Origin of the sequence: Paenibacillus sp. PastM-3 (assembly GCF_029893965.1) — a bacterium.
GTDB lineage: Bacteria > Bacillota > Bacilli > Paenibacillales > Paenibacillaceae > Paenibacillus_AQ.
Genome location: NZ_JARXXP010000016.1, coordinates 115,343 through 159,658, shown reverse-complemented (window position 1 = coordinate 159,658; position 44,316 = coordinate 115,343). Strand labels below are relative to the sequence as shown.

Annotated in this window: 44 protein-coding genes (1 of these 44 running past the window's edge); 27 read left to right on the top strand and 17 right to left on the bottom strand. The window is 52.3% G+C overall.

Annotation, left to right across the window (positions count from 1 at the left end):
* The first annotated feature begins 105 nt into the window (after positions 1-105).
* Both M2108_RS21070 and M2108_RS21065 read left to right on the top strand, forming a co-directional pair.
* Positions 106-426, top strand: coding sequence for an LCP family protein (locus M2108_RS21070; protein WP_277471444.1), 321 nt, complete (start codon positions 106-108; stop codon positions 424-426).
* A 17-nt stretch (positions 427-443) separates the two neighbouring features.
* Positions 444-737 carry an LCP family protein gene (locus M2108_RS21065; RefSeq protein WP_277471443.1) on the top strand — a complete coding sequence of 98 codons (294 nt, stop codon included), beginning with the start codon at positions 444-446 and terminating at the stop codon, positions 735-737.
* 58 nt (positions 738-795) lie between these two features.
* On the opposite strand, the gene M2108_RS21060 is transcribed toward M2108_RS21065, so the two are convergent.
* Entirely contained in the window at positions 796-1,914 is a 1,119-nt protein-coding gene (locus M2108_RS21060) for an FAD:protein FMN transferase (protein ID WP_277471442.1), read from the bottom strand.
* A 270-nt stretch (positions 1,915-2,184) separates the two neighbouring features.
* Here M2108_RS21060 and M2108_RS21055 point away from each other — a divergent pair, with 270 nt between their 5' ends.
* Together M2108_RS21055 and M2108_RS21050 are read left to right on the top strand one after the other, a co-directional pair.
* Complete coding sequence (locus tag M2108_RS21055) at positions 2,185-2,757, top strand: TetR/AcrR family transcriptional regulator (RefSeq protein ID WP_277471441.1); 573 nt, start codon at positions 2,185-2,187, stop codon at positions 2,755-2,757.
* A 102-nt stretch (positions 2,758-2,859) separates the two neighbouring features.
* Complete coding sequence (locus M2108_RS21050; protein WP_277471440.1) at positions 2,860-4,956, top strand: YhgE/Pip domain-containing protein; 2,097 nt, start codon at positions 2,860-2,862, stop codon at positions 4,954-4,956.
* A gap of 276 nt (positions 4,957-5,232) precedes the next feature.
* On the opposite strand, the gene M2108_RS21045 is transcribed toward M2108_RS21050, so the two are convergent.
* Both M2108_RS21045 and M2108_RS21040 read right to left on the bottom strand, forming a co-directional pair.
* Complete coding sequence (locus M2108_RS21045; RefSeq protein WP_068721053.1) at positions 5,233-6,165, bottom strand: glycosyltransferase family 2 protein; 933 nt, start codon at positions 6,163-6,165, stop codon at positions 5,233-5,235.
* 350 nt (positions 6,166-6,515) lie between these two features.
* Positions 6,516-6,770, bottom strand: coding sequence for a hypothetical protein (locus M2108_RS21040; RefSeq protein WP_277471439.1), 255 nt, complete (start codon positions 6,768-6,770; stop codon positions 6,516-6,518).
* A gap of 191 nt (positions 6,771-6,961) precedes the next feature.
* Between M2108_RS21040 and M2108_RS21035 the strand changes: the two genes are divergently transcribed.
* Positions 6,962-7,684, top strand: a complete 723-nt coding sequence (locus M2108_RS21035) for a DsbA family oxidoreductase (RefSeq protein ID WP_277471438.1) — start codon at positions 6,962-6,964, stop codon at positions 7,682-7,684.
* Positions 7,685-8,150: 466 nt separating this feature from the next.
* Here the strand turns inward: M2108_RS21035 and M2108_RS21030 are convergent, their stop codons facing one another.
* Positions 8,151-9,731 (bottom strand): oleate hydratase, encoded by a 1,581-nt coding sequence (locus M2108_RS21030; protein WP_277471437.1) that lies wholly within the window; start codon positions 9,729-9,731, stop codon positions 8,151-8,153.
* Positions 9,732-9,960: 229 nt separating this feature from the next.
* Here M2108_RS21030 and M2108_RS21025 point away from each other — a divergent pair, with 229 nt between their 5' ends.
* Positions 9,961-10,308, top strand: a complete 348-nt coding sequence (locus M2108_RS21025) for a VOC family protein (RefSeq protein ID WP_277471436.1) — start codon at positions 9,961-9,963, stop codon at positions 10,306-10,308.
* 32 nt (positions 10,309-10,340) lie between these two features.
* Here M2108_RS21025 and dhaS read toward each other — a convergent pair whose 3' ends face one another.
* The 4 genes from dhaS to M2108_RS21005 form a co-directional block, all read right to left on the bottom strand.
* On the bottom strand, positions 10,341-10,916 hold the full coding sequence (gene dhaS / locus M2108_RS21020; protein WP_277471435.1) for a dihydroxyacetone kinase transcriptional activator DhaS: 576 nt from the start codon (positions 10,914-10,916) through the stop codon (positions 10,341-10,343).
* Between the two features lie 70 nt (positions 10,917-10,986).
* On the bottom strand, positions 10,987-11,382 hold the full coding sequence (locus M2108_RS21015) for a hypothetical protein (protein WP_277471434.1): 396 nt from the start codon (positions 11,380-11,382) through the stop codon (positions 10,987-10,989).
* Positions 11,383-11,405: 23 nt separating this feature from the next.
* Complete coding sequence (locus M2108_RS21010) at positions 11,406-11,921, bottom strand: hypothetical protein (RefSeq protein ID WP_277471433.1); 516 nt, start codon at positions 11,919-11,921, stop codon at positions 11,406-11,408.
* A gap of 207 nt (positions 11,922-12,128) precedes the next feature.
* Complete coding sequence (locus M2108_RS21005) at positions 12,129-13,166, bottom strand: RluA family pseudouridine synthase (RefSeq protein WP_277471432.1); 1,038 nt, start codon at positions 13,164-13,166, stop codon at positions 12,129-12,131.
* 264 nt (positions 13,167-13,430) lie between these two features.
* On the opposite strand from M2108_RS21005, the gene M2108_RS21000 reads away from it, so the two are divergent.
* From M2108_RS21000 to M2108_RS20980, 5 genes are all read left to right on the top strand, one after another.
* Positions 13,431-14,444, top strand: a complete 1,014-nt coding sequence (locus M2108_RS21000; protein WP_277471431.1) for a GDP-mannose 4,6-dehydratase — start codon at positions 13,431-13,433, stop codon at positions 14,442-14,444.
* A 299-nt stretch (positions 14,445-14,743) separates the two neighbouring features.
* Complete coding sequence (gene recQ / locus M2108_RS20995; protein WP_277471430.1) at positions 14,744-16,579, top strand: DNA helicase RecQ; 1,836 nt, start codon at positions 14,744-14,746, stop codon at positions 16,577-16,579.
* A 15-nt stretch (positions 16,580-16,594) separates the two neighbouring features.
* Entirely contained in the window at positions 16,595-18,478 is a 1,884-nt protein-coding gene (locus M2108_RS20990) for a B12-binding domain-containing radical SAM protein (protein ID WP_277471429.1), read from the top strand.
* A gap of 35 nt (positions 18,479-18,513) precedes the next feature.
* Positions 18,514-19,014 carry a GNAT family N-acetyltransferase gene (locus M2108_RS20985; protein WP_277471428.1) on the top strand — a complete coding sequence of 167 codons (501 nt, stop codon included), beginning with the start codon at positions 18,514-18,516 and terminating at the stop codon, positions 19,012-19,014.
* Positions 19,015-19,119: 105 nt separating this feature from the next.
* Positions 19,120-19,731, top strand: coding sequence for a nucleotidyltransferase family protein (locus tag M2108_RS20980; protein WP_280777166.1), 612 nt, complete (start codon positions 19,120-19,122; stop codon positions 19,729-19,731).
* A gap of 569 nt (positions 19,732-20,300) precedes the next feature.
* Here M2108_RS20980 and M2108_RS20975 read toward each other — a convergent pair.
* The 5 genes from M2108_RS20975 to mnmL all read right to left on the bottom strand — a co-directional run bounded on the left by M2108_RS20975 (position 20,301) and on the right by mnmL (position 24,428).
* The gene (locus tag M2108_RS20975) at positions 20,301-21,263 is read right to left on the bottom strand and encodes an alpha/beta hydrolase (RefSeq protein WP_277471426.1); all 963 of its coding nucleotides are present in this window, start codon (positions 21,261-21,263) and stop codon (positions 20,301-20,303) included.
* Between the two features lie 236 nt (positions 21,264-21,499).
* Positions 21,500-22,468, bottom strand: a complete 969-nt coding sequence (locus tag M2108_RS20970) for a type I phosphomannose isomerase catalytic subunit (RefSeq protein WP_277471425.1) — start codon at positions 22,466-22,468, stop codon at positions 21,500-21,502.
* A 37-nt stretch (positions 22,469-22,505) separates the two neighbouring features.
* The gene (locus tag M2108_RS20965; protein ID WP_277471424.1) at positions 22,506-22,898 is read right to left on the bottom strand and encodes a VOC family protein; all 393 of its coding nucleotides are present in this window, start codon (positions 22,896-22,898) and stop codon (positions 22,506-22,508) included.
* Positions 22,879-23,505, bottom strand: coding sequence for a tRNA 5-(aminomethyl)-2-thiouridylate-methyltransferase MnmM (gene mnmM / locus M2108_RS20960; RefSeq protein ID WP_277471423.1), 627 nt, complete (start codon positions 23,503-23,505; stop codon positions 22,879-22,881). Before mnmM ends, M2108_RS20965 begins: the two co-directional genes overlap by 20 nt.
* Positions 23,505-24,428, bottom strand: coding sequence for a tRNA modification radical SAM protein MnmL/YtqA (gene mnmL / locus M2108_RS20955; protein ID WP_277471448.1), 924 nt, complete (start codon positions 24,426-24,428; stop codon positions 23,505-23,507). Before mnmL ends, mnmM begins: the two co-directional genes overlap by 1 nt.
* A gap of 381 nt (positions 24,429-24,809) precedes the next feature.
* Here mnmL and M2108_RS20950 point away from each other — a divergent pair, with 381 nt between their 5' ends.
* Positions 24,810-24,992, top strand: coding sequence for a hypothetical protein (locus M2108_RS20950; protein WP_039870595.1), 183 nt, complete (start codon positions 24,810-24,812; stop codon positions 24,990-24,992).
* A 190-nt stretch (positions 24,993-25,182) separates the two neighbouring features.
* Complete coding sequence (gene trmB, locus M2108_RS20945; protein WP_277471422.1) at positions 25,183-25,899, top strand: tRNA (guanosine(46)-N7)-methyltransferase TrmB; 717 nt, start codon at positions 25,183-25,185, stop codon at positions 25,897-25,899.
* A gap of 101 nt (positions 25,900-26,000) precedes the next feature.
* Here trmB and M2108_RS20940 read toward each other — a convergent pair whose 3' ends face one another.
* Both M2108_RS20940 and M2108_RS20935 read right to left on the bottom strand, forming a co-directional pair.
* On the bottom strand, positions 26,001-27,116 hold the full coding sequence (locus M2108_RS20940; protein WP_277471447.1) for an MGDG synthase family glycosyltransferase: 1,116 nt from the start codon (positions 27,114-27,116) through the stop codon (positions 26,001-26,003).
* A gap of 43 nt (positions 27,117-27,159) precedes the next feature.
* Entirely contained in the window at positions 27,160-27,687 is a 528-nt protein-coding gene (locus M2108_RS20935) for a phosphatase PAP2 family protein (protein ID WP_277471421.1), read from the bottom strand.
* A 412-nt stretch (positions 27,688-28,099) separates the two neighbouring features.
* Between M2108_RS20935 and M2108_RS20930 the strand changes: the two genes are divergently transcribed.
* The 4 genes from M2108_RS20930 to rplT all read left to right on the top strand — a co-directional run bounded on the left by M2108_RS20930 (position 28,100) and on the right by rplT (position 30,754).
* Entirely contained in the window at positions 28,100-29,338 is a 1,239-nt protein-coding gene (locus M2108_RS20930; RefSeq protein WP_277471420.1) for a glycosyltransferase family 2 protein, read from the top strand.
* 268 nt (positions 29,339-29,606) lie between these two features.
* Positions 29,607-30,104 (top strand): translation initiation factor IF-3, encoded by a 498-nt coding sequence (gene infC / locus M2108_RS20925; RefSeq protein ID WP_277471419.1) that lies wholly within the window; start codon positions 29,607-29,609, stop codon positions 30,102-30,104.
* Between the two features lie 57 nt (positions 30,105-30,161).
* Positions 30,162-30,362, top strand: coding sequence for a 50S ribosomal protein L35 (gene rpmI, locus M2108_RS20920; protein WP_062320217.1), 201 nt, complete (start codon positions 30,162-30,164; stop codon positions 30,360-30,362).
* Between the two features lie 32 nt (positions 30,363-30,394).
* The gene (rplT, locus tag M2108_RS20915) at positions 30,395-30,754 is read left to right on the top strand and encodes a 50S ribosomal protein L20 (protein WP_039870613.1); all 360 of its coding nucleotides are present in this window, start codon (positions 30,395-30,397) and stop codon (positions 30,752-30,754) included.
* A gap of 82 nt (positions 30,755-30,836) precedes the next feature.
* Here the strand turns inward: rplT and M2108_RS20910 are convergent, their stop codons facing one another.
* Complete coding sequence (locus M2108_RS20910; RefSeq protein ID WP_277471417.1) at positions 30,837-31,379, bottom strand: acyl-CoA thioesterase; 543 nt, start codon at positions 31,377-31,379, stop codon at positions 30,837-30,839.
* Between the two features lie 306 nt (positions 31,380-31,685).
* On the opposite strand from M2108_RS20910, the gene M2108_RS20905 reads away from it, so the two are divergent.
* From M2108_RS20905 to M2108_RS20885, 5 genes are all read left to right on the top strand, one after another.
* A complete protein-coding gene (locus tag M2108_RS20905; protein ID WP_277471416.1) occupies positions 31,686-32,765 on the top strand; it encodes a BMP family lipoprotein in 1,080 nt (359 codons plus the stop codon).
* Between the two features lie 173 nt (positions 32,766-32,938).
* Positions 32,939-34,477 carry an ABC transporter ATP-binding protein gene (locus M2108_RS20900; protein ID WP_277471415.1) on the top strand — a complete coding sequence of 513 codons (1,539 nt, stop codon included), beginning with the start codon at positions 32,939-32,941 and terminating at the stop codon, positions 34,475-34,477.
* Positions 34,470-35,543, top strand: a complete 1,074-nt coding sequence (locus tag M2108_RS20895) for an ABC transporter permease (protein WP_277471414.1) — start codon at positions 34,470-34,472, stop codon at positions 35,541-35,543. Before M2108_RS20900 ends, M2108_RS20895 begins: the two co-directional genes overlap by 8 nt.
* Entirely contained in the window at positions 35,544-36,500 is a 957-nt protein-coding gene (locus M2108_RS20890; RefSeq protein ID WP_277471413.1) for an ABC transporter permease, read from the top strand.
* A gap of 326 nt (positions 36,501-36,826) precedes the next feature.
* The gene (locus tag M2108_RS20885) at positions 36,827-37,174 is read left to right on the top strand and encodes a hypothetical protein (RefSeq protein WP_277471412.1); all 348 of its coding nucleotides are present in this window, start codon (positions 36,827-36,829) and stop codon (positions 37,172-37,174) included.
* A gap of 3 nt (positions 37,175-37,177) precedes the next feature.
* Here the strand turns inward: M2108_RS20885 and M2108_RS20880 are convergent, their stop codons facing one another.
* Positions 37,178-37,624 carry a GNAT family N-acetyltransferase gene (locus tag M2108_RS20880; RefSeq protein ID WP_090717846.1) on the bottom strand — a complete coding sequence of 149 codons (447 nt, stop codon included), beginning with the start codon at positions 37,622-37,624 and terminating at the stop codon, positions 37,178-37,180.
* Positions 37,625-38,213: 589 nt separating this feature from the next.
* Between M2108_RS20880 and ilvB the strand changes: the two genes are divergently transcribed.
* From ilvB to M2108_RS20855, 5 genes are all read left to right on the top strand, one after another.
* A complete protein-coding gene (gene ilvB / locus M2108_RS20875) occupies positions 38,214-39,962 on the top strand; it encodes a biosynthetic-type acetolactate synthase large subunit (RefSeq protein ID WP_277471411.1) in 1,749 nt (582 codons plus the stop codon).
* Positions 39,959-40,447, top strand: a complete 489-nt coding sequence (ilvN, locus tag M2108_RS20870) for an acetolactate synthase small subunit (protein ID WP_068721111.1) — start codon at positions 39,959-39,961, stop codon at positions 40,445-40,447. The genes ilvB and ilvN overlap by 4 nt, the downstream gene beginning before the upstream one ends.
* Before the next feature lie 182 nt (positions 40,448-40,629).
* Entirely contained in the window at positions 40,630-41,622 is a 993-nt protein-coding gene (ilvC, locus tag M2108_RS20865; protein WP_221803657.1) for a ketol-acid reductoisomerase, read from the top strand.
* Positions 41,623-41,729: 107 nt separating this feature from the next.
* Positions 41,730-43,271, top strand: a complete 1,542-nt coding sequence (locus M2108_RS20860) for a 2-isopropylmalate synthase (RefSeq protein WP_277471410.1) — start codon at positions 41,730-41,732, stop codon at positions 43,269-43,271.
* A 279-nt stretch (positions 43,272-43,550) separates the two neighbouring features.
* Positions 43,551-44,316 carry the start of a SpaA isopeptide-forming pilin-related protein gene (locus M2108_RS20855; protein ID WP_277471409.1) on the top strand. Its footprint extends 5,393 nt past the window's final position, so 766 of the gene's 6,159 nt are visible here — the first part of the coding sequence; it begins with the start codon at positions 43,551-43,553; the stop codon falls past the right edge of the window.

Genomic DNA, 44,316 nt, shown 5'->3' with positions numbered 1-44,316 from the left:
GGAACGCAGGGATCGCTTGCTAAATAAGAAGAGGTTACTCTTCTGTTCGCAAGAATCCGCCACTTCAAGCGTTAGCTAAGTGGGGGAGAATTCAATGCAGGTATCTTGTCTTATGTATTCCGCAAGGAAGTAATGATGTTCGGTTTTGACCATGTGGTTGCCCCGACCGCTCGGGGTACACTTAAAAATTCATATGTTCCGCTCAAGAATAACAACGATGAGACGGAGGCTGCTTCGACGAGGCTGGAGCAGAGTCCGCCATTCGCTTTATTGCTGCTTGGCACAGATCAGCGGGGGAAGGAGAACGGGCTATCCGATTCCATTATCTATACAGTAGTCCGGCCCAAAGATAATAAAGTCCTGTTCGTTTCGATTCCGCGGGATTCCTACACCAGAATTGTCGGGGCAGAAGATATATATTCCTGAAGGCAGTGCTGGAGCGGATGAAAAATATAAGTAATATCGCTAATATCAAAGAAATTATGGGGGTTGCCGGAGATCATTTCAAAACAAATATGAAGGCAGATTTCATGCTGGATCTGGCGAAGAGGGTTATTTTTGAAAGCGGCACTCCGCAGATTGACAGCCATATGCTGCAGGGAACCGATAAGCGGACGGATCAGTGGTACTATATTTTGGATGAGGAAGATGTGCAAAATACTCACGATCTGATTGAGCTATGGCTGAATCCGGACACGGCGGCGGGCGAACTGCCTTCGGAGGATAGCGACGGATAGGGGAATTTATCAAAAAAGGGGGCTGAGCGCCCCCTCTTACTTGTACTCATATATAAGGTTAATCTGCAAAAGTATACGTCTGATCGGTCAGCTGGAGCCGTTCACGGATACCAGGTGTAGCATAGATCTTGTTGTCTTCAGTAATGAAGAAGGCTTCAACATCTTCCGGCAGGGACTCGAGATATTTCAGGCCGTCCTCCAGACCCATCAGGAATGCACCGGTGGACAGAGCATCCGCATCAGTCGCGCTCGGACTCATAATGGTAAGGCTTTTCAGTCCGTTCTGGGACGGGAAGCCGGTACGCGGGTCCAGAATGTGATGGTAGCGGACGCCGTCCTCTATGAAGTAACGCTCGTACACACCGGAAGCATCAATCACCTCATCAGAGATTTTGATCGTGCCCAGCTGGGTACCGCGGCTCTGGTCAGGGTCCTGCAGGCCGATATTCCACTGGGAGCCGTTAGGCTTGTTGCCAAGGGCGATAATACTGCTGCCGCCAAGGTTAATCATTGCGCTGTCCAGACCCTTCTCCTTCAGATAATCGGCAATCCGGTCAGCGGCGTAGCCTTTGCCGATTCCGCCCATATCCAGTACCATACCTTCTCTGGCGAGCTTGATGGTCTTGGCTGATTCATCGATGATAATATCCTTATAATTAATCAGGCTCTTGGCCGCGTCAATGTCTGCCTGGTCAGGCACATGCTCGCCGCCTTCCCCGATTGCCCACAGGTCTACCAGCGGCCCGATCGTCGGCTCATACAGCCCGTCCATATCTTCGGCATATTTAATGGATTGCTTTACAATATCCAGTGTTTCGTCGGATACGGCTACTGCTTCCTTGCCGGCAGCCTGGTTAACGGCATACAATTCACCGTCTTCCTTGGTCCGGCTGAACTGAATATCCATCCGCTCCAGCATGCTCTGGATATCATCCATATTCTGCTGGGTAGCGTCGTTGCCGAATATCTTAATGTTTACAACGGTATCATAGATATAAAAAGTCTGCGCCAGCGCTTTGGTGCCGCCTTCTTCGGTTACGGTCGCGCCTCCCGGGGTTTCGGTTGCAGCGGTATTGCCGCTGTCATCCCCTTTGCCGCCGACCACAAGCCAGATGACGACAGCCGCAATAATGACCAGCCCGGCCAGAATAAGCAGTAATTTTTTGTTTTTAAACATATTCCACCATCCATAATGTAGTTTCTAGATCACATCCTTCTTATCATACCCCAGAAAGAATGGCAGTGGATACTAATTTCATGACATTTTACGGATAACATCGCACAGGATAATTGATAAACTGTCGGATATAAAAGATGAAGAATAAATAAATTTTAAATAAGGTGTTGTCTTCTTCCTGCAGACATGGTAAATTACATATTGACCGAATGACCAAAAAATGAATTTAGTCAATTCTGATGTTTTTCCAGAAGGAAGGGAGTCCAAGTCATGTCTATCGACCGCAAAGCGTTAATTCTTCAGGCGGCAACCAAATCCTTTGTGCAGTTCGGTTATAAGGCGACTACGATGGAGCAGGTATCCAAGATTGCCAACGTCGGCAAAGGCACCATCTATACGTTCTTCAAGACCAAGGAAGAGCTGTTTGAGGAAATTCTGGACAAGGCCACACAGGAGTTAACCTCGGTCATGAACCGGATTGCCGCGGAGGAGGACACTTTTACCCATAAGCTGTTTAATCTGCTCGATTCGATCCTCGAGTTCCGCTCCGATCATGAGCTGTTTGTGAAGCTGGCCCAGGAGGTGCGTGACATCGGTACGGTGCAGGCGCTGGAAGGGGTAAAGCGGATGGAGGATTATGCGCTGGATTTTCTGCGGCAGCAGATTGAAACGGCGATCGCCAGAGATGAAGTCAAGCCCTGCGATTCCAGTGTGGCTGCGTTTATGATTCTGCGCTTATACCTGGCGCTGACAACGGAATGGAACAAAGCCCATGAGCCGCTGGATGAGACCCGGATCAAGGAGCATATGATGCTGTTTATTTCAAACGGTATTCTCAAGTGAAGCTGAACGTCCTAGCCTGTGAAGGGCTATTTTTTTCCAGTAATAATGAATGAGTATGAAAGTTTTCATGCATTTACAAATAAATGATTGAGGGTGAACCCTGTGAGAGCCATTAATGTATTCTGGAAAGATTTGAAAATACTGCTCGGGAAACCGATGCTGCTGATTACACTGCTTGGTGTATCGGCACTGCCGATGCTGTACAGCGGATTTCTCGTTGAAGGCTCCTGGGACCCTTACGGAAATACAGGCAAGCTTCCTGTTGCTGTAGTCAACCTGGATAAGGGGGCGCAGTACGAGGGCAAGACGATGGAGGTCGGCAATGATTTTGTGGACGAGTTAAAAACAAACACCGATTTCAACTGGCAATTTGTTGATGCAGCCGAAGCTGAAGACGGCATGGCGCACAACCGCTATTATATGACGATTACCATTCCGGCCGATTTCTCGCAAAATGCGACTACCCTGACGCAGGAGAAGCCGGTGCAGTCGGAGATTATTTTTGAGCCGAACAGCGATTATAACTTTGTCGCCGGACAGATCGGGAACAGTGCAATGAACAAGCTGAAGTCGAAGCTGTCCGCCCAAATTACCGAGGCTTATACCCGCAGCATGTATGAACAAGTGGACACGATTGCTGCCGGGCTTGGAGACGCCGGCAGCGGGGCAAGCGAGCTGCAGGAAGGTGCGGACAAGCTGACAGACGGCCTGTCCACCCTGAAGACCAACCTGAACAAGCTGTCCAGCGGCACAACCGAGCTGCAGAGCGGACTTAAGCTGCTCTATAAAGGGGCAGGCAGCCTGAATGAAGGCACAGGCACGCTGACAGCCGGGACTGCCGACCTGGCCAGCGGCCTCAGCCAGCTCTCCAAGGCGGAGCAGCAGCTGCAGGCAGGCGCTGAGAAGTCGCAGAGCGGGGCTTCGCAGCTGGCTGCCGGCCTTGAGAGCGCCAAGGACGGCAGCAGCAAGCTGACTGCAGGGCTGTCAGCCTCCGAGGCGGCGAGCGGCCAGCTTGCCTCCGGTGCGCAGCAGGTGGCGGCGGGGCTTGAGCAGATGCTTGCAGCGACGCCGGAGCTGCAGGACAGCGAGCAGTTCCAGCAGCTGCTGGCTGCGAGCAAGCAGGTGGCCGCCGGCAGCGTGCAGCTGCACAGCGGCCAGGAACAGCTGCTGGCGGGCAGCACGCAGCTGACGGAAGCGCAGCAGCAGCTGTACGACGGCGCTGCGGCCCTGAGCAGCGGCGGAACGCAGCTGGTCACAGGCCTCAGCACATTCGGCGACAAGCTGAATGATGCGACCTCCGGCAGCAGCAGGCTGGCTGACGGTGCAGTGGCCCTGAAGCAGGGTGCTTCGCAGCTGGCTGAAGGGCTGACCAAGCTGGCCGGAGGCGTGGACGGCCTGTCGGAAGGCGCCGGCAAGCTGACGGACGGTGCCGGTGAGCTGCAGGACGGCAGCGGCAAGCTGGCCAGCGGCAGCGGTGAGCTGGCCCAGAAGCTGAACGACGCGGCAACGGAAACTGCCAGCGTCAATTCCAGCGATGACACGGTCAGCATGTTTGCTGAACCGGTCAAGCTGGTTGAGAACACCGACCGCAAGCTGGATCATTACGGGCTGGGCATCGCCCCGTACTTCTTATCGCTTGCGCTCTTTATGGGAGCTCTCGTGTTCACAACGGTATTCTCCCTGCGGGAATCCAGTGTGCCGGACGCTTCGCCTATGGGCCGGTTCGCCAGCCGTACGCTGATGTTCGTGATGGTCAGCGTGCTGCAGTCGCTGTTGGCCGATGCAGTCCTCCTATATGGCTTGAAGCTGCAGGTGCAGAGCGTACCGCTATTCTATCTGTTCACGCTGATCGTAAGCTTCACCTTTACCATGATTGTCCAGGCACTGGTGACCTGGCTGGATAATCCGGGCCGCTTCCTGGCGATCGTGCTGATGATCTTCCAGCTTACGTCCAGTGCGGGAACCTTCCCGCTGGAGCTGCTCCCGCAGTGGATGCAGAAGGTTAATCCGTGGCTGCCGATGACCCACAGCATTGTCGGCTACAAAGCAATCATCGCCAGCGGCGATTACGCCCTGATGCGTGAGCAGATTGTATATCTGCTGAGCTATGCCGCTCTGTTCCTGTGCTTGACGTTCTTCTATTTCCTGCGCCAGAACGGCAAACGGACGAATACTCCGGCTCAAGAGCTAACAGCCTGAATGAAATGAAAAACTCCCGCACGCCGGTAAGGCGGTGCGGGAGTTTTGGTATGCGGGGCGGTCGATGGCTGCGGGCAGCGCAGCTGTGGGGGAGGAGTTGTTCAGCAGGCTTACCTCTCCTTACCTCTCGAAGGCAAGCGGTGTAGCGTGGATGACTCTTCAGCGCAGTGGTATGTAAAGCTGCCGTGCTCCTTACAGTGATGCATTGCGGCGGGGCTGCCGCTAATCTATGAGGTGTATTGCCGGTGAGGAGCTGGTGCCCGTGCATAGCGCCTGCTAATCCAGCATGTATTCCCTGTATTTATTCTTTCGTGGATTGAGGACAAACCAAATGCCGCTGGCATAGCCGGATACGGCGTTGAAATTGCGCTTCAGCGTGGACTTGCCGGTCAGATAAGTGAGCGTCCAGAGGAGGGCGGCATAATTTTTGACCGGCGCTTTGCGCAGATTAAGCAGATAGTAATGATTCACCGCAGTGGCCCGGGCTACACGCCCGGCTTTGTCGCGCGAGCTTGGCGACTCATGATGGGTGATCTTCATCTCGGGATTGATCACAAGCTTGCCGTATTTGCTGGCCAAATGGCACATGTAAATGTCATCGGCCACGGCATAGCTGGTCATCCATGGATAGGGCTTCATATCCTTCAGGGCTTCCCGCTTGAACGACATATTGCAGCCGTGGAAAAAGTCGGTTTCAAAAATATTCTCCGTCTCCCCCCAGAGCAGCAGCGAGCCTGCAAGGGTACTTGCCGACAGCCTGCCCGGCGAGCCGGACATCTGACAGGTCAGCCTGCCAAGCAGCTTCCCGGATGCACTGCTGGATAAGCCCTTGGCGATACCGCCAACGCCGACAATGGACGGATCGGATGCATAGGTATCGAGCATCCGGCGGATATAGAGCGGGTCGTCCAGCTCGGCATCATCGTCGAAGCTCAGCACAATCTCGCCGTCGATCAGCCCGAGCGCTTCATAGCGGGAGAGCCAGACGCCCGGTCTGGTTTTGCGGTAATAATGAAGCTCGGCATCCGGCATCTGGGCCAGCACCTTGCGGAAATACGTAAGCACACTGTCCCCGATCTCACCATCATCGACAATCAGCAGCTCAATGGAGACATCCTCGAGCTCGGTCTGCCTGCCGATGGATTCAATGCACAGCGTAAGATCGCTGATCCGGTTGCGCGTGGGAATGACTATGGATACATCATGCATGCTGCTGCTCCTTCCGGGACGCTGGAACCGTCCGCTATACTGGTTTGGGTAATCACCGGATTTTCTTGTTAATCCAAGTGTACATTCCCTCCGGGAAGGCCGTATATACCACTTTCGTTTACTTTTTTTGCGGATTTTCTGAAATTTACAGTTATAGGCCTGCAGTGAGGGTTTCCAGTGCACCACTAATCAGATTTAGTTGGAAAAAAGGCACTTAAAAGTACGGAATTTACTACTGATGCCGCATGTTGGCTAAATTAAATGATGATTTTCCACTTAAATCTTATAATCAACGAGAATAACCGGAATTAAGTGTTGAAAATCCAATTAGATTCTTAAACGCTCAGTGCTCAGAAAAAAGGAAACAAGATATCCAGCACGCCCCCGCCATAAATGATCATTAGCAGACCCAAGATGATGCCGGCAACTCCGGCCACTCGCACAACATTCCTTAGTTTAGGGTTCGAATCAGCTGAAGCTGTGCTTTTTCCTCCGTAGCTATTGTGATATTCCACCGTTGTCCCCCGGGTATAGCGGATGCCGCGAATGAAAAAGAGGATTCCCAGCATACGGGTTACCCAGTCAAGCAAAGACCATTCGTCCATAAGCTCACGCTCCTTTAATATTGATTAACCCGGTGCATGGCGAAAGCTGCAGAATAGGTTTGTGTTTTTCGGTTTATAACTATATAATAGTAAGTGACATATTATTTGTTATTGGAATCATGATGTACGCAACAGGCCCGATGCCTAAGGGTACATTAACTATGCATGCACACTATTAGGAGGTACTTACAATGAGAATAGATGTATGGTCTGACTATGCCTGCCCCTTCTGCTACATCGGCAAAAGACGGCTGGAGCACGCGCTGAGCCAATTCCCGGACCGCGACAAGGTGGAGGTTGTATTCCGCAGCTTCCAGCTCGACCCGACAGCACGGACGGATGAAAGCAGAGACATTCATGAAATGCTGGCCTCCAAATATGGAATGACCCGCGATAAGGCTAAAGCGATGAATGCACAGCTGGCCGAACAGGCGCAGGGCGTCGGACTGCAGTTTAACTTTGACACGCTGGTGCCTACGAATACTTTTGACGGACACCGTCTTAGTCATTATGCCGCTACCAAAGGCAAAGACAAAGAGCTGACCGAACGTCTGCTACAAGCGTACTTCACCGATTCGGTGAATATCGGCAAGCATGATGTGCTGGCTTCACTGGCTGCGGAAGTGGGCCTTGACACTGATGAGGTATCCGCAGTCCTGAACAGCGATGCCTATACTGCCGAAGTGAACCAGGATATTGATGCGGCCCGGCAGCTGAATGTGACCGGCGTGCCGTTCTTTGTCTTCAATAATAAATATGCCGTATCCGGTGCACAGCCCGGTCCGGTATTTACAGAGGTGCTCGACACTGTCTGGGCGGAAGAGCAGAGCAAGCCTGTACTGCAGGTTGTCGGCCAGCCCAAATCCCAGGCTCCGGACGGCGAAGGCTGCGATGACGGCTCCTGCAGCATCTGATTGCTGAACCCGCTGCGGTTACTGAACCTGTAGAGGTTGCTGAACCTGCAGCGCTGAACCTGCAGGGAATACTGAATCCGCTGCGGATCGCTGAAATCGGTCGGGGAATGCTGAATTTTGGGGGGCTGAGCCAGCCCGGATCCGGCTAACGGACACCAGGGGCGTTATTATGCCTCTATCCAGTAACTAAGGATTCTAACGGACTCAGATGACGCTATTGGCTCCCGTGATCTGAGTTTGCGGGTGATTTACGGCATATAAGAGCATCTGAGTCCGTTAGCGCTGTAAAGAGGCGGATTTTGGCTGAATAAGAGCAATACGGTCCGTTAGAATTACCGATGCAGTAATCCCTGTGCTGTGCAGCTTACACAATAAAACGCCAGATCTCCGGCAATGGAGATCTGGCGTTTTTTGCAGTAAACCCGCAGCGACCTGCGGCAAACTCCGCAGTAAAGCCCCCAGCCCCCTACCTGAACGAAGTTACAAAGCTCGCGAACAGCGTCCGCACATCGTAATGGTACTGGTGGATCGGCTCCACGGGCCGGTTAATGCCGAGCAGGGTGTAGACGGCGATCCGCGCGGCGCGTACGGAATACTCCTCGGTGAATACGACATCGTCCGGAATCTCGCAGAACTGGCTGATGAATGCCAGATTGGTGGAGCCGTCAGGCACAACCTTCGGCCGGTCGGTGCCAAGCCGCGGCATGAACTGGGAGGTGATGTACGGCATCATGCACGGAATACAGTTGGCTGTCGCCATAATCTCGTCCCGGTGCGCCTCAAAATGAAGATGGCCGATAAGCTCCTGCATAATCTCTTCCCCGGTACAGTCGCACATTCTTTTATTGACGAAGTCGCCGACCTTGTCCGGATACAATCCGTAGCCCCAGAACACCTTGACATGCTCCGGCTGATTGCGGAAATGCGGCTGGAAGGCCAGCACAACCGACATGAACCAGCTCGAATCCTTGAAGGTGACAAGCGCCCCTGTGCCGGCCCGGTTGCGGGTGAATTTCTCCATCAGGTCGAAGAAGACGGAATCCTGAAAGGTGACGGTGAACGACTCCCACTTCGATTCGTCCACATAATCCGCGAACGGGGAGGGATTGCCGAGCCCGGGCTTTTTGCCGGCGATGTTCTCCCACAGCCTCCAGGAGCTGCCCTTGCCGTTCAGCTCAGGAGCCGAGGTCATCGATCCAAGGCTTGCGCTTTCGGTCATCGAGCCGTTTGTAACGATAACGAGGTCGCCTTCTTTTACCTCAATCAGCTCCTCTATGCCCATGCGCGTCACATTCATGCCTGTAACAGTAATGCCGTCGCCGTCCTTGAACTGCAGATCGGTTACGGTACATTTCAGCGAAAAGTCCACGCCGCAGGGCTCCAGATACTTTTGCAGCGGCAGAATAATGGAATCATACTGGTTGTACGGAGTGCGCGTTACCCCCTCAAGTGTCTGAATCCGCGGAAACTCATGCATGAAGCGGAGCATGTACCGCTTGAACTCAACAGCGCTGTGCCAAGGCTGGAAGGCGAAGGTGGTCGCCCACATGTACCAGAAATTTGTCGTGAAAAAATGCGGTCCGAACCAGTCGTTAATCCGCGCTTTGCCCATCGCTTCCTCCGGCGTAATGATCAGCTTGCCCATCGCCAGCCGGTCGGCCATATCGAAGCCCATCGATAGCACATCCTGAACCTCACCGCTGCGGTCAATCAGCCGGGCATTGGAATGGGTGGGGTTAGCGGTATCGAAGGCGATAATTTCCTCGCGCACCGATTGCCCCGGATGGTCGATAGAGGGAATGGTGCTCAGCAGCTCCCACAGATTCTCATACGCTTCATCGTTAAGCATCCGCCCGCCGCGGATCACATAACCTTGCTCTACATCCCCTGCGCCGTCATTACTGCCGCCGAGAATATGCATTTCTTCAATAATATGAATGTTTGCTCCCGGAAAATCACAGTCCCTGACCAGATAAACCGCACCCGCAAGGGATGCAATGCCGCCGCCTACAAAATAAACCTGCCGGTTACCGTATTCTTTTGCCACAAAGGTCGCCTCCATAAGGTTCTGATATGCTGTTCACTTTCTGCCCCTAATGTAATCCAAGCGCGGAACAGAAGGTATAATCAAAACTGCCGGAGTGTCCGGATTTTGGTCATTCGGTATAAAGTGTCTAGTTTTTTGACAAGAATATACAGCCGGCACAGGAGATTTTATTTGAATTGCGAATATTATGAGGGGACATGCTGTACATCCGAAGACAGGAGCTGAGGGTATGATCAAAGGTTTTGGCGGAGTATTCTGGAGAACCGGCAATCTTGAGGCGGCAAAAAAATGGTACAGTGAGGTGCTGCAGCTGGACATCGGAGAGTGGAACGGGGCGATGATCAGACCGCAGGCGGGAAATGAGACGGCTTTTTCACTTTTTTCCGGGGATGACGGTTATTTTCCGGCGGAACAACAGGTGATGCTGAATTTCGAGGTGGATAATCTGGATGAGACGATCAGACATCTTGAACATCTGGGCATCCCGCTTGCAAGAGAACAGCAGACCGGTGAGTACGGAACCTTTATCTGGATTGAGGACCCTGACGGACGGCTGGTCGAGCTGTGGGAGAAATAAAGACAGGTTTCTGCAAAAAAAAGCCGGACGCCCTAAGGCTGTACCAGCTTTTTCTCGTATTTATGCAGCGCTTGAGTGAAATTTCCTTCGATCATTACGCTGAGCTGTTCAATTATGTGCTTCGGCTGCTCCTTCATTCCGCTGCGCATCCATTGGATAATGAGTCCTGTGAAGGCCAGAGTGTAAAAATTGGCGATAAACGCCTTGTCCTCACCGCTGACCTCCATCCCGGCCGACAGCTCCTGAAGGACACCCATAACGAGATCGCTCGTCACCTCATACAGGTACGTGTCCAGATGACTTCTGCCGAGAGAGTCCAGCGTATTGCAGCAGAAGGTTTTGTTATTTTCAATATAGCAGAAGATTCTGTAAAAGCCGTCCGTCCAAGTACTGTAGCTGCGGTACCGGGCAATGCTCTCCACCGCCTCTGTCTGATAAATCCAGCCGAGCAGCTCAAATATATCCTGAAAATGATAATAAAAGGTCTGGCGGTTCAATCCGCAGTCTTCCACCAGAAGCTTGACTGTAATCTTGTTCAGCGGAGTATGCTCCATTAGCTGCTTCAGGGAGCAGGCCAGCGCTTTTTTGGTCAGAAGGGATGTGGACATTCGGGTCACCTCATCTTGGAATCCTTCGATATAGAAGCCACTGCAATTGCAGTTACGTTAAAAGCCTGCTTCAGCCCTGACGCCTGCGCTTAATCAGGAAATAAACCCCTTCTGCAGCCAGCCCCAGCGCCAAACCGCCCAGTGTGAACATTATGAAAGTGAGAAAGCCCGCCAGATCTTCCCAGCCGGACATATCCCTGTACGTATAGCTGAGCATCAGAACCAGTCCGGTGATCAGTCCGGCCGTGGACAGGCACCAGACCAGCTTTCCTCCGAGCCAGCCAAGCAGATTGAATAGAACGGACACCACCAGTGCAAGCAGTCCGAACCGCAGGGCAATCATCAGATCAAAGGGCTCAGCAAGCACAGCAAAGCGGTAAATAAGAAGCACTGCCCAGAACAGAAGGCCGTAGACGGCCATCCAGCGAAACCAGGTGTTGCTTTTGGCGGTTGGCAAAAATCTCATAGCCGGTTCACCCCGTTGTCAGTTTATACGTTCTCCAGCTCTTCCGCACTCTGCAGCAGATGGGCCAGCAGGTTCGGAATATCCTCCATCTGCTCCTCGGTGATCTGCCGTTTGAAGGTGAGCTGGATGCAGTTGTTGTAAATCTGTTCTTCTCCGCCATAGCGGAAGCTGAGTGATTGCTCGGGCTTCAGCTCAGGCCCCCAAATGCCGGTCAGAATGCGTTCAACCGCCGGGCACTGGATAGGAGGGTCGGTAACTTCCATATAAAAGCGGAGCAGCAGGCTGCAGCCGGGATTGCTGCCCGGTGTCTCCAGGATTTCATCGCTGAGCTCCTTCACGGAGGAGAGGAGGACAACCTCGGAGGTCACCTTGAATCCGTCCGTAAGCTTAAATGCCAGCGTGAATTCTCTGGACATGACGGCCAGGTTGAGCATGTCGGTGCGACCCTTAATCATCAGGATGCTGTCGAGATTATCATAGTCGTACAGCTGGTTTTCAAAGGCAATCTTGATGTTGTCAAAAACAGTGGGGTGGAACAAGGACGCACCTTCTTACGTTTTTCTTTTTATTGTATCATGACGCAAAAGAGAGCGGAAATGTTGCGGCCGCGGCAGGGCATGCGTAAGGGGTGTCCGGCCATATGTGCCGGGACACCCCTTTTTGGGCCTTGATATAATGTTACTTTAGCTGATCCTTTCGCTGAGACTGTGCTATACCGGCTAACTCATGCTCTTCCGCCGACACCCTTAGTTCGCCGGGACAGGTGCGGTGTACTTCAGAAATGTCTTCGGAATCGGACTCTCGAAGGTCAGCAGGTCACCGGTTATCGGGTGCACGAAGGAGAGCACCCGGGCATGCAGGCCGAGCCGGCCGACGGCCTTGGTTTCGGCGCCGTATTTCTTGTCTCCGGCGATCGGATGGCCGATGTCGGCCATGTGGACACGGATCTGATTTTTGCGTCCGGTCTCAAGGCGCACTTCCAGCAGGGAAAAATGGCGGTTCGCCTGGATCAGCTTATAATGGGTCACAGCATGCTGGCCGTCGCCTTCATGCGGGCTGGAGTACATTTTGAGCGTGGAGGTTTCCTTCAGCCAGGAGCTGATGGTGCCTTCGGCTTTTTTGACGGCTCCTTCCACAAGCGCCACGTATGAACGCTCCTTGACCATGTCCTTCCAGTTGATCTGCAGCTTCTGCTGCACCGCTTCGCTTTTGGCGAACATCATGATACCGGAGGTGTCGCGGTCCAGCCGGTGCACCACAAAGATACGGTTACGCGGATTGCTAAGGCGCACATGCTCCATCAGCTGGCGGTATGCCGTCTGTTCATTTTCATCACCGGTGGCGATCGACAGCAGGCCGGCATCCTTCTGGATGACAATCAGATCATCATCCTCATGAACGATGGTCAGGCCGGCCATCTCCTTGGCCTGCACCTGCTTCTCCAGGTCGATAGCCACTGTCTGGCCCGGCTGCAGCGGATAGTTATGCTTCGTAACGGCCTTGCCGTCCACGGATACCTGCCCGCGGGCCAGCAGGGACTTAACAGAATTGCGCCCGCGTCCGCTGAGCGAGTCCAGCAGAAACGGCAGGAGCTCGGCCGGCTCTTTTACAGTATAGCTTTTGACCGGAGGCGCAGCCTTTGCTCTGGCTGCCGGAACAGGCTTGCCGCCGGGTTTATTGGAACGGGCTCTTGCACCCGGTTTTGACTGTGGTTTGGCCTGGGAGGAGGCACCTGGCCCCGCGCCCCGTCTGGACGCTTCCTTGGGATTTCTTCTTGTGTTCATACGCACATTCTCCGTCCTGTAATAGAGTACTCCTCAATATACCACGGCCGCTTCAGAAATACTACGGAACCGGCGCCGTACTGTAGAATAACCGCGACAGATAAGGACCCGCATCAGCGTATCCTTCCACCATATGATGCAGCGATAACTGGTTGTTTCACGAAAAAATTATTGTAATTATTTAGTAAAAGGTATATCATCGTCCAAAATGGATAATCCAACCTTAGTCGCAGCCTTATCTAAAACACTTAGGAGGTTTTGATAATGCAACGCTCTTTATCTGATTGCCGTGCTTTAGTAACAGGGGCTTCCGGATTTATAGGCGCCTGGCTAGCTCGTCACCTCGTTGATCAAGGTGCTGAAGTAACCACTATCATGAGCGAGTTCAACCCGCGAAGCCCGTTTGCAAAGCTGGGATTGGACAAAGAGATTCGATGCTATTATGGGTATATTACCGATTACAATCTGATTGAACGTGCAATTACGGACGGAAAAATAAACACTGTCTTTCACCTCGCTGCTGTTTCCCTTCAAGATTTGGCCTACCAAATCCCCTGGCAAACTTTTGAAACCAATGTAAAGGGTACCTATAATATATTGGAGGCTTGCCGTGTTCATCAAGACCAGGTATCGAAAATAATAGTTGCGTCCAGTGACAAGGTATACGGTGACAGTCCCATTCTCCCCTATTATGAAGATATGCCTATTCAAGGCAGAAACCCCTACGATGTATCTAAGGCTTGTTCCGATCTTATTTCTCAAAGTTATAGACATAGTTTTAATTTGCCTATAGCGATAGGCCGTTTCGGTAATATTTATGGGGGTGGCGATTTGAATTACCGCCGCTTAATTCCCGGTACCGTACAACGGCTGTATACAAAACGGCCTCCCGTTATTAGAATTCCTTCAAACGGGATTTATATGAGAGATTTTTTGTATATTAAAGATTTGATCGCCGCTTATATGGCTATGTACCATTTTATAGATAAAGAAGGAAAGGGTGACGATTTCAATTTTGGCACAGGCAAGCTGTGGGACATAAAACAAGTGATTGAAATCATTCAGCGTGCCATGAATCTTGAACACATTGAACCACTGTATGAGCATCAAAAAAACAGTGAAATCCTGCACCAGCACCTGTCACCAGAAAAAGCAAAATTGATGCTTAATTGGTCTGCAGAAACTTCTCTTGAAGAAGGAATCAGAAACACGGTGGAGTGGTATTGCGATTATTGGAATTCCAATGATTCCAATCATGCTGTATTGGGATTTGTTTAGCGCATATTATACAGTTGTGGGTTCAGGCATGGGTTGTGTGACCCTGCAGGGGGAAGGATGGATTATTCCAGCCCTCCCCTTTTTTCTTTATATAAATAGTTTAGCTGCAAATAAAAGCGAACATTGGGGGAGTTACATAATGAGTAAATTGGATGGTAACCTGCGGTTGCTCATTGGCCGTTTGCCCGGTAAACTAAAGAGAGAATGACTCAAACCGATGCTTCCGTAAGAGGATATTGCTCGTATGAAGCGATACAAGAAAGTCAATTCTGACAAAACTTTTAGGAGTTATGATAGCGATGAAAATGCAAGCACCTACTATGGAACAGGCGCAGGCTGAACTGCAGAAATATTACGGCTATCCCGATTTCCGGGAAGGCCAGAAAAAAATCGTGCAGCACCTGCTGGAAGGCGGCGACACCCTGGGCATCATGCCGACCGGCGGGGGGAAATCGATCTGTTACCAGGTTCCGGCGCTGCTGATGCCGGGGCTGACCCTGGTCATTTCACCGCTGATCTCTTTGATGAAGGATCAGGTGGACGCCCTGACTACGGCCGGTATCCCGGCCGCATATATTAACAGCACCCTGAGCGGCAAGGAAGTGAACGAGCGGATCCGTGCTGCACGCCGGGGCGAGCTGAAGCTGCTCTACGTTGCCCCTGAACGGCTGGAGCTGGACTGGTTCCGCCTGGAAATGGCGGGCCTTTCTATTTCCTGCGTGGCTGTGGATGAGGCCCACTGCGTATCCCAGTGGGGGCATGACTTCCGCACCAGCTATCTGGCGGTGGCGCCGTTCGTTGAGGAGCTGCCGCAGCGGCCGATTCTTGCCGCTTTTACAGCGACGGCAACGCCGGAGGTTATGGAGGACATGGTCCGGCTGCTCCGCCTGCGCCAGCCGGGTGTGTTCATGACCGGCCTCGGCCGGGACAACCTGGCGATGTCGGTGCTGCGCGGGGAGAACAAACGCGAGTACGTGCTGGATTACACCGCCAGCCATTCACACCAGCCGGGGATTGTGTATGCCGCGACCCGCAAAGAGGTCGATGATCTATACCAGCGGCTGCAGGCTTCAGGGATCGCCGCCGGACGGTATCATGCCGGAATGAGCGACCAGGAGCGGGCGGACAGCCAGGAAGGGTTCCTGTACGACGATATCCGCGTCATGGTGGCGACCAATGCCTTCGGGATGGGCATCGACAAGTCCAACGTCCGTTATGTTATCCACTACAATATGCCGAAGAATATGGAGGCTTATGTCCAGGAGGCTGGACGTGCCGGCCGCGACGGGGAGCCGAGTGAGTGTATCCTGCTGTTCAGCGCGCAGGACATTATGACCCAGAAGTTCCTGATTGAGCAGAATCCCCAGGACCCTGAGCGTAAAGCGAACGAATACCGCAAGCTTCAGCAGATGATCGATTACTGCTACACGACCCGTTGCCTGCGCAGCGCCCAGCTTGCCTATTTCGGTGAAGACGATGAAGACAAGCTGTGCGGGATCTGCAGCAACTGCACGGATGAGCGCGAGCTGGTCGATATGACCGTGGACGCGCAGAAGATTTTCTCCTGCATTCACCGGATGCGGGAGCGCTTCGGGGTGGCGCTGGTCGCCTCGGTGCTGAAGGGCTCCCGCAACCAGAAGGTGCTGCAGTACGGCTTCGAGCAGCTGCCGACGCATGGTGCGATGTCGAGCCGCACGGAGAAGGAGATTACCGAGAGCATCAATGTGCTGATCTCGGAGGGGTATCTGGCCCTGTCGGAGGGCCAGTATCCTGTAGTGCGGCTGCAGCCGCTGGCAGCCGAGGTGCTGCGCGGCCAGCGCCAGGTGCAGCAGCGGGTTGCCCGGCCGCTGGTTACCGGCGGTGCCGGCTCCGGGCGGAGCCGCAGCCGGGGCTACGACCATTCGCCGTCCGCAGTCAACGAGACCGTGTTTGAGCAGCTGCGTCTGATCCGCCGCGACCTGGCGGGACGCGAGCATGTGCCGTCCTACATTATTTTTAATGATGCGACCCTGCGCGAGATGAGTGTGGTTTGTCCGCAGACCGAAGCGGAGATGCTGAGGGTGAAGGGTGTCGGGGAAGTCAAGTACCGGAAATACGGCAAGCCGTTTCTGGAGTTTTTTCAAAATGAAATGTAAAGAAGGTTATAAGGCATGAGAATCGTCCTGGCTACATTAAACGCCAAATATATCCACACCTCGCTGGCCATCCGCCTGCTTAAGGCTTACAGCGAGCATGAATTCCCGGATATTATGCTGGCTGAATATACCATCAAGGATCCTGCGATGAATATCGTGTCCGACTTATTCCAGAAGAAACCCGACGTGATCGGATTTTCCTGTTATATATGGAACATTGAAGAGACCATTAAGCTGGTCAGCATCCTCAAGCAGGTGCTGCCGGAAGTTAAGATCGTGCTGGGAGGGCCGGAGGTATCCTACGAACCGCTCTATTGGATGAAACGCGAGCCCGGCGTGGATTTTGTGGTAAACGGGGACGGGGAGGAGACCTTCCATCACCTGCTGCAGGAGCTGCGCGATGAGCGCAAGTTCCATTTTGTCTACGGGGCCGCTTACCGCAAGGGCGAGGAGCTGATCGTTAACCCTCCGCGTCCCAAAAGCGATCTCAACACCCTGCCGACGCCGCACCGGTTCGCCGATGATCTGCCGGATCTCAGCAAGCGGATTGTTTATTTTGAGACCAGCCGGGGTTGCCCGTTCAACTGTCAGTTCTGCTTATCTAGTATTGAGGTTGGCGTACGCTATTACGATATTGAGCGGGTGAAATCGGATCTGCTCTATCTGATCAATAACGGGGCCAAGGTTATCAAGTTCCTCGACCGGACCTTCAATATTAACCGCAGCTATGCGATGGAGATGTTCCAGTTTCTAATCGATAACCATCAGGGCTGTGTATTCCAGTTCGAGATTACGGCGGACATTATGCGGCCGGAGGTGCTGGACTTTCTGTCCGAAAATGCGCCGCCGGGCATCTTCCGCTTCGAAATCGGCGTGCAGTCGACCAATGACGAGACGAACGAGCTGGTTAAGCGCCGCCAGAATTTCACCAAGCTGTCCCGTACCGTGATGAAAATCAAAGCCAGCGGCAACATCGACCAGCATCTGGATCTGATCGCCGGCCTGCCGCAGGAGGATTACGCGACTTTCCGCAAAACGTTTAACGACGTGTTCGCTATGGAGCCGGAGGAGCTGCAGCTGGGCTTCCTCAAAATGCTGCGCGGTACGGGGCTGCGTGCCCAGGCTGCCAAATACGAGTATACCTACATGGAGCATGCGCCATATGAGATTCTCAGCTCGCATGTCATGTCCTTTTCCGATATTATCCGGCTGAAGCGGCTGGAGGATGTGCTGGAGAAATACTGGAACAGCCACCGGCTGGATCATACGGTCAAGTATCTGATCCGCCATGTTTTTGAGTCGCCGTTTGATTTCTTCCAGGCGTTTGGCGATTACTGGGAGGAGCGGGGCTGGCAGAAGATCGGGCATCAGCTTGAGGATCTGTTTACCCGGCTGCATGCCTTCCTGACCGACAGAGATACCCCTTCGATGGAGATTATTACCGGGCTGATGAAGCTGGATTACTTCCTGGGACACAAGTACAAGCCGCGCAAAATCTGGTGGGACAACGCGCTGGAGAAGCCGGATTGGGCGCGCCACATGAAGGAAATTGCCGCCCATCCGGAGCGGGTCTCCGCAGTACTGGCGGAAGCAGGCTACACTGAACGTGAGCTGCAGAAGTTCATGGTGCTTGAGGTGCTGCCGTTCCGGCTTGCGCCTGTGCTGGATTCCATCAGCGGGCTGTGGGCGGATGCAGCTCTGGGGGCTTTGCTGGTTAACGCAGGAGAAACCGCTGGCAGTGAAGGTACAGATGCTGATGCTATGGTGGTGAACGTGCCAGCTGCAGCAGTTGCAGTTGCTGAAGCGGTACCGGAAGACGGCGGAAGCACTCTGCTGATCGTGCTGTATCAGCAGGATGAGAGCCAGCGTGCGCAGTATTATACTTTGCCGCTGAGTTAATGTAGTTGAACGGCGTGCTTATAGGAGGTACAGAGGTGACTGACGGGTCGCGGGTTTCACTGCAATTGTATGAAGACAAATTCCATGAGCAACTGCTGGCCTTTCAGCTTCCCCCGGAGCAGGCGCAATTTACCGCTCTGCCGGCAGAGAGCTTACCGGAGGCGCTGTGCGCTCCTGACAAGCTGGCTGTCGTAATCACCGAGGAGGAGCTGGCTGCCGGATTTTTTATTCTCCATACCGGCGGGCGGATTGCTGAATTTTACAGCAATTACTCAGAGGCAGCGCTGGTACGGGCTTTTCTGGTGAATTCCCCCTGCCAGGGCCGGGGGATTGCCACAGCTGCTATGGCTTTGCTGCCGGCTTTTGTCCGTAACCATCTCCCGCAGGTTCGTGAAATTGTGCTTACTGTCAATGAACGGAATCCTGCTGCGCTAGCGCTCTATCTGCGTGCCGGATTCTGTGATCACGGGCTGCGCCGTACGGGCGGTAAGGGTCCGCAGAGAATTCTGCAGTATGCGCTGAAGAACAACGCTTAGGCGGCTGTTGTTCTTGGCACGGAGGAGTAAGACCTTTGCCGGCCGCTGCTGGAATGGATGATGTGGAGCGGGTATCTGTCTGGAAAGCGGGGAGAGCAGATGAATGTGAAGCGGGAACATGTGAAGAAAGAGGATCTGTATCTGGAGCGGCTGACCGGACTGTTCGCGGAGAGTTCGCTGCTGATGGATGTTTTCCGCAGGGCACGGTTTCTGGAGCCTCTGCCGTATTACGTCGGTGCAGGCTGTCTTGTACAGACCGTGTGGAACCAGCTGACCGGACGCCCGGCAGAGTATGGGATCAGCGATATTGATCTGGTTTATTTTGATCCGGCTGATCTAAGCTTTGAGGCAGAAAGTGAACAGATAGCTGAGGGGCGGAGGCAGTTTAACGGGGTTCCCGTTCCGCTGGATATTAAGAATCAGGCCCGCGTCCATCTGTGGTATGAGGACAAATTCGGAATCAGGCTTCAGCCATATTCCAGCCTGGAAGCAGCCATAGACAGCTGGCCGACATCAGTAACCTCACTTGGAGCCAGGCTTGAGCCGTCCGGAGAATGGCGAATCTACGCACCCTTCGGCCTTGCGGATTTATACAGCCTGACTATAAGGCCCAATAAGGCGCTGATTAGTGAGGCGGTATATCGCAGCAAGGCAGGGAAATGGCACTCCAAGTGGCCGGAGCTGCAGATTATCCCCTGGGAAGATCCTTCAGACTGAACATCCGCCTCAAGTCCTTGGTCACATTTTTTCTTATAGCAGGCAGGGCGGTTAACGGACCAGGAAGCCTTTATTTCCGGCAATAGGGGAATTTGGAGCTGTAACGGACTGAGGAGACCTTATCACAGGCAAAACTCAACGGTTTGGTGCTAATCAGCATAAATAAGTGCAACTGAGTCCGTTAGTGCCGGAAGTGTGTCAAAAATCAGCAAATAACGGCGTCTGGGTCCGTTAGAGTTTTAACTTGACAGGTTTTGGGATCTGTAACTGGCTCAGGAGACGGCGTGACTAATAAGTGACTTACCTGGCACCTCTCTCTACACCGCTATGTAGCACTCGCCATGCACCACTCATCACTAACCACTCGCCGTTCTTCACACCTATAACGGACCGGGGGAATCTTTATTTTTCCTGTAGTAAGGCGACGGAAAACAGTATGACTGACCACAATAGTGTTCAGGTGAAAAGAATATGTGTGGGCGGCGAACAACAGCGCACAACAAAAGGCGTCCCTGGCAGCCGTTAATCGGCTGCAGGGACGCCTTTTTTGTTTATTCCCTTCAAGGCGTTCAGGTCGCCAGCGGTTGAAGCAGAAGAGACTCAGCGGGAAGGTGGCGCACCAGCCAATCCAGCACATCTGCGGTGACTTCCTCGTGGTTGACCTCGTTCAGCATTTCATGCCGTCCTTCCGGGTACAGGCGGTATTCCACATCACTCAGGCCTTGCTCCTTGTAGAGTTCAGCCAGGCGCAGCACACCCTGGCCGTTCATGCCTACCGGGTCTTTGGCGCCGGAGAACAGATAGACCGGCTTATCCATGCAGAGCTTGCGCAGCGTTTCCTGAGAGTGAATATCACGCAGCAGCCGGAAAAAATCGCGGAAGAAGCGGGTGGTGCAGATGGCCCCGCAGAACGGGTCGGCGATGAAGCGGTCCACTTCCTGCGGATCACTGCTCAGCCAGTCAAAAGCGGTCCGGATCGGCGAAAAGGAGCGGTTGTAGGCTCCAAATACGATACTGTTGAGCAGCACGCTGCGGTGGCGTTCGCCCTGAAGCCGCAGCTGCAGCGCGGCAAGCGATTCTCCGGCCTTCAGCATGGTGCGGGGGCCGTTGGTGCCGCTGAGAATATAACCGGCATACACATTGCTGCCTTCCTCGCACATCAGCTTCTGGGCCAGAAAGGAGCCCATGCTGTGGGCGAGCAGGAACACCGGCAGGCCTTCATGCCGGGAGCGGGCGATATTTGCAAGCTGCACCAGATCGCGCCGCATCCAGTAGAAGCCGTTCTCGCCGGTGTCACCGAGCAGATTGACCTTGCCGGCCGTTTTACCGTGGCCGCGGTGATCATTGGCATAGACGGCGTATCCGGCAGCGGTCAGTGCCGAGGCAAAGCGTGCATAACGGGCAGCCGTCTCGCACATGCCGTGGGCAATCTGCACGATCCCCCTGACCGGAGCCTCCGGCTCAGGCAGCCATACATAGACATGAATATTGACACCTAAAGGGTCGGTCATTGTAAAGCTGTTCTCCCTCATTGCATGTCCTCCTGAAAGTTTTGTAGAAGAAAATCCTTCGCGGAGATAGCATCTGACAGAACCTATTCCGCAAGCACAGGCTTAATTTGTGAACACCCTTGCTGCGAGATTATGCCATACCAAGCTGCTTCGAAAGCTAAACTTAACCATCCTTAGTGCAGGGCAGATCCGAAATAGACACGGTGGTGTATCTTAACAGTCGTTCTATTTATAACCTGTTCGCACTGCTGCCTGCTTTATGGCAAATAAGAGCGGAGCACGGTGGAGTGTCCTTCAATCCCGTATGAGCCAAGTGTGGACGGCAGCAGGTAGCATTCGCCTGCGGCATAAGGCTGTGAGCCGCCCTCCCAGTTTAGATGGCCGCTGCCTTCGCAGATGACCAGAATGGTGAAGCTGTCCGGGGTGGTGGCGAGCTTCCATTCGCCGTTCACGATCCCTTTTTCCACGATGAAATAAGGGGAGGAGGCGATTTGCAGCCATTCTCCGGCAACAGCGCTGTCTGTCTTCATGGAAGTCGCGCCTGCGCCTTTATAAGCTGTGACATTGAGCGAATCCTCAATATGAAGCTCACGCGGCTTACCGTCAAGACCGGGGCGGTCGTAATCATAAATACGGTATGTAGTGTCCGAGTTCTGCTGGATTTCAGCCACAACGACTCCGGCACAGAGGGCGTGTACAGTACCTGCCGGAATATAGAAGGCATCCCCCGCGGCAACTGTGATTTCCTGCATGGTATCCATTACGGTGCCGTTCTCCAGCGCAGCCTGCAGGCTTTCGCGGGTGACATTTTCCTTGAGGCCGTAGATGATTTTGGCTCCGGGCTTGGCGTCGAGCACATACCACATTTCTGTTTTGCCCAGCTCGCCCTTCGGCAATCCCTCGTAATCATCTGTCGGATGCACCTGTACGGACAGGTTATCGTTGCAGTCCAGCAGCTTGATCAGCAGCGGGAACCGGGTGTCCTCTCCGGTGATGCCCTTGCTGCCGAACCATTCCTTGCCGAATTGCTCGCGGATCTGATCCAGGCCCTGGCCGGCCAGCTCGCCGTTAACTACCGTCGATACGCCATTCGGATGGTCAGCGATCATCCAGCCTTCACCAATATGGCCTTCAGGCAGGTCGAGACCGAATTTCTCCAGGGCGCGGCCGCCCCACACGCGTTCTTTGAACTCCGGCTGAAACTTGAGTGGATATGCTTTTGTCATTATAGTATCTTCCTCTCCGTTTGGTTTGAATCTGTCTCTATTTACCGCGTGTAGACTCAAAAAACTCCAGCTTCTCACCGTCCGGCCCGTCAAAAAAGAAATAGCGGCTGCCGTTAGCCAGCGTGCTGATCTCAGTCAGTCCGGGGAGCTGCAGCGCGGCTATCCGGCTGTGCTCAGCCTCAATTAAGGTGACGGTGAAGGCGACATGGCTGACCTTGCCTTCATCCGGCAGGCCAGTCCATACGCGCTCGATCAGCTCAATTTCTACGCTGGTCTGGCCGGGGAAGCTCAGAAAGGCGAGCCGCAGGCTCTCGCCCGGTTCCCCGATAGTGTCCTGCAGGGTAAGGCCGATGACTTCCTGGTAGAACGCAAGGGACTGCTCAAGCTGCGCTACCTTAATGCCGATGTGCTCAAGCTTGCTTACTGCCATTTGGGGATTCAGCTCCTTTTTTCTTCTCAACTGCAATAACATACGGGGCGCTGGCCCGCTGCAGCTGGCGGTAAATGATGCTCTGCGCCAGGCGCTGCGGCAGGCCCGCCGCCCATGCTTCCACGGCGGCGGCTTCACGGTCGCCGCCGTCGTGGCCGGGGTAGAGCACGGCTGTAATGATGCCGCCCGGACGCAGCAGCGTCAGGGCGGCATCCAGCGCAGCCAGCGTGCTCCCGGTCTCGGTGATGATGGTCTTGTCGGCATCGCCTGACGGCAGATAGCCGAGGTTGAACATCACCGCCGAGACTGCCCCGTGCCACTGCGGCGGCACGGCCTCTTCCATCGCTGCGTGGCTGCGCGCAAGCAGCGTTACGGGAGCAAGCGCAGCCGGCGCTTCCTCCCGGGCCAGCCGCAGGCGCTCTTCCGCAAGCGCAAGCGCCGCAGGCTGGATGTCAAACCCGTACACCCCGCCGCGCGGCCCTGAGCACCTCGCGAGAAACAGCGTATCCGCACCGGTGCCCACGGTGGCGTCAATGGCGAGGCCGCCGGAGGCCAGGCGCTCCGCCGTGACTTTATGCGCAAAGCTGAGAACGGACAGGAAGCCCATCAGCCCTTCCTCCAGTACTTACCCTGCCAGCTGTCGCGTGCAACCAGCTCGGCATCGATCGCATTAAGCACTTCCCATTTCTTCAGGCTCCATAGCGGCCCGATCAGGGCCTCGCGCGGCGCATCCCCGGTCAGGCGGTGGACAATCATCTCCGGCGGAAGCAGCTCCAGCGAGTCAGCGATCAGCTTCACGTATTCGTCCTGTTCCAGGAAGCGCAGCAGGCCGGCCTCGTACTGCTTGACCATCGGGGTCTTGCGCATAAGATGCAGCAGGTGAATCTTGATCCCCTGCACATCCATGGCGGCTACAGCAGATACGGTTTCCAGCATCATTTCGTGGGTTTCCTGGGGAAGCCCGTGGATGATATGGGTGCAGACGCGAATGCCGTGGGCGCGCAGCTTGGCGACAGCGTCAATATAGCACTGGGAATCATGCGCACGGTTAATCAGATCTGAAGTGGAGTTATGAATGGTCTGCAGTCCCATTTCAATCCAGAGATAGGTGCGCTTGTTCAGCTCCGCAAGATACTCTACAACATCATCCGGCAGACAGTCCGGCCGCGTGGCAATGGACAAGCCGACTACGCCAGGCTGCTGCAGAATAACCTCGTAGTATTCCCGCAGCTCCTCTACCGGTGCGTACGTATTGGTATAAGCCTGAAAGTAACCGATATACTTGGCGTTTGGCCATTTCAGGTGCTGGCGGTCGCGCACCTTGTTGAACTGGGTGACCAGATCGTCGCGGCGGCTGCCGGCGAAATCGCCGGAGCCTCTGGCGCTGCAGAAGGTGCAGCCCCCCTTGGCAATGGAGCCGTCACGGTTCGGACAGGTAAAGCCCGCATCCAGCATGACCTTGAACACCTTGGTATCCATAACCCCGCGCATTTCGTAGTTCCACGTATGGAACCGTTTGTCTCCCCACATAAGCGGAGTGGAGGTCTGTAAAAGACTCACGGTAAAGCTCCTTTCCTAAATATAAGAACGGTTATTGTGAGAGCCGGGCATCCTCTGCCGGGCCGGGATATCCTTATATTTGTATCGTACAGGCATGATGTCCGGTGAAGGAGGTACAGCCTATTCTTTCTAACCCGTCTATTGTAACAAAATTCAGCGTCAAGCGTAACATAAGCCCCCGGAAAAAAGATGAAAAATAGGCAGCGAAAACCGGCTGTTTTACTTGTTAATGCTTACACCATATGTTATATTTAAATTGTAAATAAACCGATTACAGCAACTAAAAAACTCCATTCTTGAATTCATACTTTCGTGTCGTCCCGCCCATACTAAACCCAAGAGGTGATCACGATGAATTCTCAAACAGCTTATGCTGAAGGTAAAGGTTCGATTGATGTACAGCTGACTCCCGATGAGGCCCTGGCGCTTACCGGCGTTGAATTTAACGGAAATCATAAGATCAAGACCGAAGCGCAGCGCAAGATCAGAAACGCATTTGAGAAGAAATTTGATTTTGATTCGCCGGCAAGGTAGACTATGAACTGTTGAAAAATGGACCCCAATTCCAAATACAACAAGCAACAGAAAAGGGATTCTCCAGCGGCCGCTTCCTGCCCCCCGGAGAATTCCTTTTTGCTGTTTTTAAGGCAAATCTCTTTACTTTTGCGGACAAGTTCGGCACAATGTTTCAAGTAATGTATAAGAGAACAAGCGGAGGAATACTATGCGTTTACGCGGAAGAAAAGGAATACGTGAAAGCCTGGAGGAGCAAACCGACCTGGTGGTCCTCGATCCACGCAGCCTTAAAGGGCACTGGTCGGAGGTGTTCGGCAACGATAACCCGATTCATGTGGAGTTCGGGATGGGCAAAGGACAGTTTATCAGCCAGATGAGCTTCAAATATCCCGGTATTAATTTTATCGGCGTTGATATGTATGATGAGCTGATCCGCCGTGCGGCGGAAAAGGCAAGACTGGTTTGGGAGCCTGCGGGACATGAGACCCCGCCCAACCTGAAGGTGGCACTGGCGAACATCGACTATGCGGAGGAAGTATTTGCACCGGGCGAGCTGGAGCGGATTTATCTGAACTTCAGTGATCCCTGGCCGAAAAGCAAGCATGCCCGCCGGCGCCTGACCCATCCGCGCTTCCTCGACAAATACCGCGGCCTGCTCAGCCCGCTGGGTGAAATTCATCTGAAGACCGATTCGCGCAGCCTGTTTGAGTTCTCGCTGAATGCGTTTGCCGATTTCGGCCTGCAGATGAAAAATATTTCGCTGGACCTGCATACGGATGGTGTTATCAACGAAGAGCATGTCATGACGGAGTATGAGACGAAGTTCTATAACAGGGGCGTAAATATTCACCGCTGCGAGGCCATTGTCGGTGCAGAAGCACTGGCGAACTACCAGGCAACCCGTCTGGACAAATACCGGCTGTAGCAGCCGGGCCGGTTCCGGCGACTATCGGGAGGCCATACAAAAACGGCAGTTACGGGAATTCCCTGTAACTGCCGTTTTTGTATGCCTTGTTCTGGACTGCCCTAGTCCAGCATATCAATAATGCTCTGGGCGCTTTGCAGCGGATGGAATTTAGCTATAGCCTCAAGATGGCTTTTCCGTTTGGCCTGCACATCATCGTAGTGGTAGAGCAGCCGTTCCATCCATTTGTCTACGACCTCGAGGGAGGAGATCGCTTCACCGAGGCCGGCTGAGGTAAAGTAACGGACATTCTCTTCCTCCTGTCCCGGCAGCGGGTTGTGAAAAAGCATGGGAATACCCTTTGCCAAGCCTTCGCTGCAGGTCATCCCGCCGGGCTTCGTAACCAGCAGGTCGGAGACCTCCATCAGCTTGTCAATATCGCGGGTGAAGCCGATCAGTGAGATGTTCGGATGCCGGTATGCGGGATCTGCCTTCATTTCGTCCAGCAGCTTCTCGTTTCTTCCGAGACAAAAGACAATCTGCACCTTTTCACGCCAGCCGGCCAGCCCCTCGTTGACCACGTTGTCGTTCATCATGCCCCAGCCGCCGCCCATGACCAGTACAGTCGGCAGATCCTGAAGGCTGAACTGCTCCAGAATCTCCTGCCGCCCGGGATGCTCCCAGAAGCTCGGATGAACCGGCATACCGGTCACTTGAATCTTGGCAGAGGGGACGCTGCGGCGGTGCAGCTTGGCTTTGACTTCGGGTGTGGAGACCAGGTAACGGTCCACCTCCGGGCTGATCCAGCTGGCATGGGCATCGTAATCGGTGATGACCGTGACCAGCGGTGCCTTGAAGCCCGGGTCCAGCCGTTTCAATCTGGAGACTACGGCGCTCGGGATGAAGTGCGTGCAGACGATAATATCGGGCTTCAGCTGTCTCACAATATTTTGCGTATGTGTATAAAATAGGCGGTGCAGGGCAAGCGTGGTAAGACGGTTAAATGATTTCTGGTGACGGTACACATACCCCATCAGCCTGGGCTGTGAGGTTACCGTCTTGCGGTAGGCCGATACAATTAGCGGAGCCATTTTGGGATTGAGAAAATTCCCCAGCTCCAGCACCCTGGTTTGAATATGGGGCGACAGCTTGCGCAGGCTGCTCGACAGCGCGTAGGCCGCCTGCGTATGCCCTGCGCCGAAGCCTTCCGACAGCAGCAATACTCTTTTTTTGCGCAATGTTTGATTCACCTGTTCCCAAAATGGTTTGCCAAGGCGGGCTTCAGAACCACAGAACAACTGTGCCTGCCGCAACGCCGCTGCCGATTACTGCGCCTGCTATTACATCAGACGGGTAGTGCAGCCCGAGATAAATGCGTGAGAACCCGACAATGCATGCCAGCGGCAGCAGAACAACGGTAAGGGCAGGGTAAGCCGCCATATAAGGAACCGTAGAGGCGAAGATAGCTGTAGTATGGCCTGAAGGAAAAGAATGATCCTTTAGCGGATTGTGAAACGTATTTGTCCCCGGCAGAGCCAGGTAGGGCCGCATGCGCGGGTACAGCTTTTTGGCGATGGCCACGGGCAGATGGCTGACAGCCAGCGCCGTGAGGGCCTGAAGGCCTGTCGTTCTGAGCGGCTGGGGCGCAAAGGCCCAGATCAGCACATTGATGCCGATAGCGCTTGTCGCGCCGCCCAGATGGGTAAGATAGAAGAGCCAGAAGTTCAGAAAAGGGTTATGCAGGCGGCCGTTGATCCATTGGAAAAGACGACGCTCCCAGAGAAGTAATTTCATGAATAAATGTCTCATATCTTGTCCCTCCGATAGTCCGGCTAAGGATAGCTGGCGCTTCTGCCGCCAATCCAAATTAATACCCCGAAGCTGTCTTTATCATACGTTTTAAAGGTAGTTCATTTCAAGGAAAAGCTCTGGTGAAGCGCAGAATTTGTCAGTTTTGACTTGGGAACCCCTGACACCGTACAATGATTCAAGCGGACCGGACGCGTTTAAAAGGTAACAGAGAAAATGAGGAATCCGTCACACCGGAAAACCCTACAACATCTTTTAAACGGGATCTAAATAAATGAACGCCTGGCCGCAAAAAAAGGGTAAGCGCTTGTCTATTGTAAGGGATGCAACAAAAGGGTCAGCAACATCGTTTAACATGCCATAGACATAAAAAGTGGCATATCAAGAGTGGAAAAGGGGGCATCAAAAGGTCATGGCAGACGCATTGTTTGTTACGCTCCAAGTGATCTTGGCGGCAATCGCAGTTTATCAGTTCACGTTCTCGCTGTTCGGACTGCACAGGAAAAAGAAAAAGGAACATTTTGCACCGGAAAAGTCTTTTGCAGTACTGGTGGCCGCGCACAATGAGGAAGAAGTCGTCGGCGCACTGATGGAGAATCTGAAACAGCTTAATTATCCCCAGGATCTGTACGATGTATTTGTCATTTGCGACAACTGCACCGACGGGACGGCAAAGATCGTAAGGGAGCACGGCATGAACGCCTGTGTCCGCACCAACAACAACCTGCGGGGCAAGGGTTATGCCATTGAATGGATGCTGAAGGAACTTTGGGCCATGCCGCGCCAGTATGACGCTGTAGTCATGTTCGACGCCGACAACCTGGCTCACACGGAATTTCTGATGGAGATGAACAATGACCTGTGCTCCGGTGCCCGGGTCATCCAGGGCTACATTGATACGAAGAATCCGGAGGATTCATGGATCACTGCAGCTTATGGTGTCTCCTACTGGTACATCAACCGCCTGTGGCAGCTCTCGCGCCACAATCTGCAGATGGCGAACTTCCTGGGCGGTACCGGAATGTGCTTTGAAACAGCCCTGCTGAAGGAAATGGGCTGGGGAGCTACCAGCCTGGTGGAGGATTTGGAATTCACCATGCGCAGTGCCTCCAAGGGCGTCTATCCGAAGTTCAACTATGACGCCAAGGTATTCGATGAGAAGCCCCTCACCTTTAAGGCTTCCTCGAGACAGCGCCTGCGCTGGATGCAGGGGCACTTCACCGTGGCCCGCAGGTATTTCTTCCCGCTGCTGTGGCAGAGCCTCAAGGAACGCAGCCTGACGAAGTTTGACCTGGCCCTGTACGGAGCTAACGTCTACATTGTCCTGCTGACATTTCTGATGACGGCAGTGATGTGGATCGACACTGCATTGTTCGATGGTCCGCACATCGCCAACATCTACGGGCACCTGCCGATCTGGCTGAGCTATCTCGCGATCGGAGCCAATATTCTGACCTTCCTTCTGTCTATGGTGCTGGAGAAGGTGAAGTTCAAGAAGGTGTATCTGTACCTGCTGGTCTTCCCGATCTACCTGCTGTCATGGTATCCGATTACGTTCTATGCGTTCTTCACGCAGAACAACAAGCAGTGGAGCCATACCAAGCACACACGGGTGGTCCGGCTTGAGGAAGTGCAGAGCAAGCAGGTTTAATATTTGTTTAAAGTATTGACAGTGCTATGAATGATGATGTATAGTATTCAAGTATGCAAAACATAGGGATTGCAAGCAGAAGCACCGGCTTCTCACCTGACTGGCAATACGTCAGCTGGTTTTGATCTCAATGCTTTATGAATGTTAGAGTTCATGAACGTTGATCAAACACGGGGTGTCGGGAGTTACCGGCGCCCCTTTTTTATGGAGAACCGCAAATACATTGTACAAGAAGATCCGGAGGTGGAGAATTATCAGTAAGGAACATATGATCAATGATGAAATTCGGGCCAAAGAGGTCCGGCTGGTTGGAGCGGAAGGTGAGCAAATCGGGATCAAGCCGATCCGCGAGGCGCTGCAGATGGCGATTGATCTTAACCTTGATTTAGTCAACGTAGCACCGCAGGCGAAACCGCCGGTATGCCGCATCATGGATTACGGCAAGTTCCGTTATGAAACGCAGAAGAAAGAGAAGGAAGCGCGTAAGAACCAGAAGATCGTGGACATCAAGGAAGTCTGGTTCCGTGCCAACATTGAGGAGCATGATTATCAGACCAAGTTCCGCAATGTGGTCAAGTTCCTGGGCGAAGGCGATAAAGTGAAGTGCTCCGTGCGTTTCCGCGGACGTGAGATCACTCACGCGAATATCGGCCAGAAGATCCTGGAGCGCGTTAAGAATGAAGTGGCTGACATATCTGTTGTTGAACGCCAGCCCAAGCTGGAAGGACGCAGCATGATTATGATTCTGGCTCCTAAGCCTCAATAATTCTGGAGTCACTTGCTTAGCAATTTGGCGCCGCATAATAATCAAGGAGGAAACACCATGCCTAAAATGAAAACACACAGCAGCCTGAAAGGCCGCTTCAAGATCACCGGATCCGGTAAAGTTCTGCGCTACAAAGCCCACAAGAACCACTTGCTGTCCCACAAGTCCAAACGCGCTAAGCGCGTACTGAACGGCAATCCGGTTATGGCTGCCGGTGACGTTAGACGTTTGAAACAAGGACTTGCTAACTTGAAATAGTTTGATTACACATTTTTGGGAGGTTTATTAATATGGCAAGAGTTAAAGGCGGATTTGTAGTTCGTCGTAGACATAAAAAAGTATTGAAGCTGGCTAAAGGTTATTTCGGTTCCAAGCACCGCATTTTCAAAACGGCTAAAGAGCAAGTAATGAAATCGATGGTTTACGCATACCGTGACCGTCGTCAGACTAAACGTAACTTCCGCAAACTGTGGATCGTTCGTATCAATGCAGCAGCCCGTCAAAACGGCCTGTCCTACAGCAAGCTTGTATACGGCCTGAAACTGGCTGGCGTAGAAGTGAACCGCAAGATGCTGGCTGACCTGGCAGTAAATGACCTGAACGCATTCAACTCCCTGGCTGTTGTAGCCAAAGAGAAGATCAACGCGTAAGTGTTATGATTAACCGAAAAGCACCGCCTGCGGGGGAACCCGTGTGACGGTGCTTTTTTGCGCGGCTATGGCGTGCGGACTGTTATTCCCAGTACTTGGTGGTGCTGAGCTGTGAAGCGAGTTTTTTGCTGCTTGCGCGTCTGATCTTCCGGAGTTCGGACCGCTCGCCTGCGGATTCGCTGATCAGCTTCTCTTCATCGGTCTCCGGGATGATGGCTGGTACAGGCGCCGGTGTGCCGTCCTCCTCGATGGCTACAAAGGTCAGGAACGAAGTAGCGGCAACGGCCCGTTCGCCGGTGTAGAGGTTCTCGGAGATGATTTTGACAAATACCTCGATGCTGGTACGGCCTGTCCAGGAGACGAAGGATTCGAAGCAGACGGAATCGGAGGGCCGGATCGGCCGCAGGAAGTCTACGGAATCGGTAGAGGCCGTGACAACATTTTTACGGCAGTGGCGCATGGCTGAGATTGAGGCAACCTCATCTATAGTGCTCATCAGCTTGCCTCCGAACAACGTCTTATGGTTATTGACGTCGTTTGGAAAGACGCGGCCAGTCTTGAAGACGCGGGATTCGCGGCTGTACTTGAAGGGCGGGACGGTTTGGGGATCGTTATGTTCTTCCATGGTTTCAGTACTCCCTTTTCATACAATATGTAAACATTCATGATAATAGAAAACGGATTGTCGTGCAATAATATTATAGACAACTGACCTGGAATGAAGACATTCGAGGTATTCTAACACAACATGACGGCTAACATGACGTACCATGTCACAGAAAGCGTTTTCTTGTGAAAAAATGCAAATAATTATTGACCTGAGGTCATTTATGGACTGGATTTTAGATTTTTTTGCAGGTATAATTTGAGCTAATGGTATGTCCAAGCAAAAGACAGAAGACATCCAATTTCTTAAGGGGGATCACAATCGATGAAAAAGTTTTTGAAAACGTCGCTCGTTATGTTGACCGCTTGCACAGCTATCCTGGCAGGATGCGGAAACAATAACGCTAACTCGGGCAATGCCGCTAACGGAGAAACAGGTGGCAACGCTGGAACAGCTACTAATGCACCTGCAGCAACAGATGCTCCTAAGTCCGATGTAAAGATCGGTCTCGTTACTGACGTAGGCGGAGTAAACGATAAATCGTTTAACCAGTCCGCTTGGGAAGCTCTTGAAGCCCTTAAGACAGAAGCCGGCGTTGAAATTAAATATCTGCAAAGTAACTCCAGTGCGGACTACGAGCCGAACCTTAACCAATTCGTAAAAGGCGGCTACAACCTGACTTGGGGTATCGGTTTTGATCTTGGTGACGCTCTGCTGAAGGTTGCTCAAGAAAATCCGGATGCTAATCTGGCAATCATCGACAGCGTGGTTGACGCTCCTAACGTTGAGTCCGTAACATTCGCTGAAAACGAAGGTTCCTTCCTGGTTGGTGTAGTTGCAGGTCTGACTACAAAAACCAATAAAGTAGGCTTCATCGGCGGTATGGAAAGCCCGGTTATCAAACGTTTTGAAGTTGGCTTCAAAGCCGGCGTAGAAGCGGTTAATCCTGATGCAACTGTAAGCATCACTTATGCAGGTGCTTATGACAAGCCGGATACCGGTAAATCCCTGGCTGCTACACTGTACAATGCCGGCAACGACATCATCTTCCCGGCTGCAGGCGCAACGGGTAACGGTGTATTCAATGAAGCCAAGTCTCGCAATGATGCAGGCGGCGACAAAGTTTGGGTTATCGGCGTAGATAAAGACCAATCCCTGGAGTTTGGTGACGATGTAACGCTGACTTCCATGATCAAACGCGTTGACGAAGCGGTTAAAAAGGTTTCCCAGCAAGTGGTTGACGGAACATTCAAAGGCGGTACTACAACTGTGCTGACTCTGAAAGACAACGGCGTAGGCCTTCCTGAAACATCCAAAGCTAACGTTTCCGCTGAAATCCTGGCTAAGGTTGAAGAATACAAACAACAAATCATCGACGGAACAATCACTGTTCCTGCCGAGTAATATCTGTCTTAATTCTTTTGCGTAACAGCATAGAGCAAGAAACAAGGCCGGTCTTTAAGCTGGCCTTGTTCCCTGTTAATGCACCGGTTTTTGTCAGGCGCAGATAGCCGCCCCGTCCAGGGCGGTTAACCGTGCCTGTACGGTTTTATATATTCTGTGATGAGGGTGATTCCATGAGTGCTGCGGCTCCTGTCGTAGAGTTGAAGCAAATCACAAAACGCTTTCCCGGTATTGTCGCGAACGACTCGATTAGTCTGACGCTCCAAAAAGGGGAGATTCATGCACTGCTTGGTGAGAACGGGGCAGGCAAGTCAACCTTGATGAATATCGTATTCGGACTATACCAGCCCGATGAAGGCAGCATCGAAATCGACGGGAAACCGGTTATTATCGATAGCCCCAATAAAGCTATTGAGCTTGGCATTGGTATGGTTCACCAGCATTTCAAGCTTGTTGAGCCTTTTACGGTGACTGAGAATATCGTTCTTGGGATGGAACCGAAGAAGGGCCTTAAAATCGACTATAAATCCGCAGCGGAACAGGTTCGTAAGCTATCTGAGCAGTATGGCCTCCAGGTTGATCCGAATGCCCGGATTCATGACATTTCGGTTGGCATGCAGCAACGGGTAGAGATTATGAAAACTTTGTACCGCGGTGCGGATATACTTATATTCGACGAGCCTACCGCTGTGCTGACGCCGCAGGAAATAACAGAATTAATGGCGATTATGAAGCGGCTCGTTGCAGAGGGTAAGTCCATCATCCTGATTACGCATAAACTTAAGGAAATTATGCAGATCTCTGACCGGGTGACCATTATCCGCAGAGGGAAGGTTATTGATACCGTTACAACTTCTGGTACGAATCCGAATGAGCTGGCTGAGAAAATGGTTGGCCGCGGAGTAACCTTCAAAGTGGACAAGCAGGTTCCGCATGTAGGAGAAAGTGTGCTTAAACTGACGAATGTCAACAGCAAGAGCAAGGACGGGGTTCCTGTCCTGAACGGTCTCAGCTTTGAAGTGAGGGCAGGGGAGATCCTGGGGATTGCCGGCGTTGACGGAAACGGGCAAAGCGAGCTGATCCAGGCTATTACCGGCCTGCGCAAAATCGATTCCGGTTCCATTACGGTTTCAGGCCAGGAGATAGCCAACCTGTCACCGCGTAAAATCTCTGAGATGAACGTGTCTCATATTCCGGAAGACCGCCACAAACACGGTCTGGTACTGGATTTCAGCGTAAGTGAGAACATGGTGCTCGAAACTTATTATAAGAGTCCTTACAACCAGGGCGGCTTCCTCAAAATGGATGTCATTAACAATCATGCAGAGGACTTAATTAAACAATTTGATGTACGTACACCTTCAATTGAGACGAAAGCCCGCTCCTTGTCCGGTGGTAATCAGCAAAAAGCGATTATTGCGCGGGAAATAGATAAAAATCCGACACTTCTTATTGCGGCACAGCCTACACGAGGTCTTGATGTAGGGGCGATTGAATTCGTGCAGAAGCAGCTGATTGCCCAGCGTGACCAAGGTAAGGCGGTACTGCTGATTTCCTTTGAGCTGGATGAGATCATGAATGTATCCGACAGAATTGCCGTTATTTATGAAGGGCAGATTGTCGGCGAAGTATTCCCGCAGGATACGAATGACCAGGAGCTTGGTCTGATGATGGCGGGCAGCTTGAAGCGGGGAGGAAATGCGGGTGCATAGACTTAAAAAAATCTTCGCAACAGACAGCTATGTTGTGCCTCTGGTTGCGATTATAATGGGCTTCCTGGTTGGGGCCATTGTTATGCTGATTGGCGGTTATGACCCTATCGCAGCTTACTCCGCGCTGTTCAAACGGGTATTCGGCAGTCCGTATGACATTGGTGAGGCCATCCGCGAGATGACTCCGCTGATGTTCACCGGTCTTGCTGTTGCCTTTGCTTTCCGTTCAGGGATGTTTAACATCGGTGCTGACGGACAGGTGCTTATAGGCATGACGGCAGCTACCCTTGTCGGGATCCAGCTGGCCGGATTACCGTCATTTTTGCTCGTTCCGCTTGCTGTAATCGCAGCCGGACTTGCCGGGGGATTATGGGCCGGTATTGCAGGTTACCTGAAGGCGAAGCGCGGGATTAACGAAGTTATAACTACGATCATGCTGAACTGGATTGCGCTGTATCTGTCGAATTATATTGTACGGAACTTCCTGCTGCTCAAAGGCCAGAACCGTTCCGAAGATATTCCGGCTTCGTTGTCCATGACTTTCCTGAACGGGGTATTCGACAATGCCCGTGTTCACTGGGGAACGGCAATTGCGATTTGTGCGGCAATTTTCTTCTATGTCTACCTGTGGAAAACCAAGCAGGGATACGAAATGCGTGCAGTAGGTCTCAATCCAAATGCTGCCGAATATGCCGGGATGAATGTGGGCCGTAATGTTGTTAAGGCCATGTTCATCAGCGGTGCCTTTGCCGGACTTGCAGGTGCAGGTGAAGTGCTGGGCGTATTCCATTACCAGTCCGTATTTGCTGCATCTCCAGGCTACGGGTTTAACGGTATTGCTGTCGCCCTGCTTGGACTGACACACCCTCTGGGTGTTATTCTGGCGGCGATTCTGTATGGTATGCTAACTTACGGTGCTGCGGGTATGAGCTTTGGGGCGGATGTTCCGCCGGAGCTGATCCGCATCGTAATCGGTTCGATTATATTCTTTATTGCAGCACAAGGAATTGTCCGCTGGGTGCTTAAGCCCTTTTACCTCAAGCGGAAGAAAGAGAAGGTGTCATAGATGGATCTGCTGACGTTAGGACAATTGCTCAATACGACGCTTGTTTTTTCCACGGCGCTCATTTTCGCTGCTCTTGGCGGCATCTTCTCTGAACGTTCCGGTGTGGTCAATATCGGTCTGGAAGGCTTGATGATGTTCGGTGCTTTTGCAGCAGCGGTAGGGGGGCATTATGCCCAGGATGCCGGGCTGGGCGCATGGGCTCCATGGGTTGGCGTGCTTTGCGCGATAGCAGTCGGTGTCATCGGCTCCCTGATTCACGCCGTTGCTTCCATCACCTTCAAAGCGGATCAGACGATCAGCGGTACGGTAATTAACTTCCTGGCGGCAGGAAGTACACTGTATATGGTTAAGCTGTTTTTTGACGGAGCAGGGGAATCCCCGCTGATTGACGGCTTCAAGAAGGTGTCTGTTCCTGTACTGTCCAAAATTCCGGTTATCGGTGAAGGGGTTTTCAATTCCTACCCGACGACTTACCTGGCGATCATTCTCGTCATCGTGATTTACTTCGTACTGTTCAAAACTCCGTTCGGACTCCGTCTACGCGCAGTCGGTGAGCATCCGAGTGCTGCGGATACCTTGGGAGTTAACGTAAAACGGATGAGATATATCGGTGTTATGCTGAGCGGTATGCTGGCCGGTATCGGCGGGGCGACCATCACTCTGACGACCACAGGCACATTTGCGCACAATACCATTTCCGGCCAGGGCTTTATTGCGATTGCCGCAATGATCTTCGGTAAATGGAATCCGCTGGGCGCGTTTGGAGCCGCTGTTTTCTTCGGCTTCTCGCAGGCAATCCGCAACTACGTACAGTTGTTTGAATGGTCCAAGAGCATTCCGCAGGAATTCATCTTCATGATTCCTTATGTACTGACTATTATCGTACTGGTGAGTGCAGTAGGCCGATCTTCCGCTCCTAGAGCATTAGGTGAACCCTACGACCCCGGTAAGCGTTAATCGTTACAGAGCTGAGTTTTCATATATCCAAATCAAGCGCATGTCCAGGTTTTCCGGACATGCGCTTTTTGGTTTTCCGGCGGTACTGCATGCGTCTTTGGGTCTGTTACCACGGCAGCAGGGACACATGTACAGGCAAACCGCATCCATTCCGAATAGACTGTGGTTGAACCTGAAGCAGAACTCAGTATTTTTCTTAAGTGAGTTTTTCACGAAGGTAACACAATGAATTCCAGCTCACAAAACAAAGCTTAAGCTTCCGGAGCAAGTTTTGTACGAAGAAATTACAGGGAAGTTCAGCTCACAAAACTTTTAGGAGGGATATTATGGCAGAGCAGGTTACAAAGAAACAAGTTATGAAGCTTGTCGGCAAACATATTGTTGCTGTAAAAAAAGACGGCTCCAAGGTCACGGGTAAACTGGTGCGTGTATCGGGCAACCGTCTTATTCTTCAGCGGGTCAGCGGTAAAAAAGTGCAAACCAATGCACTGATTCCGCTAGTGCTGTTTGATCTGCTTGCTGTAGGTACTGCACCATATGCCGGCTACGGCGGCGGTTATGGCTATGGCGGCGTACCTTACGGCGGCTACGGACCAGGGCCAGGTTATGGCGGCTATGGACCGGGTCCGGGTTATTACGGAGGTAAGCCGTACCCGCCGATCGGATTCTTTTAAATTTCAGTTGAACTGCTTTTCGAACTCATAGCAATAATTCTGCGGCTGATAACGGGCTACGCTGTAGCCCATTTTTTCATAGAAGGAAATACCTGCTGTGTTTCCGGTGTCCACAGCCACCTTGGCCCGCTTACAGCCGCGGGATAATGCAAATCGTTCAGCCCGGTCCATCAGCAGATTACCCCAGTGCTTGCGGCGCGCTTCCGGAGCTATGGCCAGCATATCAATATATAGCAGATCACCGTGCAGCATGAAATGGACGAACCCAAGCGGGTCGCTCTCATAGTCCGGACAAGCAACCAGGGTTACACCCTGGCTCAGGCGGCGGGGCAGGTCCTTTCTGACCTGGTTGATTATAGTCTGCGGCAGATGCGACAACGGGACGAGCTGCTTCTCAATCAAGTCCATAATGACGCTGTCATCCTGCCTGGGTCTGCGGTAACGAATCATCGCGCGCCCCCCTTTCCACGCATTGTCGTACATCATATGCCTGCAGGGGTGTGGGCGTTACGGAAAGGACAGAACAACGTTTTGTGACAGATTAGGAAATATGGGTATTGACTTATCCATGTGAGGAATCATATAATGTGTCTAAACATTTTAACGAACATACTTGTATCGGCAATGATGAGGACGAAGTTTTAAGGGCTCTTTTGCTCAGAGAGTGTGAGGATCTGCTGCAACCTCCACCGAAATCCCTTATATACGAGCTCACCTCGGAGCTGTTTTCCTGAAAGGTCCATCAGTTAGAGCGGTGGAATTATTAGGGGGAATCGTCTGGTCCGCGTTACGGACTTCAGGTTACAAAGATTTGGGCCCTGCCTACATCGATGGATTTTTGTTACCTGATAAGGCGTTGCATCGTGAGATGCAATGCAAACATGGGTGGTACCACGGAAGCTAAACCTTTCGTCCCTCACGCGCTTTGCTTTGGCGCGTGGGAGGCGGAAGGTTTTTTTGGTTTTAAGCCCCTGCTGCTGAATAAAGGACGGTCCGTCATTTGCATAATGAATGTTAACTATCGAAGGGAGGAATACTGATGAGCGCGCAAACACCGGAAGTGCGGTCTACAGAAGAATTACGTGAGAAATGGAAAAATCCCGAGGTGATAACAGGTTCTGAAATCCTGCTGCGCAGTCTGGTACTGGAAGGTGTGGATACGGTATTCGGCTATCCGGGCGGAGCGGTATTGTATATCTACGATGCCCTGCACGGATTCGATGATTTCAAGCATATTCTTACCCGCCACGAGCAAGGCGCAATTCATGCCGCTGACGGCTATGCCAGAGCAAGCGGGAAGCCGGGCGTATGTATCGCAACCTCAGGTCCGGGAGCAACGAATCTCGTTACAGGAATTGCAACGGCCTTTATGGACTCGGTTCCGCTCGTAGTAATCACTGGTAATGTCTTCTCCAGCCTGATTGGAACAGATGCCTTCCAGGAAGCGGATATCACAGGAATAACAATGCCGATTACGAAGCACAGCTATCTGGTAAGGGATGTCGAAGATCTGCCGCGTATCATTCATGAAGCGTTCCATATCGCAAATACAGGACGTAAGGGTCCAGTACTGATCGACATTCCGAAGGATGTATCGGCAGCAAAAGCGCTGTTCACACCGGTACAGAACCAGGGAGTCAACCTCCGCGGCTATAACCCGCGGACCGTTCCTAATAAGCTTCAGCTGGATAAGCTGATCCGGGCCATCTCGGCAGCCGAACGTCCGATTATTATCGCAGGCGGCGGCGTTATCTACTCCGGAGCGCATGAAGCGATGACCGAGTTTGTAAAACGGACCGAAATCCCGATTACAACAACTCTGCTGGGACTCGGCTGCTTCCCTAGTGCTGACGACCTCTGGATGGGAATGCCTGGTATGCATGGTACCTATACAGCCAATAATGCCATACAGCAATGTGATTTGCTGATTAACATCGGTGCCCGGTTTGATGACCGCGTAACCGGTAAGCTGGACGGCTTTGCTCCGAAAGCGAAGATTGTTCACATCGACATTGATCCGGCGGAAATCGGCAAGAACGTTACACCTGATATTCCGATTGTAGGCGATGTAAAAACGGTACTGGAAATGCTGATTCCGGACCTTACACGCGCTGCTAAGGCGGATGCCTGGAGAACGCAAATCGCCCAGTGGAAGCTTGAGAAGCCGCTCCGCTACAACGATTCGGACACAGAGCTCAAGCCGCAATGGGTCATTGAAATGATCAATGAGACTACCAAAGGCGAAGCCATTGTAACTACTGACGTTGGCCAGCATCAGATGTGGGCTGCACAGTACTATAAATTTAATCACCCGCGCTCATGGATTACTTCCGGAGGACTTGGAACAATGGGCTTCGGATTCCCGTCAGCAATCGGCGCACAAATGGCTCAGCCTGGGCGGCTGGTAGTTTCCATTAACGGGGACGGCGGAATGCAGATGTGTTCCCAGGAGCTGGCGATCTGTGCAATCAATAATATCCCGGTCAAAATCGTAGTCATCAACAATCAGGTTCTGGGTATGGTACGCCAGTGGCAGAATCTCATTTATGAGAAACGCTACAGCTACACAGACCTCGCCGGCAGCCCGGATTTTGTTAAGCTGGCTGAAGCCTACGGTGTAAAAGGACTGCGGGCAACGAATAAAGAAGAAGCAGGCGCAGCGTGGAAAGAAGCACTGGAAACGCCGGGACCCGTTCTGGTAGAATTCGTCGTTCCAAAGGACGAAAATGTCTACCCGATGGTAACTCAGGGCTCAACCATTGATCAAATGCTTATGGGGGATGAATGACAGTGATGAAACACACGATTTCTGTGCTTGTGAATGACCAGCCGGGTGTGCTGCAGCGGGTAGCGGGCTTGTTCGGACGCCGTGGCTTCAATATTGAGAGCATTACTGTCGGGCAATCCGAAGAAATCGGATTGTCCCGGATGGTCATCGTTACACTCGGCGACCAGCACACGCTGGAACAGATCGAGAAGCAGCTTTACAAGTTGATTGATGTCATCAAGGTTGTAGATCTTGGCTCCAAACCAATGGTTGCCCGCGAACTGGCCCTGATCAAAGTCAAAGCCGAGCCGGCTGAGCGTCCCGAAATTATGGGCGTTGTTGAGACGTTCCGTGCTTCTGTTGTCGATATCGGTACAAACAGCCTATTGGTCCAGGTCGTAGGCGATACACAAAAGATCGATGCGATGATTGAATTACTGAAGCCATACGGCATCAAAGAACTGTCCCGTACCGGAGTCACAGCAATGATCCGCGGGAATGCCTGATCAGTATAATTTACAGCTTTAACGAATTGCTGCTTGTGTGCATTAATTTGATAATATTATAATGAATTGCCCTCGAAAGAGCGGGGACTTGAGGAGCAGCACGGAGCTGCGGATTCAGCCTCAGGCACTCTTGAAGTACCCGCTCTTTACGATGGGTTCCAAATTAAAGGAGGATATTGACAATGGCAGTGACAACGTACTATGAACAGGATGCAGAACTCAGCGTATTAAAAGGAAAGACAATTGCAGTAATCGGGTACGGCAGCCAAGGACATGCCCAGGCGCAGAACCTGCGCGACAGCGGGCTTCAGGTTGTCATCGGCCTGCGTGAAGGCAAATCCTTTGAAACCGCCAAAAATGACGGCTTTGAAGTATTGTCGGTAGCTGAAGCAGTATCCCGTGCAGACGTAGTGCAAATTCTGATGCCGGACGAAACACAGGCATCCGTATATAAGAATGATATTGAGCCTAACCTCAAAAAAGGCGCAGCTCTGATGTTCTCCCACGGCTTCAACGTACATTTCGGCCAGATCGTTGCTCCTAAGGATGCTGACGTACTGCTGGTTGCACCTAAATCCCCGGGCCACATGGTTCGCCGCACTTATGTAGAAGGCTTCGGCGTTCCTGGTCTGATCGCAATCGAACAGGATGCTACAGGAAATGCTAAGGCAATCGGACTTGCTTATGCTAAAGGTATCGGCTGTACACGTGCAGGGGTTATCGAAACCTCCTTCCGTGAAGAAACCGAAACCGATCTGTTCGGTGAGCAGGCTGTACTTTGCGGCGGTGTATCCGCACTGATCAAAGCCGGCTTCGAAACGTTGACTGAAGCAGGATATGCTCCTGAAATGGCTTACTTCGAGTGTCTGCATGAGCTGAAGCTGATTGTTGACCTGGTGTATGAAGGCGGACTTGCTACTATGCGTGATTCCATCTCCAACACTGCCGAGTACGGTGACTATGTAACTGGACCGCGCATTGTTACTGACGAAACCAAAAAAGCAATGAAAGCTGTACTGACTGATATCCAGCAGGGTAAATTTGCCCGTGACTTTATCCTGGAGAACCAGTCCGGCCGTGCCTTCCTGACTGCTACCCGCCGCAACGAAGCTGCTCATCCGGTAGAAGTAGTCGGCAGCCAGCTGCGTGAAATGATGCACTGGATTAAGAAATAGGCTCATATACTTAATTGGTAAGACACAATAGTGTAATCCTCAGATGCGGCCGTAACTTTGCGGGCCGCATTTGAGGGTTTTTGCACAATTTTCAGGAGGTGCTCAGCTTGCGGAAAATCTATGTGTTCGACACGACGCTGCGTGACGGGGAGCAGTCGCCGGGTGTGAACCTGAATACACGTGAGAAGGTGGAAATCGCCTACCAGCTTGAAAAGCTTGGAGTTGACCGGATGGAGGCAGGCTTCCCCGCAGCTTCACCGGGCGATCTGGCAGCTGTCAACGCCGTAGCGAAAGCAGTAAAGGATGTTACTGTTATCGGACTTTCACGCTCCAGAGAGACTGATATTGACGCGGTCAGAGAAGCACTGAAGGGCGCGCAGGACCCTTGCATTCATATTTTTCTGGCAACCTCGCCGATTCACCGGCAGCATAAGCTGCGTATGGAAAAAGCCCAGGTGCTTGAAACCGCACAATCTGCGATCCGTTACGCGAAGAAGTATTTTTCCAAGCTGGAGTTTTCCTTGGAGGATGCCGGACGGACCGAGCGTGATTTTATGGCGGAAATGGTGGCCATGGCGATCCGTGAGGGCGCGAATGTGGTCAATATTCCCGATACGGTCGGTTACCTGAACCCCTCGGAATATGGAGCCATTTTTAAATTCCTGAAGGATACAGTGCCTGACATTGAGAAGGTCCAGCTGAGTGCCCACTGTCATAATGACCTGGGAATGGCTACTGCCAATACACTGGCGGCCATTCAGAACGGTGCGGATCAGATCGAAGGTACCATCAACGGTATCGGGGAACGGGCCGGTAATACGGCGATTGAAGAAGTGGCTCTGGCGCTGGAGACGCGCAACGAATTTTTCGGAGCGAAGACTTCTCTGGTGCTCTCGGAAATCTCCCGGACCAGCCGTCTGGTCAGCAGACTGACCGGGATGGCCGTTCCGGGCAATAAGGCAATTGTCGGGGCCAATGCTTTTGCACATGAGTCTGGTATCCATCAGGACGGCATGCTCAAGGAGAAGACCACCTATGAGATTATGACGCCGGAAACGATCGGGCTCAAAGAGAGTAAGCTGGTGCTGGGCAAGCATTCCGGCCGTCACGCCTTCCGGGATAAACTTAATGATCTGGGATATGACCTGCCGGAGGAAGAAGTGAATACCGCCTTTGCGAAATTCAAGGATCTGGCTGATAAGAAAAAAGAGGTCTCCGATGAGGACATTCTGGCCCTGTTGGAGGAAAAGCTGGGCGATACGCCGGAAATTTTCAGTCTGCAGACCATTTATGTCACTTACGGCAATGAGTCCATTCCTACAGCAAAGGTAGTCATTAAAGGCCAGGAAGCTGAGCCGATAGTAGCAGTTGCCGAGGGGAATGGTTCGGTTGATGCCATTTATAATGCGATCGATCTGGCTACAAGCGAGGAAGTTACCCTGGGTGACTATTCCATTAAAGCTGTAAGCCGCGGCAAGGATGCACAGGGTGAGGTACATGTTGTGCTGTCCCAGGGTGAAGTAGCTGCACAAGGACGCGGACTGAGCACGGATATTCTTGAGGCCAGCGCCCGGGCTTATCTGGATGCGCTCAATAAGCTGCTGGAGAAGCGTAAGACGTACACTCGTCGTGATCATGCACAGCTGTAAGACTATTTTATAGAAGAAAAAGAATAAGTTAATGAAAGCCATGCATTCTGCAAAGCGTTCTTTGCGGATGTATGGCTTTTTTTGTGCTGATGAGGCGGGTAGGGCAAATGGAAGTGATTTATCAGTGGTTTGTCAGCGAAAATAGTTACAATGTATCTTGACGTTATTGCGCATAGGCGCATTTTTTTGTTGTGAAGGCCAGCTTTATAGGGATTTTGTAGGGGGAATAGTAGTATTCCAACACTGTTCTTAATAAAAGATGAGGGAGAGGGAAAATTCTTGAGAGTAATAAGACAAAACAAATGGGCCATTTGGCTCGGAGTAGTTATGCTGGTAACAGCACTTGCAACCACAATAGGTTTCTTTTCAAATGTCAATGCAGATGCAACAGAAACTCAAATTACAGAGGATATTGTTAAAAGCGTAACCCTGTCCGTCTATGAGAACGGTACGCAGGTTACAAGCAACGTGTATAAGCTGGATTCTACAGTTAAGCTGAATTTGACCTATGAGCTTCCGGATGCCAAATATGGAGAGGGTGCTACTTATACATATACTCTTCCGTCCCAGTTAAAAATTGATCAAACCTATTCGGGCACACTGGTTAACAGTGAATTTGACGATGGTGTCGGCACTTATACGGTAGGTTCTGATAATAAAGTCGTATTTAAATTTAATAAGAATATTGATGGGCTGTTTGATATAAAAGGAAACTTTTGGGCGGAGTCCAAGCTAAGCTCGACTACAGTTACCGGCAGTACAACACAGGTGCTTCCTTTTCCGATCGCAGGAAATGCGAGTAACTCCATCACACTCCAGATTCAGCCCAATAACGGAAAGGCTGTTAGCAAATCCGGAGTCCCGCTGCCGCAAAAATATAATGCAAGCACGATTGAGTGGACGGTGGATGTGAATACCTCTCTAAGCAGGCTCGCGAATGCATCCGTTACAGATACGATTCCAACAGGTCTGGATTTGAATACGGTCTCCATAGCTGTATATGGTCTGAATGTCGATGTACAGGGAAACGTAACTCAAGGGGGTC

What these genes read in the sequence shown, in the direction of transcription:
- M2108_RS21065 (WP_277471443.1), top strand. Translation starts at nt 444, where the DNA reads ATGAAAAATATAAGTAATATCGCTAATATCAAAGAAATTATGGGGGTT.
- M2108_RS21060 (WP_277471442.1), bottom strand. Translation starts at nt 1,914, where the DNA reads ATGTTTAAAAACAAAAAATTACTGCTTATTCTGGCCGGGCTGGTCATT.
- M2108_RS21055 (WP_277471441.1), top strand. Translation starts at nt 2,185, where the DNA reads ATGTCTATCGACCGCAAAGCGTTAATTCTTCAGGCGGCAACCAAATCC.
- M2108_RS21045 (WP_068721053.1), bottom strand. Translation starts at nt 6,165, where the DNA reads ATGCATGATGTATCCATAGTCATTCCCACGCGCAACCGGATCAGCGAT.
- M2108_RS21040 (WP_277471439.1), bottom strand. Translation starts at nt 6,770, where the DNA reads ATGGACGAATGGTCTTTGCTTGACTGGGTAACCCGTATGCTGGGAATC.
- M2108_RS21035 (WP_277471438.1), top strand. Translation starts at nt 6,962, where the DNA reads ATGAGAATAGATGTATGGTCTGACTATGCCTGCCCCTTCTGCTACATC.
- M2108_RS21025 (WP_277471436.1), top strand. Translation starts at nt 9,961, where the DNA reads ATGATCAAAGGTTTTGGCGGAGTATTCTGGAGAACCGGCAATCTTGAG.
- dhaS (WP_277471435.1), bottom strand. Translation starts at nt 10,916, where the DNA reads ATGTCCACATCCCTTCTGACCAAAAAAGCGCTGGCCTGCTCCCTGAAG.
- M2108_RS21015 (WP_277471434.1), bottom strand. Translation starts at nt 11,382, where the DNA reads ATGAGATTTTTGCCAACCGCCAAAAGCAACACCTGGTTTCGCTGGATG.
- M2108_RS21005 (WP_277471432.1), bottom strand. Translation starts at nt 13,166, where the DNA reads ATGAACACAAGAAGAAATCCCAAGGAAGCGTCCAGACGGGGCGCGGGG.
- M2108_RS21000 (WP_277471431.1), top strand. Translation starts at nt 13,431, where the DNA reads ATGCAACGCTCTTTATCTGATTGCCGTGCTTTAGTAACAGGGGCTTCC.
- recQ (WP_277471430.1), top strand. Translation starts at nt 14,744, where the DNA reads ATGAAAATGCAAGCACCTACTATGGAACAGGCGCAGGCTGAACTGCAG.
- M2108_RS20990 (WP_277471429.1), top strand. Translation starts at nt 16,595, where the DNA reads ATGAGAATCGTCCTGGCTACATTAAACGCCAAATATATCCACACCTCG.
- M2108_RS20975 (WP_277471426.1), bottom strand. Translation starts at nt 21,263, where the DNA reads ATGAGGGAGAACAGCTTTACAATGACCGACCCTTTAGGTGTCAATATT.
- M2108_RS20970 (WP_277471425.1), bottom strand. Translation starts at nt 22,468, where the DNA reads ATGACAAAAGCATATCCACTCAAGTTTCAGCCGGAGTTCAAAGAACGC.
- M2108_RS20965 (WP_277471424.1), bottom strand. Translation starts at nt 22,898, where the DNA reads ATGGCAGTAAGCAAGCTTGAGCACATCGGCATTAAGGTAGCGCAGCTT.
- mnmM (WP_277471423.1), bottom strand. Translation starts at nt 23,505, where the DNA reads ATGGGCTTCCTGTCCGTTCTCAGCTTTGCGCATAAAGTCACGGCGGAG.
- mnmL (WP_277471448.1), bottom strand. Translation starts at nt 24,428, where the DNA reads ATGTGGGGAGACAAACGGTTCCATACGTGGAACTACGAAATGCGCGGG.
- M2108_RS20950 (WP_039870595.1), top strand. Translation starts at nt 24,810, where the DNA reads ATGAATTCTCAAACAGCTTATGCTGAAGGTAAAGGTTCGATTGATGTA.
- trmB (WP_277471422.1), top strand. Translation starts at nt 25,183, where the DNA reads ATGCGTTTACGCGGAAGAAAAGGAATACGTGAAAGCCTGGAGGAGCAA.
- M2108_RS20935 (WP_277471421.1), bottom strand. Translation starts at nt 27,687, where the DNA reads ATGAGACATTTATTCATGAAATTACTTCTCTGGGAGCGTCGTCTTTTC.
- M2108_RS20930 (WP_277471420.1), top strand. Translation starts at nt 28,100, where the DNA reads ATGGCAGACGCATTGTTTGTTACGCTCCAAGTGATCTTGGCGGCAATC.
- infC (WP_277471419.1), top strand. Translation starts at nt 29,607, where the DNA reads ATGATCAATGATGAAATTCGGGCCAAAGAGGTCCGGCTGGTTGGAGCG.
- rpmI (WP_062320217.1), top strand. Translation starts at nt 30,162, where the DNA reads ATGCCTAAAATGAAAACACACAGCAGCCTGAAAGGCCGCTTCAAGATC.
- rplT (WP_039870613.1), top strand. Translation starts at nt 30,395, where the DNA reads ATGGCAAGAGTTAAAGGCGGATTTGTAGTTCGTCGTAGACATAAAAAA.
- M2108_RS20910 (WP_277471417.1), bottom strand. Translation starts at nt 31,379, where the DNA reads ATGGAAGAACATAACGATCCCCAAACCGTCCCGCCCTTCAAGTACAGC.
- M2108_RS20905 (WP_277471416.1), top strand. Translation starts at nt 31,686, where the DNA reads ATGAAAAAGTTTTTGAAAACGTCGCTCGTTATGTTGACCGCTTGCACA.
- M2108_RS20900 (WP_277471415.1), top strand. Translation starts at nt 32,939, where the DNA reads ATGAGTGCTGCGGCTCCTGTCGTAGAGTTGAAGCAAATCACAAAACGC.
- M2108_RS20890 (WP_277471413.1), top strand. Translation starts at nt 35,544, where the DNA reads ATGGATCTGCTGACGTTAGGACAATTGCTCAATACGACGCTTGTTTTT.
- M2108_RS20885 (WP_277471412.1), top strand. Translation starts at nt 36,827, where the DNA reads ATGGCAGAGCAGGTTACAAAGAAACAAGTTATGAAGCTTGTCGGCAAA.
- M2108_RS20880 (WP_090717846.1), bottom strand. Translation starts at nt 37,624, where the DNA reads ATGATTCGTTACCGCAGACCCAGGCAGGATGACAGCGTCATTATGGAC.
- ilvB (WP_277471411.1), top strand. Translation starts at nt 38,214, where the DNA reads ATGAGCGCGCAAACACCGGAAGTGCGGTCTACAGAAGAATTACGTGAG.
- ilvN (WP_068721111.1), top strand. Translation starts at nt 39,959, where the DNA reads ATGACAGTGATGAAACACACGATTTCTGTGCTTGTGAATGACCAGCCG.
- ilvC (WP_221803657.1), top strand. Translation starts at nt 40,630, where the DNA reads ATGGCAGTGACAACGTACTATGAACAGGATGCAGAACTCAGCGTATTA.